42 protein-coding genes, 18 tRNA genes, 1 rRNA gene and 1 other annotated feature (2 of these 62 cut by a window edge) are annotated in these 57,671 nt (G+C 39.0%); of the genes, 6 read left to right on the top strand and 55 right to left on the bottom strand.

Annotated features, from left to right (window positions below):
* Together ACJJVZ_RS09430 and ACJJVZ_RS09425 are read right to left on the bottom strand one after the other, a co-directional pair.
* A protein-coding gene (locus ACJJVZ_RS09430) for a TonB-dependent receptor domain-containing protein (RefSeq protein ID WP_405599958.1) crosses the window boundary here: on the bottom strand, positions 1–678 show its start. It extends 1,692 nt beyond the left edge of the window; only the first 678 of its 2,370 coding nucleotides appear in the window; the start codon lies at positions 676–678; the stop codon falls past the left edge of the window.
* A gap of 573 nt (positions 679–1,251) precedes the next feature.
* Complete coding sequence (locus ACJJVZ_RS09425; protein ID WP_405599956.1) at positions 1,252–2,295, bottom strand: alkene reductase; 1,044 nt, start codon at positions 2,293–2,295, stop codon at positions 1,252–1,254.
* Positions 2,296–2,531: 236 nt separating this feature from the next.
* Here ACJJVZ_RS09425 and ACJJVZ_RS09420 point away from each other — a divergent pair, with 236 nt between their 5' ends.
* Entirely contained in the window at positions 2,532–2,921 is a 390-nt protein-coding gene (locus tag ACJJVZ_RS09420; protein ID WP_077537598.1) for a DUF2750 domain-containing protein, read from the top strand.
* A 53-nt stretch (positions 2,922–2,974) separates the two neighbouring features.
* Here ACJJVZ_RS09420 and ACJJVZ_RS09415 read toward each other — a convergent pair whose 3' ends face one another.
* Positions 2,975–3,856 (bottom strand): alpha/beta fold hydrolase, encoded by an 882-nt coding sequence (locus ACJJVZ_RS09415; protein WP_405599953.1) that lies wholly within the window; start codon positions 3,854–3,856, stop codon positions 2,975–2,977.
* Between the two features lie 249 nt (positions 3,857–4,105).
* On the opposite strand from ACJJVZ_RS09415, the gene ACJJVZ_RS09410 reads away from it, so the two are divergent.
* The gene (locus tag ACJJVZ_RS09410) at positions 4,106–6,769 is read left to right on the top strand and encodes a CHASE domain-containing protein (RefSeq protein WP_193154528.1); all 2,664 of its coding nucleotides are present in this window, start codon (positions 4,106–4,108) and stop codon (positions 6,767–6,769) included.
* A 275-nt stretch (positions 6,770–7,044) separates the two neighbouring features.
* Here the strand turns inward: ACJJVZ_RS09410 and ACJJVZ_RS09405 are convergent.
* The 21 genes from ACJJVZ_RS09405 to ACJJVZ_RS09305 all read right to left on the bottom strand — a co-directional run bounded on the left by ACJJVZ_RS09405 (position 7,045) and on the right by ACJJVZ_RS09305 (position 21,187).
* A tRNA-Ser gene (locus ACJJVZ_RS09405) sits at positions 7,045–7,134 on the bottom strand.
* 375 nt (positions 7,135–7,509) lie between these two features.
* Entirely contained in the window at positions 7,510–8,550 is a 1,041-nt protein-coding gene (gene nadA / locus ACJJVZ_RS09400) for a quinolinate synthase NadA (RefSeq protein ID WP_193154526.1), read from the bottom strand.
* 141 nt (positions 8,551–8,691) lie between these two features.
* Positions 8,692–8,767 (bottom strand) — tRNA-Lys (locus ACJJVZ_RS09395).
* 63 nt (positions 8,768–8,830) lie between these two features.
* A tRNA-Lys gene (locus ACJJVZ_RS09390) sits at positions 8,831–8,906 on the bottom strand.
* A gap of 83 nt (positions 8,907–8,989) precedes the next feature.
* Positions 8,990–9,065 (bottom strand) — tRNA-Lys (locus ACJJVZ_RS09385).
* A 62-nt stretch (positions 9,066–9,127) separates the two neighbouring features.
* Positions 9,128–9,203, bottom strand: a tRNA-Lys gene (locus tag ACJJVZ_RS09380).
* A gap of 83 nt (positions 9,204–9,286) precedes the next feature.
* Positions 9,287–9,362: transfer RNA gene (locus tag ACJJVZ_RS09375), tRNA-Lys, on the bottom strand.
* A 71-nt stretch (positions 9,363–9,433) separates the two neighbouring features.
* A tRNA-Lys gene (locus ACJJVZ_RS09370) sits at positions 9,434–9,509 on the bottom strand.
* A 64-nt stretch (positions 9,510–9,573) separates the two neighbouring features.
* A tRNA-Lys gene (locus ACJJVZ_RS09365) sits at positions 9,574–9,649 on the bottom strand.
* A gap of 61 nt (positions 9,650–9,710) precedes the next feature.
* Positions 9,711–9,786 (bottom strand) — tRNA-Lys (locus ACJJVZ_RS09360).
* 171 nt (positions 9,787–9,957) lie between these two features.
* Positions 9,958–10,707: a tol-pal system protein YbgF gene (ybgF, locus tag ACJJVZ_RS09355; RefSeq protein WP_405599951.1), complete on the bottom strand. Its 750-nt coding sequence runs from the start codon at positions 10,705–10,707 to the stop codon at positions 9,958–9,960.
* A 13-nt stretch (positions 10,708–10,720) separates the two neighbouring features.
* Positions 10,721–11,263 carry a peptidoglycan-associated lipoprotein Pal gene (gene pal / locus ACJJVZ_RS09350; protein ID WP_077537593.1) on the bottom strand — a complete coding sequence of 181 codons (543 nt, stop codon included), beginning with the start codon at positions 11,261–11,263 and terminating at the stop codon, positions 10,721–10,723.
* Positions 11,264–11,297: 34 nt separating this feature from the next.
* Positions 11,298–12,656, bottom strand: a complete 1,359-nt coding sequence (gene tolB / locus ACJJVZ_RS09345; protein ID WP_138584482.1) for a Tol-Pal system beta propeller repeat protein TolB — start codon at positions 12,654–12,656, stop codon at positions 11,298–11,300.
* A gap of 9 nt (positions 12,657–12,665) precedes the next feature.
* Positions 12,666–13,592 (bottom strand): cell envelope integrity protein TolA, encoded by a 927-nt coding sequence (gene tolA / locus ACJJVZ_RS09340; RefSeq protein ID WP_405599947.1) that lies wholly within the window; start codon positions 13,590–13,592, stop codon positions 12,666–12,668.
* Between the two features lie 4 nt (positions 13,593–13,596).
* Complete coding sequence (tolR, locus tag ACJJVZ_RS09335) at positions 13,597–14,028, bottom strand: protein TolR (protein WP_077537590.1); 432 nt, start codon at positions 14,026–14,028, stop codon at positions 13,597–13,599.
* The gene (gene tolQ / locus ACJJVZ_RS09330) at positions 14,015–14,719 is read right to left on the bottom strand and encodes a protein TolQ (protein WP_077537589.1); all 705 of its coding nucleotides are present in this window, start codon (positions 14,717–14,719) and stop codon (positions 14,015–14,017) included. The genes tolR and tolQ overlap by 14 nt, the downstream gene beginning before the upstream one ends.
* A 974-nt stretch (positions 14,720–15,693) precedes the next feature.
* The gene (ruvB, locus tag ACJJVZ_RS09325; protein ID WP_138585712.1) at positions 15,694–16,701 is read right to left on the bottom strand and encodes a Holliday junction branch migration DNA helicase RuvB; all 1,008 of its coding nucleotides are present in this window, start codon (positions 16,699–16,701) and stop codon (positions 15,694–15,696) included.
* Between the two features lie 7 nt (positions 16,702–16,708).
* The gene (gene ruvA, locus ACJJVZ_RS09320) at positions 16,709–17,326 is read right to left on the bottom strand and encodes a Holliday junction branch migration protein RuvA (protein WP_405599943.1); all 618 of its coding nucleotides are present in this window, start codon (positions 17,324–17,326) and stop codon (positions 16,709–16,711) included.
* Between the two features lie 2 nt (positions 17,327–17,328).
* The gene (gene ruvC / locus ACJJVZ_RS09315; protein WP_002960649.1) at positions 17,329–17,853 is read right to left on the bottom strand and encodes a crossover junction endodeoxyribonuclease RuvC; all 525 of its coding nucleotides are present in this window, start codon (positions 17,851–17,853) and stop codon (positions 17,329–17,331) included.
* 129 nt (positions 17,854–17,982) lie between these two features.
* Complete coding sequence (locus tag ACJJVZ_RS09310; RefSeq protein ID WP_405599941.1) at positions 17,983–20,484, bottom strand: ABC transporter permease; 2,502 nt, start codon at positions 20,482–20,484, stop codon at positions 17,983–17,985.
* On the bottom strand, positions 20,474–21,187 hold the full coding sequence (locus ACJJVZ_RS09305; protein WP_182702468.1) for an ABC transporter ATP-binding protein: 714 nt from the start codon (positions 21,185–21,187) through the stop codon (positions 20,474–20,476). The genes ACJJVZ_RS09310 and ACJJVZ_RS09305 overlap by 11 nt, the downstream gene beginning before the upstream one ends.
* Between ACJJVZ_RS09305 and ACJJVZ_RS09300 the strand changes: the two genes are divergently transcribed.
* Entirely contained in the window at positions 21,188–21,811 is a 624-nt protein-coding gene (locus ACJJVZ_RS09300) for an arylesterase (RefSeq protein WP_405599938.1), read from the top strand.
* 111 nt (positions 21,812–21,922) lie between these two features.
* Positions 21,923–21,999 (top strand) — tRNA-Pro (locus ACJJVZ_RS09295).
* A gap of 798 nt (positions 22,000–22,797) precedes the next feature.
* On the opposite strand, the gene ACJJVZ_RS09290 is transcribed toward ACJJVZ_RS09295, so the two are convergent.
* From ACJJVZ_RS09290 to ACJJVZ_RS09270, 5 genes are all read right to left on the bottom strand, one after another.
* On the bottom strand, positions 22,798–23,220 hold the full coding sequence (locus tag ACJJVZ_RS09290) for a phosphate ABC transporter substrate-binding protein (RefSeq protein ID WP_138583874.1): 423 nt from the start codon (positions 23,218–23,220) through the stop codon (positions 22,798–22,800).
* 11 nt (positions 23,221–23,231) lie between these two features.
* Entirely contained in the window at positions 23,232–24,560 is a 1,329-nt protein-coding gene (locus tag ACJJVZ_RS09285) for a hypothetical protein (RefSeq protein ID WP_405599935.1), read from the bottom strand.
* A 610-nt stretch (positions 24,561–25,170) separates the two neighbouring features.
* Positions 25,171–25,419, bottom strand: a complete 249-nt coding sequence (locus ACJJVZ_RS09280) for a hypothetical protein (RefSeq protein WP_405599933.1) — start codon at positions 25,417–25,419, stop codon at positions 25,171–25,173.
* 88 nt (positions 25,420–25,507) lie between these two features.
* On the bottom strand, positions 25,508–27,151 hold the full coding sequence (locus ACJJVZ_RS09275) for a cyanophycinase (protein ID WP_405599930.1): 1,644 nt from the start codon (positions 27,149–27,151) through the stop codon (positions 25,508–25,510).
* Positions 27,152–27,406: 255 nt separating this feature from the next.
* The gene (locus ACJJVZ_RS09270) at positions 27,407–29,953 is read right to left on the bottom strand and encodes a UvrD-helicase domain-containing protein (RefSeq protein WP_405599928.1); all 2,547 of its coding nucleotides are present in this window, start codon (positions 29,951–29,953) and stop codon (positions 27,407–27,409) included.
* Between the two features lie 251 nt (positions 29,954–30,204).
* Here ACJJVZ_RS09270 and ACJJVZ_RS09265 point away from each other — a divergent pair, with 251 nt between their 5' ends.
* Positions 30,205–31,128 (top strand): M14 family metallocarboxypeptidase, encoded by a 924-nt coding sequence (locus ACJJVZ_RS09265; RefSeq protein WP_405599926.1) that lies wholly within the window; start codon positions 30,205–30,207, stop codon positions 31,126–31,128.
* 70 nt (positions 31,129–31,198) lie between these two features.
* Here ACJJVZ_RS09265 and ccoG read toward each other — a convergent pair whose 3' ends face one another.
* The 16 genes from ccoG to rrf form a co-directional block, all read right to left on the bottom strand.
* Positions 31,199–32,581 carry a cytochrome c oxidase accessory protein CcoG gene (gene ccoG, locus ACJJVZ_RS09260; protein WP_405599924.1) on the bottom strand — a complete coding sequence of 461 codons (1,383 nt, stop codon included), beginning with the start codon at positions 32,579–32,581 and terminating at the stop codon, positions 31,199–31,201.
* Between the two features lie 145 nt (positions 32,582–32,726).
* On the bottom strand, positions 32,727–34,145 hold the full coding sequence (locus tag ACJJVZ_RS09255; protein ID WP_405599922.1) for a sigma-54 interaction domain-containing protein: 1,419 nt from the start codon (positions 34,143–34,145) through the stop codon (positions 32,727–32,729).
* Positions 34,146–34,238: 93 nt separating this feature from the next.
* A complete protein-coding gene (locus tag ACJJVZ_RS09250) occupies positions 34,239–35,543 on the bottom strand; it encodes an ABC1 kinase family protein (protein ID WP_405599919.1) in 1,305 nt (434 codons plus the stop codon).
* A gap of 68 nt (positions 35,544–35,611) precedes the next feature.
* Positions 35,612–36,166 carry a DUF1439 domain-containing protein gene (locus tag ACJJVZ_RS09245; RefSeq protein WP_193154488.1) on the bottom strand — a complete coding sequence of 185 codons (555 nt, stop codon included), beginning with the start codon at positions 36,164–36,166 and terminating at the stop codon, positions 35,612–35,614.
* 366 nt (positions 36,167–36,532) lie between these two features.
* Positions 36,533–39,214: a DUF349 domain-containing protein gene (locus ACJJVZ_RS09240; RefSeq protein WP_405599916.1), complete on the bottom strand. Its 2,682-nt coding sequence runs from the start codon at positions 39,212–39,214 to the stop codon at positions 36,533–36,535.
* A complete protein-coding gene (locus ACJJVZ_RS09235) occupies positions 39,204–39,485 on the bottom strand; it encodes a YeaC family protein (protein ID WP_007378333.1) in 282 nt (93 codons plus the stop codon). Before ACJJVZ_RS09235 ends, ACJJVZ_RS09240 begins: the two co-directional genes overlap by 11 nt.
* Before the next feature lies 1 nt (position 39,486).
* The gene (locus ACJJVZ_RS09230; RefSeq protein ID WP_138583863.1) at positions 39,487–39,813 is read right to left on the bottom strand and encodes a hypothetical protein; all 327 of its coding nucleotides are present in this window, start codon (positions 39,811–39,813) and stop codon (positions 39,487–39,489) included.
* Positions 39,814–39,952: 139 nt separating this feature from the next.
* The gene (locus ACJJVZ_RS09225; RefSeq protein ID WP_077537575.1) at positions 39,953–41,455 is read right to left on the bottom strand and encodes a sodium:alanine symporter family protein; all 1,503 of its coding nucleotides are present in this window, start codon (positions 41,453–41,455) and stop codon (positions 39,953–39,955) included.
* Positions 41,456–41,835: 380 nt separating this feature from the next.
* Entirely contained in the window at positions 41,836–42,963 is a 1,128-nt protein-coding gene (locus tag ACJJVZ_RS09220; RefSeq protein WP_405599914.1) for a M14-type cytosolic carboxypeptidase, read from the bottom strand.
* A gap of 216 nt (positions 42,964–43,179) precedes the next feature.
* Positions 43,180–44,622: a glyceraldehyde-3-phosphate dehydrogenase gene (locus ACJJVZ_RS09215; protein ID WP_077537573.1), complete on the bottom strand. Its 1,443-nt coding sequence runs from the start codon at positions 44,620–44,622 to the stop codon at positions 43,180–43,182.
* A 689-nt stretch (positions 44,623–45,311) separates the two neighbouring features.
* Positions 45,312–45,611, bottom strand: coding sequence for an integration host factor subunit alpha (ihfA, locus tag ACJJVZ_RS09210; RefSeq protein ID WP_077537572.1), 300 nt, complete (start codon positions 45,609–45,611; stop codon positions 45,312–45,314).
* A gap of 2 nt (positions 45,612–45,613) precedes the next feature.
* The gene (gene pheT, locus ACJJVZ_RS09205) at positions 45,614–48,001 is read right to left on the bottom strand and encodes a phenylalanine--tRNA ligase subunit beta (RefSeq protein WP_405599911.1); all 2,388 of its coding nucleotides are present in this window, start codon (positions 47,999–48,001) and stop codon (positions 45,614–45,616) included.
* 15 nt (positions 48,002–48,016) lie between these two features.
* Positions 48,017–48,997: a phenylalanine--tRNA ligase subunit alpha gene (pheS, locus tag ACJJVZ_RS09200; RefSeq protein ID WP_077537570.1), complete on the bottom strand. Its 981-nt coding sequence runs from the start codon at positions 48,995–48,997 to the stop codon at positions 48,017–48,019.
* A gap of 84 nt (positions 48,998–49,081) precedes the next feature.
* Complete coding sequence (gene hda / locus ACJJVZ_RS09195; protein ID WP_171037557.1) at positions 49,082–49,792, bottom strand: DnaA regulatory inactivator Hda; 711 nt, start codon at positions 49,790–49,792, stop codon at positions 49,082–49,084.
* Complete coding sequence (locus ACJJVZ_RS09190; protein WP_405599908.1) at positions 49,792–50,847, bottom strand: DUF2066 domain-containing protein; 1,056 nt, start codon at positions 50,845–50,847, stop codon at positions 49,792–49,794. Before ACJJVZ_RS09190 ends, hda begins: the two co-directional genes overlap by 1 nt.
* 864 nt (positions 50,848–51,711) lie before the next feature.
* Positions 51,712–51,826, bottom strand: a 5S ribosomal RNA gene (gene rrf, locus ACJJVZ_RS09185).
* Between the two features lie 166 nt (positions 51,827–51,992).
* Positions 51,993–52,074, bottom strand: a sequence feature (23S ribosomal RNA rRNA prediction is too short).
* A 623-nt stretch (positions 52,075–52,697) separates the two neighbouring features.
* On the opposite strand from rrf, the gene ACJJVZ_RS09180 reads away from it, so the two are divergent.
* A complete protein-coding gene (locus ACJJVZ_RS09180; RefSeq protein ID WP_405599887.1) occupies positions 52,698–54,113 on the top strand; it encodes an alanine/glycine:cation symporter family protein in 1,416 nt (471 codons plus the stop codon).
* Positions 54,114–54,826: 713 nt separating this feature from the next.
* Here the strand turns inward: ACJJVZ_RS09180 and ACJJVZ_RS09175 are convergent.
* From ACJJVZ_RS09175 to uvrC, 10 genes are all read right to left on the bottom strand, one after another.
* Positions 54,827–54,913: transfer RNA gene (locus ACJJVZ_RS09175), tRNA-Leu, on the bottom strand.
* A 38-nt stretch (positions 54,914–54,951) separates the two neighbouring features.
* Positions 54,952–55,025 (bottom strand) — tRNA-Cys (locus tag ACJJVZ_RS09170).
* Between the two features lie 19 nt (positions 55,026–55,044).
* Positions 55,045–55,120 (bottom strand) — tRNA-Gly (locus ACJJVZ_RS09165).
* 48 nt (positions 55,121–55,168) lie between these two features.
* Positions 55,169–55,255, bottom strand: a tRNA-Leu gene (locus ACJJVZ_RS09160).
* A 39-nt stretch (positions 55,256–55,294) separates the two neighbouring features.
* A tRNA-Gly gene (locus ACJJVZ_RS09155) sits at positions 55,295–55,370 on the bottom strand.
* Positions 55,371–55,434: 64 nt separating this feature from the next.
* Positions 55,435–55,521: transfer RNA gene (locus tag ACJJVZ_RS09150), tRNA-Leu, on the bottom strand.
* 36 nt (positions 55,522–55,557) lie between these two features.
* Positions 55,558–55,631: transfer RNA gene (locus ACJJVZ_RS09145), tRNA-Cys, on the bottom strand.
* Positions 55,632–55,662: 31 nt separating this feature from the next.
* Positions 55,663–55,738 (bottom strand) — tRNA-Gly (locus tag ACJJVZ_RS09140).
* A 211-nt stretch (positions 55,739–55,949) separates the two neighbouring features.
* Positions 55,950–56,495 carry a CDP-diacylglycerol--glycerol-3-phosphate 3-phosphatidyltransferase gene (gene pgsA, locus ACJJVZ_RS09135; protein ID WP_405599885.1) on the bottom strand — a complete coding sequence of 182 codons (546 nt, stop codon included), beginning with the start codon at positions 56,493–56,495 and terminating at the stop codon, positions 55,950–55,952.
* Between the two features lie 41 nt (positions 56,496–56,536).
* Positions 56,537–57,671, bottom strand: the 3' portion of a protein-coding gene (gene uvrC, locus ACJJVZ_RS09130; RefSeq protein ID WP_405599883.1) for an excinuclease ABC subunit UvrC. 689 nt of this gene lie beyond the right edge of the window; only the last 1,135 of its 1,824 coding nucleotides appear in the window; its start codon lies beyond the right edge, outside the window; its stop codon occupies positions 56,537–56,539.

Below are 57,671 nucleotides of genomic sequence, written 5' to 3'. Positions count from 1 at the left end.
CGATTTAATCTCTGCATGTTGGTTATCTTTACCCCCATTACTACCCGAGCCAACCCAGCGACTTGTGTTAGTTTGTGAGTAACTTGCATATGCCTGAGTATTATTAAAAACAGTGCCCGTTTCGTGTTTAACATAATAACGAGTGGCATCGTGGCTGCCTGAGGTATAAGCAAAAGTAGTGCCTTTTTCAAGGCTTGGTGCTTTACTTACAAAATTAAATGTTCCGCCGAGAGCTTCAAGTGATGCCGATTTAATATCAGACGTACCTTGACCAACCTCGACCGTTGCTAAGTTTTCGCTCTCTAAATATCGATTTGCTTTTGCGCCACCGCCATAATTAGAACCACCATTTGGAATACCATCAACCGTCATACCTAACTGCTGTTGATTACCATCAATACTAAAACCACGCATAGTAATTGTTGTAGACCAATCGTCACCGCCAAATGCATCGCCTTCGTTTATGCTAATACCTGGTAAGTTATCTATTACTGATAATATGCTCGATACCGAACTTTGTTGCTCAAGCATTGCAGGCTCAATCACATTATTAGCATAACTAGTTGGCTTAGCGACAACGGTTACTTCCTCTATTGTGCTGTCGTTAGCATAAGCTGATGTTGATACAGCCATGGCAATTGCCATGCTCAAAATCGATTTACTTTTTAAAGCGTACATTGTTGTCCCGTTTGGTAATAAACCTGAACTCTGGATAATAAATCTATCTCGAGCAGCTATTTTCAGCGCTAACTGCGTTGAATTTACTTGCAATAGGCCAGCTATTGACGCGTAAATTCGCCTTGTTTTCACTGAAAACCTCTGGCTAGAGAAAATAAATTTAAATATCTCCATAATTCAATGCGTTAGTAAACTTCTTAACCAGAGCTCAGGTTAATAATTATAAAAAAGTGTTAATTATGAAAACGGGCACAGTATGAGTTTTAAATATGACAGCTAAGATGGAGTTTATTTACATAAAAATTAAACTAATATAGTAGATTTATGGCGGGAATATGTATAAAAAAAGACACCTAAAGGTTTAATACCAATCTGCTTATATATGGGGTCTATTTAACGTTAAGAAAATTACGCTAGAACTAGGCAAAAATTTTTGTATCTAGTTGTTCTAAATAAAAAATTTTTAACGACGTTATAGTGCAATTTAATTCGTTAAATTGATCAAAGATTTATGCAGTTTGGTATAACTTAAAGTGTCTTAATTATTTTCTAAAACTTATTACAACGAGTAATTTATTTTAACTCAGCAAGCATTTCATCGCTGTACGGCACTAGCTCTTCACCGTTTGCAATTTTGTTAACGTAATCAGGATTCGCAATAAGTGGACGACCAATCGCGATTAAATCAAACTTAGCGTCGTTAATGGCCTCTTTTGCTGTCTCAAAACTATAGCTGCCTACACCTACTAATGTACCTTTGTAGCCTGCACGTAAAAATTCAGATGTAGTTTTACCCTCAAGCGACTCAAACGCTGTACTGTCGTCAAAAATACCGCCGTGTAAGTACGCTAAATCTCTTTTTTCTAGTTCTGGTAGTAAGTAGTCAAATACCGCTTTATCACGGTTATCTTCACTCATATTAAAGTAAGCACCCGGTGTTAATCTAAGTGCAGTACGCTCGTTGCCAACAGCTGCAATAACCGCATCTGTTACTTCTAATGCAAAGCGCGACATATTTTCAGGCGTTTGACCGTATTCGTCGCTGCGTGTATTTGCAGCATAATGTAAAAACTGGTCAATTAAATAACCGTTAGCGCCGTGAATTTCTACACCATCAAAACCTGCTTCAATTGCGTTTTCTGCCGCTTTTGCGTAATCAGCTACTAAAAATTTAATGTCATCTGTAGTGGCTGCTTTTGGAGTGATGTAGGTAAGCTCACGCATGCGCGGTACAGAACCTTCAACACCAATTGCAGATGGTGCCAGTACATCGCCATCAAAAAAGTGAGGATGTGCAACACGACCAACATGCCAAAGCTGTGCAAACATTTTGCCGCCATTAGCGTGTACTGCATCTGTTACTTTTTTCCAACCTTGAATTTGCTCACTGGTAAATAAACCCGGAGTATTTGGGTAACCTTGCGCGTCAGGGCGGATAATCGTTGCTTCACTAATAATTAAACCGGTTTGGGCACGGCGAGCATAATAGTCAACCATATCTTGCGTTGGCACTAAATTATCATCTGCCATACAACGTGTTAGTGGTGCCATAAGCACACGGTTTTTAAGCTCAATCGTGTTATTTAGTTTAAACGGAGCAAGTAAATCGGTGGTCATTTTTCAATCCTTCATTAAAAGTATGCTTACTACAATGCGGTCTTTTGACAAACATTCAAGTCTATTTTGAATGATCGCTCAAATTAGTGACAATTTATACTCATATGTATGTAAATTAGATCTACAGCGATAAAATTAAATAGTAACTTTTCAACACTCTGTCATATAACTCGATATACTTGTGTGCATATAATTTAGATATATTAATATCGATAGTAATTAAGAGTGAGCCAATTATGACAATGCCAAATTTAAGCGAAGAACAAGCAGTAATTTTAGGGCTTGGAGCAAAAAAACGTCTTGCCTACATGTTCGAAACCGTACAACAATTTAAACAAGTATGGATTTTAAACGACGATGATGGCTGCGTTATGCTTGCCAATGAAGATGACGACTGCGTACCCGTTTGGCCAACTCGCGAATTTGCAGAGGCCTGGGCTACCGGTGAATGGGCTGGCTGCAGCGCTAAAGCAATTCCTCTTGCGGATTGGTTTAGCCGCTGGACACCGGGGCTTGAAGAAGATGATTTACTGATTGCTGCATTCCCTACTGAGGAAGATGACGGCACTATCCTTTTTTCTGATGAGTTTGAAAAACAACTAAAAGCACCAAAGCAAAAATACTAAGGTTCAAAGCCTAAATATCCAGAGTTCTTTAACTTATAAGCGCGGCGTATAAATTAGCCGCGTTTTTTAATGGCTTCTCTAAATTTTAAATAAGCCTGAGTAATTGCATCAGCATCTTCGACTTGCGGGTAATGACCAAGCTCTGGAAACTCTTGTACGCGCGCATTGGGGATCAGCTTTTTATAATGCTCAATCATGTGCTTGCCAGAAATAGGGTCTTCCCCGCCTGCGATGAACGTAATAGGAATATTACTGTTAATAATAGCACCCACCCAACGCTCTCGGTTTTGCTTGCGTTGATTTATATAATGAATCAATTTTGGCATTACACTTAGGCCATCGTTATAAATTAATAATGTCCATAATGTGCCAATTACCTGTGTTGAGGGCGGTGTATTTTTACCAAAAACAGTAACTAAATTATTGGCGAATTTTTGTTTATTCATCAATTTTGGCACTAGCCAACCAAGCTTAGATATTAATAATTTTTGTATAAATAAGGGTTTGTGCACTTCTGGAAACAATCCACCATTTAAAAAGCAAACACTATTGATCGTTATGCTGCTTTGATTATGTACTTGCCTTGCTAGTATTTCTTGAGCCACCGTATCGCCGTAGTCATGAGCTAAAATATGTATATCATTAATATTTAATGTGTTTAAAAACTGAGTATACAAATCGGCTTGTTCAGTGATTTTATAGTCTGCATTTTTAGGTTTATCCGATAAACCAAAACCTAACATATCAAGCGTGATCACAAAGTACTGCTCACTGAGCGCTTGCCACATACCTTCCCAGTCCCAACTCGCACTGGGAAAACCATGTATTAACAGTAATGCAGGTTTAGTTATGTCACCAGCAGTATTAGTAAATACCTTATGACCATTAATGTGAATAAATCGGCCCTGCGATCGCCATTGCTGTAAAGTTAACATCTGCGTAGCTTAAACGTTGGTTGCACTTAGTTTAGTTTTATCATAAGAGTGGTTTAAATAGGTATTAAAAAATACATCTTGGTTAGTTATACTACTCTGCTTAAAAACAAAGCAAACTGCAAGAAATTCAATCTCTAAAGTTCAACAGAGTTTAAGTATTCTGGTTGTAAGCTTTTAAATAAGTGCTATATTTAGCTTCATCACAAAGTATTCAAAGCCCAACACAAACACATAAAAAAGGATGTATATATGGTTCTCACACGCTGGGCTAATAAAAAGTTTGTGCTGCAAACAGTTGTTCAGCTTTTAATTCTGATTATCGGTGTTATTTTCTCGTTTTTCCAGCATCTTAAGCATCAACAAGCAATCGACTCTAAAATTGTAACCGCTTTAGACACTCGACTAACAACGTTAACAACGGGAATAAATAACCGAGTTCATCTGTATAAGTACGGGTTATATGGCTTAAAAGGGTTTATACATGGAATAGGTGTTGCCAACTTAAATTATCAAGCCATAACAAACTACTCTAATAGTCGTAACTACGCGCTCGAATTTCCTGGGGCTAATGGTATTGGCTATGTTAAAAGAGTACGCTCTGATCAATTAGTACAGTTTTTAGAAGATGCTAAAAATGACAGGCCTGATAAAAAGTTCAATCTCAAAGAGCTGTCTCGCTATGACGATGAGCGCTTTATTATTCAATATATTTTTCCTGAACAAAACAATTTACAAGCAATTGGGCTTGATATTGGATCTGAGGCTATTCGCCGAAAAGCGGCATTAAATGCTGCAATTAATAATAGCGCTCAACTTTCAGCCCCCATTACCTTGGTACAAGCCGATAAAAAAACACAGCAAGGCTTTTTAATTTTAATCCCTGTGTATAAAAACATTACCGTACCAACAAATAGAGAAAAACGCCTTGAAGCACTAATAGGTTGGACATACTCGCCTTTATTAATCAACAATATTTTAGATTCACTTGCACAAGTAGATGAAAACTACCTTACCATCAGCGATTTATATAACGATACCGAATTTACATTCTTTCAGTACGGTGATGAAAACAATAACTCAGCGTTTAACACCTCAAACACAATCCAAATTATGGGCCGCAGCTGGAAAGTAACACTGCACGGCTCTAATGCATTTATTGAAAGCTTACACTTACCCAACAAATATCAGGCTTTGGTTGATAGCGTATTTTTAACTCTTTTTACAATGATTTTTATCTTCGCTTTGCAGTTGTTTTTATATCGGAAAGCACAAAAAATACAATTAAAAGTAGATACCGCCAAAAAGCATGAACAAATACTTGAACTCGCAAATTCACAATTAGAAAGTGAAGTAAAATTGCGAACGTTGCAAATTGAAAACATAAGCACTTTGCAGCGCAGTATATTAAATGGCGCAAGTTACTCTATTATTGCCACCGATATAAACGGTTTAATCACTGAATTTAATCCAGCCGCTGAGAAGCTGCTTGGCTACCAAGCAAGTAAAGTGATTGGAATTGAAACGCCCGCTATTTTTCATTTAGCGCACGAAGTTATCGAAAAAGCAGAGCAGCTTACGCAAGAGCTCAATAAACCAATAAAACCAGGATTTGAAGTATTCATAGCCAAAGCAACGCCGACTGTACCAGATACCAACCAATGGACCTATGTTGATAGTAATAACCAACACACCCAAATAAGTTTAAGTGTCACTTCGCTGTTAAATGACTATGGGAAAATAGTGGGCTATTTAGGTATAGCGTATGATTTAACCGATCAAATAGCTCACGAGCATGCACTCGCTAAATCAAAAGAACTGGCCGAAGAAGCTTCAAAAACTAAGTCAGAATTTTTAGCAAACATGAGCCACGAAATTCGCACCCCGATGAATGGCGTTTTAGGTACTTTGCAGTTGTTACAAGAGCAACCCCTTAACGAAAAATCAAAAGAGTTTTTAAATAAAGCCCTTTATTCAACCAGAGCGCTTACCACGATTATTAATGACATACTTGATTTTTCTAAGATTGAAGTAGGTAAGTTGTCGCTTGAGAAAAAACCATTTGAACTAGACGAATTAATAAACCACTTAGAGTCAGATTTAAGTGTTCCGGCAAACGAAAAGCATATTTACTTGCGCTTTATTTCTAATATTGATCATAAATATTGGGTGGGTGATGCGGTTAGGCTCAGACAAATATTTTTAAATTTAATTTCCAACGCAATCAAATTCACTCATAAAGGTGGCGTAACCGTTGAATTTAAATTAACGAACGATAATAGAGTCTGTAGCGTCATTTCTGACACCGGAATTGGCATTTCACAAGACACTATTGATAGATTATTCGAACGCTTTGAACAAGCAGAAACGTCAACCACCAGAGAGTATGGTGGTACAGGGCTTGGCCTGCCAATCACTAAATCATTAGTCAACTTAATGAAAGGTGAGATTGAAGTAACGAGTGAATTAGGTGTCGGCAGTCAATTTAGTGTTTATTTGCCACTTAAACAAGCGAGCATAAAACCAACTGATTCAAATACAAAAGGTTTAGACTTTCCTGACTTAACAAATAAAACAATTTTAATCGCAGAAGACAATAAAATTAATCAGCTTGTGGTAACCGCAATGCTAGCGCCTACGAATGCAAAAATTGTTATTGCAAATAATGGCCTTGAGGCAATTTCACTCTATGAATCTTTATCACCTGATATAATTTTTATGGATATTCAGATGCCAAAAATGGATGGTTTTGAAGCATGTAAAAAAATAAAGAAAATAGATAGTAAACAAATTATTATCGCACTAACCGCAAATGTGTTTGCCGAGCAAAAAGAGCTCTATAAACAGTTTTTTGATGGCTATGTTTCAAAGCCAATTGAAAAACAAGAGCTTATTAGATTTTTGCACACCATATAGAGTGGTAAGTACACCTAATACTCGTTCGCTTAATTAAGTGAGTTATTATTAAGTTCAAAACCTTGTTGATAACAAGGAAAAATTTAGTTATTTAGTTATTCTCAGCCATTGTTCCTGTATTACTCTTTCTCCTGCATCCATGTAACAAGAAACCTTTGACGTAGTTAGCGCTGGGTTTAAGTACTCAAATTGAGAAGGTATTATTATTCCCTGTATTGCTCTACTTTGTTACAGGCACAAAAAAGGACGCCATAAAGCGTCCTAATATTGAATAATGGTGGAGGGAGAGGGATTCGAACCCTCGTTAGGGGTAAACCTAAACACACTTTCCAGGCGTGCGCCTTCAGCCACTCAGCCATCCCTCCACAGTGTTGCAATTGTGTAATGCAACAGCGCGCTATAGTATGAAATAGATACCCTTGGCGCAAGGCATTTTTAAAGATGAACCTTTAAATGCTTATTTATCAAACAACCACTTACGTTTAAGTATAAAAAAACAGCTAAACTTGAGATTCAACCATTTTTATCACTACTTCTAAAATTACTTAACCTGAACTCTGGTTAAGAGATTTACTAACGTATTGAGTCATAATGATATTTAAAGTTTTTTTCTCTAGCCAGAGATTTTCAGTGGAAACAAGGCGAATTTACGCGTCAATAGCTGGACTATTGCAAGTAAATTCAACGCAGTTAGCGCTGAAAATAGCTGCTCGAGATAGATTTATTATCCAGAGTTCAGGTTACTTAACCATACTTGCAGTAAATTCAAGCATGCGGTTAAGCGATTTAAGCGCGCCTTCACGTAAATCCATATCAACAAATACTTCTTTACCTTTAGGGTCAAGGAGCGCTTCCTCAATCGCTTTTAAGCCATTCATTGCCATCCAAGGACAGTGAGCGCAACTTTTACACGACGCGCCCTCACCGGCTGTTGGAGCCGCAAAAAACTCTTTATCTGGGCACAGTTGCTGCATTTTATAAAAAATGCCGCGATCAGTCGCCACAATAAACTTTTTGTTTGGCATTGTTTGCGCTGCTTTTATTAGTTGGCTCGTTGAGCCTACTGCATCGGCAAGTGCGACAATTTCTGCTGGCGACTCTGGATGAACTAATACACCTGCATCTGGATGCAATACTTTAAAATCTTTCAAGGCTTTGGTTTTAAATTCGTCATGAACGATACATGCGCCGTTCCACATAATCATATCTGCACCGGTATTCTTTTGAATATAGCTGCCTAAATGTTTATCTGGTCCCCAAATGATTTTTTCGCCTTGTTCGTCTAAGTGCTCAACAATTTCAAGCGCGCAGGATGACGTTACAATCCAATCGGCACGTGCCTTAACAGCCGTTGAGGTGTTTGCATACACAACCACTTTACGATCAGGGTGTTCATCGCAAAACGCTGAAAACTCATCGATAGGACAACCAATATCCAGCGAACATGTCGCTTCAAGCGTTGGCATTACAACCGTTTTATTGGGGGTTAATATTTTTGCGGTTTCGCCCATAAACTTTACGCCCGCGACGATGATCATATCTGCATCGTGACGTGCGCCAAAACGTGCCATTTCTAACGAGTCTGCAACGCAGCCGCCAGTTTCTTCAGCAAGTGCTTGAATTTCAGGATCGGTATAGTAATGTGCAACAAGTACTGCATTTTTATCGACCAGTAATTGCTTTATACGTGCTTTATATTCGCCTTGCTCATCGTGTGTTAATGGAGCTGGCTTAGGAGGGAAAATATAGCCTTCAGGCATAATAGTTTGAGCTAGACTCATGTTCTCGACCACTTATCTACAGTGCATTAATTACGGCGAATTATACGAGAATATGAACACAAATAACAGCAAACTAGCGAGGCTGTTTATAAAAAATAAAATGGGAATTTAAAAAAGAATATAAAGGAAAGTATTAGAGAGTGGTGGGTCATGATGGATTTGAACCATCGACCAATTGATTAAAAGTCAACTGCTCTACCAACTGAGCTAATGACCCGCTCTAATATAATTTGCTTTGTAAAAAAGCTACGTAAATCCGCCGATTAAAACTATCATAGAATGGTGGGTTATGATGGATTTGAACCATCGACCAATTGATTAAAAGTCAACTGCTCTACCAACTGAGCTAATAACCCGCTCTATGCACTTATTCAATTATGAATGAAGCTTGCGTAAATCCGCCGATTGAAGCCACTCGCTATTCACAAGGAATAAAGAATGGTGGGTCATGATGGATTTGAACCATCGACCAATTGATTAAAAGTCAACTGCTCTACCAACTGAGCTAATGACCCGCTCTGATATTAATTCGCTTTTTAAGCGCTACGTAAATCCGCCGATTAAAACTGTCATAGAATGGTGGGTTATGATGGATTTGAACCATCGACCAATTGATTAAAAGTCAACTGCTCTACCAACTGAGCTAATAACCCGCTCTATGCACTTATTCAATTAAGAATGAAGCTTACGTAAATCCGCCGATTGAAGCCATTCGCTATTCACAAGAAATAAAGAATGGTGGGTCATGATGGATTTGAACCATCGACCAATTGATTAAAAGTCAACTGCTCTACCAACTGAGCTAATGACCCGCTCATGCACTTATTTAATAATAAATAAGCTTACGTAAATCCGCCGATTGAACCATTCTTACAATAAAGAATGGTGGGTCATGATGGATTTGAACCATCGACCAATTGATTAAAAGTCAACTGCTCTACCAACTGAGCTAATGACCCGCTCTGATATACACTATTTGCAGCAAAGTTTAAATTAAACCATTTATATTTTAATAAATAAAAATGGTGGGTCATGATGGATTTGAACCATCGACCAATTGATTAAAAGTCAACTGCTCTACCAACTGAGCTAATGACCCGCTCTAATTTATACAACTCTAACTACTACGTAAATCCGCCGATAAAAGACCATTTAAAAAATGGTGGGTTATGATGGATTTGAACCATCGACCAATTGATTAAAAGTCAACTGCTCTACCAACTGAGCTAATAACCCGCTCTTTTTGCCGCATTTCGAGTGGGGTAACCATTCGTTTGCTGCGGGCGCTTATAATACTTATTTATAAAATGAGTGCAACCGAAATTGTCTCTTTTTTTAAGTTTTTCTGCCTAGTTGACCAATTTTAGACCGCTTATGACAAAAAGCAGTCTAATCAAGCCGATTCAATTATTTTGATAAGCGATCAGTGGCTAATTTTGCAGCAGTTGTGCTTGGATACTGATTAATAAGATCGGTCAGTATTTTTTGCGCATTTTCGGCAAAACCTTGCTCTTGTAAAAGCGTTCCTAACTTTAACATTGCATCGGGGCGTTTATTTGAATTAGGAAATTCGTTTACAACCACTTTAAAATGCTCAATTGCTTTAACTGGCGTATTTTTAATCGTTAACAATTGCCCAAGCCAATAATGTGCATTAGACACATAAACTGAATTTGGATACGTTGTTAAAAAAGTTTGAAACTCGGGAATAGCCTGATCATAGCGCTTACCTTTCATTATTAACGCAACAGCACGCTCGTACGCTTCGTTTTCAGATAAATCAGTGCTGTAGGTCTGCGCATCATTAGCTTGCGTGTAGTCCGTCGCAGGGGCTACAGCCGGCTGTGTGTAAGCTTGGCTTACTCTATTTTCAATTTCTTGATAAAGTTCACGTTGGCGCTGCAGTACTTTTTCAAGCTTATAACTCTGCTCTTCAGTTACGCCTCGTATTTGGCTGACTTCATCTTGTAATAGATTAAGTTGTTGCTGTAACTCAACTTGTAAAAAATTACGTGTCTGCATCAACTTTTCAAGTGACGCTAAACGCTTCTCAACACTCGTTTGTGAACTTGCAGCTTCTGAAACAGGAGCGGGAGCAGCCATTAACTGGGTGCTCCCGCTCAATATCATGGCTGCCAAAATAATTTTCGGCTTCATAATATCTCTTATCTTAGTAAACTAATACCGCACGGCGGTTTTTAGCGAAAGCTGATTCAGTGCGAGATTTAACCATTGGCTTCTCTTCACCGTAGCTTACCACTGACATTTGGCTCGCTGAAACACCTAAACTTTGTAGGTATTTTTCAACAGCTTTACCACGGTGCTCACCAAGTGCAATATTATACTCTGGCGTACCGCGCTCATCTGCATGGCCTTCAATGAGTACTTTAACTGATGAGTTTTGAACTAAGAACTCAGCATGTGCACGAAGTAAATCAGCGTATTTACCTTCAACTGTCGCTTTATCAAAGTCAAAGTAAATTACTTGCTCTTGACGAAGTGCTTCGTATTTTTGGCGAAGTTGTTCTTCTGCTTGTTGCTCAGGTGAAATAGTCGCTACTTCAACTGTATCATTATTCGTTGGCTGCTCAACAACAGCTTGATTTGTTTGATTTGCAGCACCGTCATCAATATCTGATGATGAGCTACAAGCTGCTAATGTCATTACTGGCACAGCAATTAGCAGGCCTTTAAGTATTTTATTAAGTTGCATTGAGTTGATTCCTATTTTGAGTAAACCAGTAATATTACTGTAAATATGGCGACCAAGCTGGCGCCTTTACTTGTCCGTCTAGCACAGGTAACAGTGCTTTAAAGCGGCCGTCCATCGATACCAGCGCGAGTACCTGTTTATTATTATGGAGCGTGCTATAAATAATCATCGAGCCATTTGGCGCTATGCTCGGAGATTCATCAAGGCGTGTTCGCGTTAACACTTGAAACGCGCCTGTAGCCAGCTCTTTCTTAGCAAGATGATACTGCCCGTTAGTACGGTTTACCATCACTAATTCTTTTCCGTCAGGTGTTATAGAACCCGCTAGGTTCATATCGCCGTCAAAGGTCAACCTTCGCGACCTACCTGTTTGTAAATTTAACTTATAAATCTGAGCATTACCACCTCTTTCAGAGGTAAATACTATATCTTGGCTATTTGGGTGCCAAGATGGCTCAGTATCGATACTGCGATGACGCGTAAGTCGTGTTTCTTTGCGTGTTGCTAGGTCCAACAAATAAATCTCAGTGGCTCCACCGTTGTCTTTTGACAATACCAATAACAACTTTTTACCGTCAGGTGAAAACTGTGGTGCGCCATTAATCCCACGGTAACTAGCAATAACTTCTCGTTTACCCGTGTACAAATCTTGAATATAGATTTGGCTTTGGCGATTTTCAAACGTCACATAAGCTAATTTAGTGCCATCTGGCGACCAAGCTGGCGACATCAGTGGCTCTTTTGAGCGAAGTAATACTTGTTCATTAAAGCCGTCATAGTCAGCAACAACTAGCTGATAAGGCTTAGCATCTGTATCGCGCACAATAACATATGCTATCTTCGTTAAAAAAGCGCCTTTTTCACCGGTTAGCTTTTCGTAAATAACATCACTAATGCGGTGCGAGTAACGACGAAAGCCACTCTCACCTATTACACTTTCACGCGCTTCTAAAATATGGCTTTGGCTTTTAACTAACTTACCATTGCTCATCATTTGCGTGTTGCCACCGGTTATTTGACCACGTATTACATCAACTAACTCATAACGAACTAGGTATCGCCCATCAGTTTGTTGTTCAACTTCACCAACAAGCACTGCCTCAACGCCTTTATTAACCCATGATGCGTAATCAATTTCACTGTCTTTGCTCGGTTGCTGCGGCATTTGCGCAACGTTAACAGGCTTAAATTTACCGCTGCGCATTAAATCGGCAGCAATAACACTGTTTAACTCTTGGGGTATCGGGCCAATTCCTCTGTATTTAAACGGTACTATTGCAATAGGCCTTGCACCATCAACCCCTTCTGTAATTACAATTTCAAGCGCTGCATGTGCAATACTCTGAAACCCCAATAATAAAACTAAACAGGCTATTTTTACTTTGTTGAACATATCATCCCTTTAAAACTCTGGCTTGATTGTTAAATTAATATTCTTGAGTTTATCGAATACATCTTTATCTTTAGAAACAGGTAGCGTGTCTGCCATTCGCACTGCTCTCAACGTCGCTTCGCACACTAATTTATCGCCGCCTAACGATTTAACTTGTGTAACTAAACCATTAAAGCCTAAGCGGATGTTAACTCTACACTGTTGATTTTTCATTTTTTCATCAATCAGTAAGTTTTGTTGGATACGCGCCATAATTAAAGCACGGTATTTATCTACTTCACCGACGACTTGTTGCTGGCGTATTTTATTACGCGCTGCCTGCTCTTTAGCAAGTTGCTCTTGTAATATCTGCTCTTGCAACGCTTGCTGACGTTTACGTTCGGCCTCGGCTGCACGTTCTTTAGCTTCTAGCTCGCGTTTTTCACGCTCTGCTTCTGCTTTTTTTAGTGCATCTTCTTCGGTTTTACGTCTTTGAGCTGCCGCTTTTGCAGCGTTTTCAGCTTCTTCCTTTTGTTTTTCGGCTTGCTTTGCTTTAGCGCGTTCCTTTTGCTCAATTGCACGTGCTTTTTTTGCTTGGGCTTGCGCTTCTGCGGTTTCTTTCTCTTTTGCTTTACGCTCTTGCTCTAACTTTTTAATGCTACGGGCTTCAGATTCGCGCTGCTTACGCGCGTTTGCTGCTCTGCGTTCTAAATCGCGAATACGTTTATCTTCGGCCTGTTTTTTATCTTTTTCTTTTTTCTGCAGCTCGGCTATCTTTTGCTCAACCATTTTCTGATCGACGGTCACAGCCGATACCGCTTTATCTGCAGTTGGAATAGCCGAATTAAGCGTTACCTCCATAACTTTAGGTGCTGATGGATGAATGTTTGCAGATACATACAAAAAACCACCAATACCTAAGTGAAGTACTACCGACTTTATTAATGAACTATTCATACGGCTACTTTGTCCCCTCGAAGGATTCGGTCATTAACCCTACTGATGGTACGCCTGCATTTTTCAAAAAATCCATTAGCAACAACACTTCTTGATACGACACCTTGCCCGAACCTTTTATCATTACAGGTACGTCAGGGTTTTTCATCAGTTGTAACTTTATAACTGCGGCTACATCGAGCGCTTCCATAGGCTCTTCTGGATCTGTACCTACACTTACATAGTATTTACCTTGCGCATCAATAGAGGCAATAATGGGTGGGGTATCTTTAGTATCAACTAAATCGGACTCTTCCATTTTTGGTAAATCGACTTTTACACCATGTGTAATAAGCGGTGCTGTAGCCATAAATATAATAAGTAGTACCAACATTACATCAATGTAAGGTACTACATTAATTTCTGCGACCGGACGGCGCTTTTTACGCTGATACATTCGCTTGGGCCTCTATTTGAGTAGCTGCTTGACGATGCAAGATATTCGCAAATTCTTCCATAAAGTTAATATAATGAGATTCCAGTTTTTCGATTTTATTGGAAAAACGGTTATAGGCGATAACAGCTGGGATCGCGGCAAATAAGCCCATCGCTGTTGCAATAAGTGCTTCTGCAATACCTGGCGCGACCATTTGTAAGGTTGCTTGTTTAACTTCACCTAGCGCAATAAAGGCATTCATAATACCCCACACGGTGCCAAATAAGCCTATATACGGGCTAATTGAACCAACTGTTGCTAAAAATGAAAGACTTGACTCAGTTTTTTCTATTTCACGAGAAAGCGCAACACGCATTGAGCGGTGTGTACCTTCCATAACAATGCCCGCGCTTTGAAAAGTGTTCTTTTTATGACGCGCAAACTCTTTAAAACCGGCGGTAAACAACGCTTCAATACCTTGAGATTGACCACTGCGTGACGATATTTCGTTGTATAACTTACTTAAATCAATACCTGACCAAAATTTTTGCTCAAACTTTTTAGTATTTGCCAAAGCATCCGATATTGCTTTTTTACGTTGAAAAATAATTGCCCAAGACATGACAGACATAGCAACGAGCCCTAACATGACTAGTTGAACAAGCAAACTGGCTTCTAAAATTAGATCTAAAAAATTAAGCCCTGATCCCACGTTAAACTCCTAAATAGTATCAAAATAAGAAAATTCTATAAATATGACTGCCTGTGCAGTCAAAAGTTGCAACTAGTGTATATAGTCCATTTCATACTGACAATCATATTGCTATGAATAACCAACAAAAAACGTTAAAAATAACCTTCGTATATGATTTATCCAACCCAAGTCAATAAACACACCATTTACAATTTAATATATTGCATTAAAGATGATTAAATATATCAACAAACTTCATAAATTAGAGCATTTATTCAAAATACGTGCATAAACACTCAAAACCATCTTTAAATTACCTTTACGTAATAGTAAAACTAATACTACAAAAAACAATAAAAACATCTACAAAGCTTATTTTTCATAAACTTACAAATTAAATGGCCAATTAACAAACAATGAATAAGCAGCAAAAAATACACTCGGATTATTTTTTCTAATGTGAAAATGTAAATTTTCTAGTTTGAACTTATAGTCGATATTGCGTACTATTACTGCATACCGAGCTAGTGCACTGAGTGATATTGTTTCATTACGCAAAGTTCTTAGTAATATGATTTTATCGTATTACATTGTTTTACTTTTTTGGATAAAACCTTAATTTGTAAAACGTAGTTCCCAAAGATTACTTCCTTCAACTTGTTGTTTGCCCGCATTTTTTGCGGGCTTTTTTTTGCCTATCATTTACCGCGTTACCTGATACATTCGTAAACTAATACCAATTGCATTAAATTAGTGATCTATTCTAGAAACGAAAATAGTTCAATAGCAAGGCTAAAATTATGATACATCGTTGTTCTATCTAGATAATTTTTAACGTACTTAGTGAGTTATCTAAACGCCACGCAGCATACCTTCGCAAGTCTTAACGTCCTGTGAATTATCAGTTGACTATTAACGCATCGGTATTTTGAAAGAGAGAGATAATAAAGCAATGACTTGCTGCACAATAAAGCACAGCAAGCTATATAGAGTTAGTCTTTTTTAGGAAGTAAACCAAAGTGATGGTATGCACTGTCAGACACTATGCGCCCACGCGGAGTACGCTGAATAAACCCTTGTTGGATTAAAAATGGCTCTATTACATCTTCTATTGTTTCGCGCTCTTCACCAATAGCGGCCGCTACATTGTCAAGCCCTACAGGGCCGCCCATAAATTTTTCGATTATGGCGAGTAAATATTTACGGTCCATATAATCAAAGCCACTTTTATCTACATCAATCATATCAAGCGCTTGCTTTGCTACTTCGGCGTTTACTGTACCATCAGATTTTACTTGTGTGTAATCGCGTACGCGACGTAGTAAGCGGTTTGCAATACGTGGTGTACCACGCGATCGCTGAGCAATTTCAGTTGCGCCATCATCACACATTTCTAAATCAAGATAATGTGCTGAGCGCCCTACTATGTGCGATAAATCTTCTACTGAGTAAAACTCTAATCGCTGTACAATACCAAAACGGTCACGCAGTGGCGATGTGAGCGAGCCTGCTCGCGTAGTAGCACCAATAAGTGTAAATGCAGGTAAGTCTAATTTAATGGAGCGCGCAGCAGGGCCTTCACCAATCATTATATCAAGCTGGTAGTCTTCCATTGCGGGATAAAGTATTTCTTCAACTTGCGGGCTGAGCCTGTGTATTTCATCAATAAACAGTACATCGCCTTCTTCTAAATTAGTGAGCAACGCTGCTAAATCGCCTGCTTTTTCAAGTACTGGGCCGGATGTTGTTTTAATACTTACGTGTAATTCGTTGGCGACAATGTTTGCGAGCGTGGTTTTACCCAAGCCCGGTGGGCCAAATATCAATAAATGATCGAGCGCTTCACCACGGGTGCGAGCAGCTTCAATAAAAATTTCCATTTGCTGCTTAACATGAGGCTGACCTCTGTAGTCGGCTAAAAGTTTTGGCCTTATTGCACGATCTATAGAATCTTCATTTGTTTTTTCAGTCGCGTCAATTAAGCGATCCGCTTCAATCATGGGTTACTCACAACATAGATTTTAAAGATTCTCTAATAAGAACCTCAGTAGACATATCGGGTTTACTTATCGATTTTACGGCTTTTTGAGCTTGTGGCAATTTATAACCTAATGCAAGCAGTGCCGATACGGCATCATCGGCGGCATTATTAGCAATTGTCGAATCGCTCATTGGCTCTATTACTGCGCTGTCGCTAAATGGCGTAAATAAATCATTACCCCAATCTTTTAGCCTGTCTTTCATTTCGAGTACTAAACGCTCGGCCGTTTTTTTACCTACACCGGGTAATTTAACAAGCGATGTTGAGTCTTCGTTATTTACACAACTTACAAATTGTTTTGCCGACATGCCCGATAAAATAGCTAAGCCAAGTTTTGGCCCTACGCCATTTGCTTTTAATAGCTCTCTAAACAAGGCACGCTCAACTTTATTATTAAAACCAAATAACAGTTGAGCATCTTCACGTACTACAAAGTGCGTATAAACAATCGCGTTTTCACCAATTTTTGGTAAATCGTAAAAACAGGTCATTGGCATTTGTACTTCGTAACCGACACCACTTACTTCAAGTAATATTTCTGGTGGCTGTTTTTCGACTAAAATACCATTTAAGCGGCCTATCATAGTTATTTCCTTAAACGTCCTCTAACGGTTTTGCTTGCGCTACCCGCTAGTTTAATTAAATTTTGTTCTGAGTGAGCATGGCAAATCGCAATAGCGAGTGCATCAGCTGCATCGGCCTGTGGCGTACCGGGTAGTTTTAAAATATTTTTTACCATGTGTTGCACTTGTGTTTTATCAGCGCCACCGTTACCGACTACCGCTTGCTTAATTTGCCTAGCTGAGTATTCAAATACAGGTAAATCCGCCATTGCAGCGCCCACAATCGCGGCGCCTCTAGCTTGGCCTAGTTTTAAAGCTGAATCGGGGTTGTGCGCCATAAATACTTTTTCAATGGCAAAGGTTTCTGGCGAAAACTGTTCAATAAGCTGTGTTATACCTTGGTAGATCATTTTAAGCCTAACCGGAAAAGGATGATCGGCTAACTTAATACAGCCACTCCCTAAGTATGTAAATTTAGAGCCTTGGTGGGCAACAACGCCATACCCAGTCAAACGTGAACCAGGATCGATCCCTAAAATAATGGCCAAACAGCGCTCCATTGTTATTATTTTTAAATTACGCTAATAATGCCAGAGCACTGTATAAATTACCAGTACAAAGAAAACAAAAATGCCCACGTGTTAGGTGGGCATTTGAAAGAGCATGTTAGTTTAAGTTTACCCTAGGGCGCGCACTAGTCCTTGGGTGTTTTGTTTGAGTGTTCGGGCAATCATTAAATAGCCTAAACCCGCTACAAATACGCCGCCAGCTACCGGCCCAATAATCCATATATGCGGATGTAACTTACCTGCTAAATCGAACATTTGTTGCTGTACAATTAAAAGCGCTATGTCGCTAAAAAATGCTGCAACTAAACCGGCTAAACCGCCTAATAATAAAAACTCATACAAGGTCGCGTTTTTAATTAACCGGCTTTTAGCGCCAAGTGTTCTGAGTATTACAATTTCTTGCATACGCTCACCTAAACTAGCTTGAACTTGCGATATAAGTACAAGCGCGCCACACAGCACTACAATTGCAAGTACAAAACCAATGGCAAGTGATACTTGCGAAATAGTTGTTTGTATTTGCTTAACAAAGTTATCAATATCAATCGCTGTAATAGTAGGATAAGTACGCAATAACTGGCTAAAACCACGCTTTTGATCTGGGTTTATACGCACCGACGAAATATACGTTGCTGGAAAATCTGCAAGTACATCGGGGCTTAAAATAATAAAAAAGTTGGGTTTAAGCGTGGCCCAATTAACTTTGCGCACACTGGTAATTTTAGCATCGAACGACTGCGCACCAATTAAAAATGTAAGCGTATCGCCTATCTCAACATCTAAACGCTCAAGCATCGACTCCTCTACTGAAGCTTCAGCCATCGCATTCTCGCCAAACCACGTGCCTTGTGTTACTTCGTTTTGGTCTGGTACATCTTTAAGCCACGTAAGGTTTAGCTCACGGCCAATACCAGCACGTGCTTCTTCGTCTTTTTTCTCGTTGTCTTGCAGCGATACAGAACGCGCTACCAACTCGCCGTTTACCGCATTTACGCGCCCACGAATAGTAGGATAAAACTCTGAGACCTGAATGTCTTTTTGTGCTAAATACTCATTAATTGGCCCAAGCTCATTTTGCGTAATATTAACTAAAAATGCATTAGGCGCATCGGCAGGGAGTTGTGATTGCCAATCAGCTATCATATCGTTTTTAAGTACCACTAAAAACAGCAGTAATTTAATCGCTAACGAAAAACTAATTAACTGTACCGCGTTCACATTTGCACGCTTTTGAATAGACGCAATTGCAAGCGACCAACTGTTACCTGGCTTTAATCCTAATTTTCGACCACCACCAAATATTAATTTAGATACTAAAAACAGCACACCAATTAGCGCAAGTGTGGAGATAAACAAAATAAGCGTTATTTTTATGTTGTTACTAAATAACCACATCAATAAAAACACGGTTAGCGCACTCATGCCTAAATGCACACGACTCACTGCCAACTTGTCGCCTAAGTTACGACGCAGCACTCTGAGCGGTGGAATATCGAATAAATCGAATAACGGTTTGATAGAAAACATAACGGCACAAATTACGCCAGTGCTTATAGCCACCAGCCAAGGTTTAAAGCCACCTAAGGGTAACTTTGTGCCCATACTTTTTGATAAGTAACTTGTTGCTATTTCTTGCAAGCCATAACCAATTAACAACCCTATACTTACCGACATTGCACACACAAGCAATAAATGCAGCATGTATATTTTGCGGATCATTGAGCGGCTACCGCCTAGCGTTTTCATCATCGCTACTGGGTCGTATTGGCGTTCACAATAACGTTTTGCTGAAACGGCTATAGCCACTGCAGCCAAAATAATACCTAATAGGCCGGCAAGTAATAAAAAACTCTCTGCGCGGTTTAAGCTGTTTGAAATAGGTGATTGACGGTCTTTAACGCCATACCATTGTTGGTTTTCTTTCATTTGTGGTTTAAGCCACTCGTAAAAGCTATTTATGTCGGCCTCACTACCGGCATAAAGTTGGCGGTAATAAACACGACTACCCGGCTGCACAACTTCGGTTTTTGCCACATCGTCAATATTAATAAGCACACGACGGCTGCTCGAAAATACATTAAATGGCGCATCGGGCTCTTCTACAATAACTTTTGAAACATTAAATAATGCCGCGCCAAGTTCTACTTGCGCGCCTATATCAATATTTAAACTGTAAAATACCGATTCACTTAGCCACACATTACCCGGCGTTGGCCCGCTATTAGCAACTTTAGTTTCGCCGGTTAGGGTATCTTTAACTTTTAACTGCCCTTTTAGCGGATACGCATTAGATGCCGCTTTTACTGAGCTAAACTGCATTTCATCATCGGCAAACAACATAGTGTCGAAATACACCATTTGCGCCGTTTTTAAATTTTGGCTTTGTGCTTGAGTAATAAAAGCGGTGTCGAGAACATGATCGCTTGCAAGTACACGGTCTGCTGCAATAAACGCACTGCTTTTTTGCGCAATACTTTGCCCTATTCGCTCAGTAACCATAGACAGTGTAAGCACAGTTAAAACAGCAAGGGCGATAGCCGCGCTTATGACCGTGAGCTCACCACGGCGAAATTCTCGCGAAAATAATTTAAGCGCTAACTTAACCCACATTAGCAACGTCCTCTACTTGGCTTTTTACCAGTAAACCCGCTTCTATTTGAATAATGTGCTCACATTTTTGTGCAAGCCCTTCATCGTGAGTCACCAAAATAAGCGTGGTGCCGTGTTGCGTATTTAAATCAAATAATAAGGATTCAATCATTTTACCGTTTTTGCTGTCTAAGTTAGCCGAAGGCTCATCAGCAAACAATATTTTAGGTGTACCAATAAATGCTCGCGCAATAGCAACACGTTGTTGCTCACCGCCAGAGAGCTGCGACGGGTAATGATCAATACGATGGCTCAAGCCTACTTTTTCAAGTAATGCAATTGCTTGCTCTTTTGCATCACTTTCACCAGCAAGCTCTGCTGGCAGCATCACGTTTTCAAGTGCCGTTAAGCTTTGTACTAACATAAACGATTGAAACACAAATCCAATTTTAGCCGCGCGCAGTGCAGCACGTTCTTCTTCATCTAAATTGTGCAATGGCTCGCCGTCTAAAAACACCTCTCCGCTGCTGGCAGTATCCAGCCCTGCTAATAAACTGAGTAACGTAGATTTACCAGAGCCCGACGTACCAACAATAGCAACAGACTCACCATGCTTGACATTAAAGCTGATGTCGCTGAGGATGGGCAGCTCACCTTCAAAGGTAGAGACTATTTTAGATAAACCATTAACCTGAATTATATTTAATTGAGAAAGCGCTGACATATGACTCATTCAATCCTACGTTTAGTATTCATTTTATTTTTAGTTATCAAACCGCTGAGCGCAACAGCCGACAACACGATTTTAATACTCGGTGACAGTTTAAGCGCAGCCTATGGACTTCAACAAGAGCAAGGCTGGGTAAAATTGTTACAAGATAAATACGATGACGAACAAGCCGACATTGAACTTATCAACGCCAGTATTAGTGGCGAAACATCCGGTGGAGCCCTACGTCGTTTAGATGCATTGCTTGAGCAATACGAACCTACTCATGTACTTATTGAGCTAGGTGCCAATGACGGTTTACGTGGTTTTCCAGTTAAAAAAATGCAAACCAACTTAACGGCTCTTATTCAAAAAAGCCAAGCTGCTAATGCGATGACCGCCTTAATGGAGATTTACATTCCCCCTAATTATGGCCCGCGTTATAGTAAAATGTTTACTGACACTTTCTCGCGCGTTAGCGAAGAAACAAATGCGCATTTAATGAACTTTTTTATGCTAAACATTGCAGGCCAACCTGAGCTTATGCAAAACGATAATTTACACCCTAACAAAAAAGCTCAGCTATTAATACGCGATGAGATGTATGACTCGATCAAAAAGTGGTTAAATAAGGATTAATGAATTAATACATCGCAAGAGTGCTATTTTTAGCGTTCTTGCGCAATAAACACCCAAACAAACAATCGCTTATTGATTTTTAAAAAAATACACGTACTATTGAATACAAATCGGTATGTGGCGCAGCTTGGTAGCGCACTGTCATGGGGTGGCAGGGGTCGAGAGTTCGAATCTCTCCATACCGACCAATTAACTCCCTTTAATATCAGTAATTTTCTATAAATTCTAACAGCTTCGCTTATTTATAAATCTTCTATAATTTCTTTCGTAATAGAGGCCACTCTGTTTTACTAAAAATACCGTTTTATTAATTTACACATAATTTTTCCTCTATAAATTTACGCTGCTCTGGTAATCCCCCCAAAAAATTAATAATACCAATTGCATTAAATAACACGATGAAATTATGACATATAGCTGTTCTGTATGAATAATTTTTAACGCAGTTAGTGGGTTATTTAATACGATAAAATGATCTTGTTTTTGAATAAAATTAGTATAAGTATCTAACCTATATAAACACCTTCCATGGTTAAGGAAACTATTATCATCACTTAAATTTGGGTCTAGTAGAATTTAAACACTCGATACTGCGATCTTCGCTGTATGTATTGTGTGAGCATAGTTTTAGAAATACCTGACAGGGCGTATTGACCTTTTGTGATTGATTTTGCAGCTGACTGTTTTGTTTTTAGGCAAGGCAGCGTCTATGTCGTGTGGTTGTTCCCCATAATAGGCGATAACGCAGCATAAATGCCAAACATGCGCTGCCCGTTGGGTTCTTTCTATGGTCGATTAACTCTTTGTTGCTCGGTTTTTACTTAGCTCACTAGGTTACAAACCTAGCGCCGCGATTAAATCGCCCCTAGATTGAACAAATTTCAATCCACAAAGGTCAACACGCCCTAACACTTTTAAAATAAAAAAGCTCTCGTAATTAGCATTACGAGAGCTTTTATGTATGTCTATGTACTTATAATAATAAATTAGAAAGTAGCTAACACTCTAACGCTATCTGTAACGTCACCGCTTTCTAGGTAACCAATAGCTTTAGGGTTAGAACTAATCTCTTTTAAAACTTCGCTTGCATCTTTAGCTTGTAAAGGTGGGCTTCTACGTCCTGTAAAAATAAGCTTTGACCATACCGCATCTACTTGAGACGTGTTTCTTTGTAAAACAGTGTCGTCAAATGCTGTTCTAGCACCTTTACCTGCTTCAAACAACACAGGTACAGCTTCAGTTCCGTCAGTAAATTGTCCCAACTTACCCATAAAAATATTTTTCACTTGCGCTTCAGAAAGCTCAGATGTGTTACTTTTATTTACAACAACAGATAATGCTGCACTGCTTGAAGTCGTTACAATAGCAGATAAAATTGTTAAGAAGAAAATTGCTTTAAAGATTTTCATGGATTCTTCCTTTAGAAAATAATATCTAACGATACAGTTGATACAATAATATTTTTGCCAGTAGCTGAAAGCGTTTCGTTAGTACGGTTTAGAAAACCTGAACCACCAGTCGCAAGACCATCATTATTTAAAGGACGGAAGCTATCAAACTGCATTTTCAATGCCATTTTCTTATAAAAATCCCAACGAAGGCCCGCTGTAATTGTATTTGAACGTGAACTTGAGTTTCTAACAACATATTGATCAAGCGGCTCACTACCTAAACCCACAACTTGAGAATCAAGACTCGCCTTTATATCAGCATCAACATCAAGTGCAAAGTTTTCAGTTAAAGATTTAGCATATGAGTAACCAACATAAGGAGTAAATGAATCTAATCTGTATCCAACCATACCGTAAGCTGCTATACCGTTAGATAAAGAAGATCTTGCTTCTCTGTGAGCCCACTCAAATTGACCAAAGTAGCTGCCGTTGTCATAAACTACAGCAAGGCTTGTAAGGTTGAATGGTCTACGTTTACGCTGAATGATACTAAATACATCACCTGCATTTGGCACAACTTCTGTACAAGTACCAAATACACAGTCATCATTTTGAGGATCTATAGTTAGCCCTAATTGATAATCTGTACTTACCAGCATTCTCATGTCACCTGGTACGTAATCGCCTTCGGCACTAAGAGTTGAATGTTGAGCATTCATGTATCCCGCTCTAAAAGTCCAAGAGTCATATTGTACTGTTCCAACTAAACCAGCCATATGGTGGAACTTAATGTAACTTTTACCTGGGAAGTATAATTTATCAAACTTACCTGCATAAGCTTGTATTTGGTACGAGATATCGCCATCACCAATAAAGTTGCTGTATATAGCATCTACACCATCGATATTATTAATCGTAGCTTGGCTATATAAATCAATGACAGGTCTAACCCAAACGTTAGAGTAGTTAACGTTACGCGTGTCTGAACCCAAAAATACAGGTGATACGAAGCGTCCAGCTCTTAAACGAAGGTTTGAATTATATTTATAACTGATGTAAGCCCAGTCTAATGATGGCTGATAGTTATTTTTGTAGTTACGACGTGAAAGCAATTGCACTACGCCTGATAACTTATCTGATATCTTGTATTGACCTTGTACGCCTAGTACTGTGTCGTTATCAAATCTCCAATGATCATCAGAACCACTTGGTAGTGTGTTATTTTGAATAAACTCGATGTCTTGTTTATTCGTTTTTACCGCACTTAACGTTGCAAAACCAGAGATTTTGAAATCGTCTGATGCTTGAGCAACACTAGGTAATAATATTAAAGTTAAACAGATATAAATATATTTCATATTGACCCTTGGTTTAATCGAGCTATGTTTGGGCAATTACTCTAGCACCAAACCAACCCTTTTGTTTGATTGTTCAACTAAATTATAATCCATTTTTATTTTATTTGTAATAAAAATTGAACTTATTTTAGCTTTATTTGGTCTTATTTAAATTTTCATAAGATTTATTCATATAAAGTACATAATTTATCAAATAACGATAAAGTTATCTGAGCTACTGCCGATATGTAGAGTTTTTTACAGTTAAACACCTTAAAGTTAACAGTATTTAGAAAAAGATTAGCTGAGAAAACACATAAATCAAGTTCAAAACTTGAGAACTTACTCAGGATAAACCACACCTAAAATAAAAAAGACATTGCTTGATTCGCTTTACACTACTTTTAAACATTCTTGCTTAAATCAACATCCGCTGACTCTTATGTATACGCTTTTGGATCTGTTATTAAAAAAGCACTTAAAGACATGCTAGAAAAAACTAAAAACCTTATATTTCAAAAGCTAAATACTTTTTCATGGGGCGGTAATTTAGAGGGAAATTTTGAACGTTCTCTTAACTTCTATTTTTATAAGAAGCGCCATTGGCGCTTCTTATAAAGTTTAACTCTGATTAATGTTTACGTGCCACACCATTTCTTACCAAGTCATGACCCGCTTGAAACACATCTTCTGTAATGGTGCGTGCCAAAAGTAGTTTTTGCTGGTCATCGAATACCGCAACAAAGCGGCTACCATCATTGTTGTTTGTTGCCATACCGACACCCGCAACGCCTTTTAAACCTAAACCACCACTTTCAACTTTTAATAAAAAGCTTTCAAGATCACTAAGGTTATCAATTATATTTTGTTCATTATCCATTTTAATACTCTTTAATCGCGCTTCGTTTTTGACGAAGCTTCTAATAAGCTGTGCACTATTTTATAGAGTACCGCTGAAAACTGAAACCCTAAAAAGTACTTACAGCTAAATCTAAATTGATCACCGCGCAACCAAGCTCCTTTGCACTAATACGATGATAGCTGGTACTTTTAGTGGCCGTAAGACTAATTATAAACTCGTCTTGTTGCGCTACCGCACTTTGTTCTTGGCTTAAGCACATAGCTTGAGTAAGTGAACGCAGCTTTGAATTTGTTAAAATTGCGCCAAAGCGCTGTACTGGCAGTGATGGGATTTTTATAGCTGGTAATGCTTGGCTTATAGTGCGTTCGCTTAGAGTAAAGGCATTGTTGGTAATATCAATCACGCTGCCTGTAGGCCAGTACGAGTAGCTATAATGTTTGCCTTTTGGTTGATTGTTAATTTGATTCGCCAAGTGCACAACACCGCTTTTGCCTATTACTGTCATTAGATTACCCTCTGGCGATTTAATAACAACCAAAGCGGTGTTTTCATCAATACCAAAACCGTGTTGCACTTCTGCTTTAATATTTTTAGCTTGGCTTTTATCAATAGCCATCGCAAGTCTAAATGTACGGTTTTGTTCACTAAATTGAGTATCGAGTACACCAAAATTAAAACTACCTAGTCCACCAGCATGGCTGTTATTTGTGCTCTCACGAAGTGCAGAAAGGCTTGTTGTAGTATATTCACTTACTATTTTATTTTGAACCACAGTACCCGCTCCGACCCCCACAATTACAGGGCGTGATTGCAATACTTCAGTCCATGGGTATGGTCTATCGTTTTGATCAAATAAAACTCGGTTTGCTAACGCTGCATCACCATCATTAAACATTACACCAGTACTGTGTTTAATCAGTGAAACGAGAGCATCAATACCTTTTTCACATAAACTAAGCTCTGCTTGAATACGGTCTGGATATATTGCCTCACGATTATATATTTTCATTTGTGTATTTCTGAGGATAGCTAATTTATCGCATGAGTTGTTTGTTATTGCGTGTACAAGCGCGGGAGTAAGCGCTAACCAATGCGTATTTATATGCGATTGAAAGAGAGCTTGTGCGAGATCAGCGGCTTCATATGGGTCTCGACTAGATGCTGTAACAACAAGCATTGTAGGCTCTGCGTTATTAACTTTTAAGCTACCCGATACAAATTGCAATATATTATTCGTTGCGCTTTGGTTATTCAGATCAGTATTTACTTGCTCTTTTAAGCGCTCAGCGCTATTTAATTGCGATATGTTTGGCTGGAACACTTCTAACATATCAAATACAAAGTTATATTCACCAACGGATAAGCTACTCAGTGATGTATTATTTATATCCCGCCATAACCAAAGTAAACTTTTTCTTGTCATCGGCACTGTTTTTTGTATTTTTATTGTATTGAGTGCATTTATTGTCGCTAATTTTTTATCATCATTACCACTGGGCCAATACTGAGCTATTTTACTAATTTTAGCATCCGTAACTTTAAAAAGATTGTGGGCTTTTCCTTTAATTTGCGCGCTATTTTGGCAATTTTTAGGTGTAGAGCTTGAACAGGTTGAGAGCGCTCCTCCTGCTAAAACTAATGTTTGGTTTTGTGCTTGCACGTTAAAGACTAATGAGCAAGCAATGCCTAATAGTACAACCGTACAACGAGATAATTGTGATTTTATATAAAGCAAAAGCAGATTTTTCATAATAAGACTCTAATGGCTATATAAGGAGTGATTTAGCTGATAACAAACCATGCTAAGTTTTATAATTTTATCAGTAATGCCACCGCGACTAAACTTTTTTAAGCCTAAACATACTAACCTTATAAGCACTTGTACATTCTATGGAACACTATTTCCCAGTAATAACAACTACCCAACACGCAATTTTTCGTTGCGAGTAACATTGTGCTTCGGTTGCAGTTTATTAAATAACCTGAACTCTGGATAATAAATCTCTTAACCAGAGCTCAGGTTAAATAATGTTGAGGCAACTTCAATAGGGTAATCATCATTTACTAATTCTTTTATAAATACTGAGCACGCATGGGGATCAGCAATTAAATAGGTTTTATGCTTAGCCCGCGTAATACCCACATACAATAAACGCCTTTCCTCTGAGTGGGTAAAGCGGTCTTGCACTGGTAATAACGACTCTAACAACACGTTATTTTGGTTATTGCTAGGAAAACCTAATTTACCTTGCTCAAAACCAATAATAATACCGTAATCAGCTTCAAGCCCTTTGGCACCGTGCAAGGTCCAAAAGTGCAACGTATTAGTTTGTTTTTTATTTTTTAAATGCTCCTCTACCCTATTAAGCATAAAGCGGTATCGGCTAAGCACCGCAATACTGGCTGTGGCGTCGTTTTTTTGAATAGTGCGAATAATTTGCTGAACTTTTACTTCAAGTGACTTAGTGCCTTTGTATTGGTCGTCTAATAAAATAACTTGCGGTGTACTAACTTGCACATGCGTTGTAATGTACTTTTTGTACTGCTCTGGGTTTTGCATTACAAAACGCCCCGCTACATCGCTTATATTATTGTTATATCTAAATGTTTTTTGTAACACCGTTAATGAGTGACTCCCCACAAGCTCTTCAAATCGGGTCGTCAGTGCAAGGTTACCACCCGAAAAGCGATAAATAGCCTGCCAATCATCGCCTACAGCTGTAAAGCGGATCCCTGTGCCTTTGTTAATAAGCGTATTTAAAAAAGCCATACGTGCACCCGATATATCTTGAAATTCATCAACTAAAATATGGCTCCAAGGGACACTAAATTCACCTTTTTTCACAACTTGTGTGGCGTGAATTATCATATCATCAAAATCGATGGCGTTTTGTCTGCTTAACTCGTTAGTGTAAGCATCATGAATAGTGATAAGCATGGCCGCATAACGCTGATGGTTTTTAAATCCACTTTGCTTTATACGCTGTTTTATTTGGGTATTGGTTAACTGCTCAACCCTTATGGCTTGTAAGCACTTTAGGTATTTTTCGGCTTCTTGCTGTAACTGCCCTGAGTTAGTTAAAAGAGCAAATATTTTGTCATCAGCTAAAGGCGTTAACGCAACATTATGCTGCTTTAAAAATTTACCTAAGCGCTGCTCTAGTTTCCCCTCAAGCCAATTAAAATGAAAGGTTTCGAGAAAAATAGTGTTATCTTTTTTATACAGTTCGCGCTTAAGCGCTATGTGTTCGTTATAGAGCTCTTTGTTTATGCCTGAGGGAGTATTACTTTGCCTATCAATATCATAATGATCTAAGTAAATATTGTATTTTGATAAGTAGAAGCTGGAGTATCGCTTGTTTGGCCTTATATCGCCTAGTCCCACGCGTTGCTTTATTTTATAAGCTGGTTTGTATTCGTGCTCAACCGAATGCAAGTGCAACCAATTAGAAATAAGTAGCTCTTGATAGCTTTTAACTTTGTGACCAGCAAGGCTTTTATATTCATTAACCCGTACGCAATGTTCATCTTCAGCACTATTTTTAACACTAAAAATATCAACGGGCTCATACAGTAAATCAACAAAGCTTTTTAAAAATGCAGAATTAGCCTGCATTTGATCACTTAGCCACGTCGTAAACCAACTTTTTAACTGTAATGCATCGCTAGCAAATACAGAAATCTCAGTCGACTTTTTAGCATTTCGCAATAGTGTTAGGCCTAATGCATGAAACGTTAAAATAACAGGCGGTGTCATGCTTAAATTTGCCTGTCCTGCGCGTTTAATAAATCGCTCTTTTAACTCTTCTGCGGCTGCTTTATTATAAGCGAGTACTAATATCTGATCTGGCGGTGTTATGCCTCGAGCAATTAAATCAAGCGACTTGGCAACCATAACTGATGTTTTACCCGTACCCGCTGCTGCTAATACTAGATTTTTATCGTTATCGCGAATAACCGCTAAACGCTGCTCTATTGTCAGTGGATTAGACTCCACATTGTTATAAAAATTATCTCTTAGAGTAAGCTGTTTTTGTTCATATTTATGGCGTAACTGCGCTACAGCGTCGGTTACTTTTGGTGTGCAGCTTAAAATACTTAAAAACTTTATGCTAACCGGGGATAAATGCTGTTGCCATAAAATTTGATTGTGCGCGTAATTTTGACTTAAAGAAAAAACGGTTTTATTCAATATTTCAATTGAGCTATCTCGTAAAAACTCATCTAAAGCATATTGCTTTAACTGTGTTTTAGCATTGTTTATTTTTTGCTCCAAGCTGTTTGCAAAGTAGTGATTTAATGCTTTACTAAGCACGCTTGCTTGGCCTTTATTTAAAAAGCTAATGCATGTGTTATTACAATCACTTAAATTAATTTCCGCACTAAACAGGCTATTTTTTAGCACAGAAAAATTACTAAATTCGCTTAACAAAAATTGCAGCTTAGTGTTATCCCTAAAGTCGATAACAAGCATGTTCTGCTCAATACTTACTCGCTTAATACGGGTAAAAAAACGACCTAACCAACTTGGTGTGGCAATATACTGCGCCATAATACTCAATACAAAAACAGACTATAAGCTGATTTTAACATACTCTTTTATAATAAATTGATGCATAACAGCAACTACCGCCCTCTTAGCTATATCAATGAAAAAGTACACAACAAAAGTACGATTTAACGTTTTAATTTGCACGCTGTTTTACTGAGCGTTAAGCTATATCCTTATTACATAATTTTACCAATTGCATTTAATACCTTCACTTTTGTAAAGACTAAATTCAATTGATATAAAGGCTTATTATGACTAACAGTACATACCCTATAGGCACACCTGGGACGAAATGGAATAACAGCGATAAAGCTCAGTGGTTAGCACGTCAAAACATAAAACGCAGTTACCAAGATGAAGTGGTAACGCTAATTGACGACCTAAAAAGCATATTAAATGTAGAGCAATACGGTGAGCTTAATTACGCCGCAGGTGTTTATCCACTGTATGTGTTAAAAACACCTCACTTTAGTGCTGACAAACCAACAGTTTTAATCACCGGTGGTGTACATGGCTACGAAACGAGTGGCATACATGGCGCACTTAGGTTTGCTAAAACATCGGCAATGCAACACTCAGAGCAGTTTAATATTATTGTTGCGCCCTGCATTAGTCCTTGGGGGTATGAAACAATAAATCGTTGGAATCCAAACGCGATTGATCCTAACCGCTCTTTTTACGAAAATAGTCCCGCTCAAGAATCGGCTGCAATTATGGCGTTTGTAGAATCACTCAATGTAGATTTAATGGCTCATATCGATTTACACGAAACAACTGACAGTGATAACAGCGAATTTAGGCCCGCACTTGCAGCCCGTGAAGGCACTACAAATACTAACTGGAACATACCTGATGGATTTTATTTAGTTGCCGATAGCAAAAAACCTGAGCCTGAATTTCAAAAAGCTATAATAAAAAGCGTTGCAAAGGTTACTCACATTGCACCGAGCGATGAAAACAACCAGCTAATAGGCGTAGCTCAAGAGCAATTTGGTGTAATTAACTATGCAGCTCGCGATTTAGGTTTGTGTATGGGCTTTACTGATGCACCTTATGTAACCACGACCGAAGTGTACCCAGATAGCCCAACAGCCACAGATGAAGAATGTATATTAGCCCAAGTAGCTGTAATTGATAGTGCACTTAAATTTATCATTAACAAGCAATCAAAATAAAAACAATGCCCAAGTAGATATACTGCTTGGGCATTGTGGTTGGTTGAGCCTGTGTAAATAATTAATCTTTTCAGTTTTTATAAAACTGACTATCTTTAGTTATAGTAATGCTAGCATCTTCTTGCGCCGTTACAACAAACTGTAACTTACTCACTTTTTGCTCAATATCGTAACCATCGGCCGTTACAGTAACGGGGACTCTTTTCATCACTCCTGGCTGTATAAGTGTAGAACTTGGACTTGAGAGCGTTGCTCCTGGTAAACCCTCTATGGCAATAGTGTAATGCAGTGCTTGCTGCGTTTTATTAATAATAGTGAGCGTGTAAGGATTTTCTACTAGGCCCTCGTAGTTCACTCTATAAAGCGCGTTTCTATCACGTAATACGGAGGCTTCTATTGGTGTACGTTGCAGCATCCATGCAAACATAGAAATTATCAATAAAGCCGTTAATGCACCGTACCCGACTAGCTTTAATCTAAATGGATTGGTTTTTTTACCCTCCATTTGTTTTTCACTGGCGTATTTTATTAAGCCTTTTTCGTAACCAAACTTATTCATGGTGTCGTCGCAAGCATCAATACATAAGCCACAGTTTATACATTCATATTGCAACCCATTTCGAATGTCTATTCCTGCAGGGCATACCTCTACACACAAGTTACAGTCTACACAGTCACCTAAGTTAAGCTCTTTTGGATCGGCTTTACGTTTACGCGGTCCTCGGTTTTCACCTCGTTCGCTATCATAGGTAACAAGCAACGTATCTTTATCAAACATAACAGCCTGAAAACGAGAATACGGGCAAGCAATTGTGCACATTTTTTCACGTAGAAACCCGGCATTACCATAAGTACAAAAAGCGAATAAAAACACCCAAAATCCTGTAATACCTGACCATTCGAAGGTTAACATTTCCATATACAAACTTTTTGCCGGAATAAAATACGCCATAAACGAGGTGGCGGTTAAAATCGAAATAACAATCCACGCACTGTGCTTAGTTATTTTTTTGCGCCAAGTACTTAACGTCCACTGTGATTTATCTAATTTAATACGCTGATTTCGCGTGCCTTCTATGCGTTGCTCTACCCACGAAAACATGAGCATCCATATTGTTTGTGGGCAGGTGTAACCACACCAGACTCGACCAAGCCAATTAGTTACAAAAAATAACGCAAAAGCGCCCACCATAAACAGTAAGGCTAAAATCATAAAATCTTGAGGAAGGAGTGTTAAACCAAAAATAGTAAAGGTTTGCGTTGCCACATCCAGCAGCACAGCTTGTTGTCCGTTATATTGGATCCACGGTATTGCAATAAAAGTTAGCATTAATAGCCAACCTAAGTTACGGCGGATGCGCTGAAAAAACCCTTTTTGCTCGCGGATATAAATTGGCCCTTCGGTGTTATAGGGCTTAATGATCATATCTTCTTCTTTAATATCAAACTTCATAGTACTTGCTTCATAATGACGGGTATTAAGCAAGTATTTGCAACTTTCAGACCAAGCTGAAACTTTAATTAATGTATTGATATTAAAGGAATTATTCCAGTATAGAAAAATTTAATTCGCGATATAAAACGAATAACGTGATATATCACGAATATTTAGTGATCCCTAACTTTCGCATTTTTGAACGTAGTGTACTCTCCGGTAAGCCCAATTTAACAGCCGCCCCTTTATCACCCGATATTTGCCAGTGCGAGAGCGCTAGTACAGTTGTTATATGCTGCTTTTGGGCTTCATCTAACGTAAGTAATGGATTAATAACGACTTCACCACCCGCTTGCAAAGGCTGGCTTAGCTGCAGGACAGCCTGATTAGATAAAATAGCTTCGCGCTCAAGTACATTTTGCAGCTCTCTAATATTTCCTGGCCAATCGTAGGCTTGCAGCTGCATAATTGCTTTTTTACTTAGCCCCTTTAAATGTTTACCCAGTCGTTTATTTAGCTGCGCAATCAAATTAGCGCACAAATAAGGAATGTCTTCTTTTCGATCTTTAAGGGACGGGACTTTAATAGGAAATACATTAAGTCGATAATACAAATCAATTCTAAACGTGCCTTTTTGTACCATTTCCCACAAGTTGCGGTTAGTCGCTGCAATTACTCTAATACTTACTTTTAGCGTATTGCTGCCACCCACACGTTCAAACTCTTGTTCTTGCAGGACTCTCAGTAACTTACTTTGCGCCTCAAGCGGAAGCTCTGCTATTTCATCTAAAAACAAGGTGCCTTTATCAGCAAGTTCAAAACGCCCTTTACGACGCTCATTGGCACCTGTAAACGCGCCCTTTTCATGACCAAACAGTTCCGACTCTAGTAAGCTCGGTGTAAATGCAGCGCAATTCACTTTTATAAAGGCTTGATTACTGCGTTTACTAAGCCGATACAAATTACGGGCTACTAATTCTTTACCCGTGCCATTTTCGCCAAGTATTAGTACCGTACTGTCGGTTTCACTTACCAGTTTAATTTGATCTAACATGGTTTGAAATATATGGCTTTGTCCAACTAGCCCTGAGTCTTGCCAGTCTTCGTTAAGCTCCGCGATTAAGTAGTTGTTTTCATCTTTTAGTTGCTCGCTTAAGTGCTTTACTTTTTCAAGTGCCTCTTGCAATGCATTTTGTGTGTGTTGTTGCAGTGATATGTCGCGAAATACCGCTACAGCACCAATTAGTTGGTTATTTTGATACACAGGTGTTGAGGTGTATTCAACTGCAAATGAGCTACCGTCTTTGCGCCAAAAAACTTCATTTTTTACTTCACGGCGTTTGCCATCAAACATGGTGCAATATATTTGGCATTCGTCAGCGGGATAAGGCGTCCCATCAGCGTGAGTATGATGATGATATTGATGTATTTTTTTACCTAAAAGTTCATCAGCACACCAACCCGTCATACGTTCAGCTGCAGGATTTACAAATACCGCATTACCCGATAGGTCAAAACCGTATATACCCTCACCTACTGCGTTTAACAATAATTTAGGATCGTTTAAAAATTGTTTTATCATAAATACATCTCGTGAAATATCGCGAGTATTATGACAATTTCATACGCTAAGTGCACTCATTACTTTAAATGCACTCAAGCGCTCATTAAAACGCTATAAATAGTGCTTAAATAACGTTTTAATGTCTATTTTTGCACCTAGCCGTGCGGCTATTAAATAAAGTCCTGCAAGTTTCCGGTGAATAAATAGCGCATCAACGGGCGGTGTATGCCATTGCTGAGATTGCGCACTGAGGGCAAGCCCTGCATTTTTAATTTTGAGCGCGAGTTCGCTATTTTTAAAATCAAATTCCCCTTCTGCTCTTAGTGGCTCGCACGCCATTAAAAATAAATCAATGACGTTGTTTTTATACTCATCAACTAAGTCATTTTGAAAATAACCAATGTGTGAAGCCGCTTTAAGCACACCTTCTCGGTTGTTTTCGCTACCGGCTTTAAACAATGCTAAGTAACCTTCGCTAAGCTTGGGTGATATTTCTCGCGTTGCGCCAAAATCAAATAAAACAATTTTTTGTGTATCAAGCTGGTAATGAAAGTTGGCAAAGTTAGGGTCGGTTTGAATCAATTTAAATTCAAACATTTCTTTGAAAAACAAATCAATCAGTTGCTCTGCAACAAAGCTTTTTTGACTATCAGGTAGCTCTGTAATGCTCTCAATAGGCTCTGCCTTTATATATTCCATAGTAAGCACTTGTTGTGTGCTGTGCTCAATATATACATTGGGCACTTTAAAGTGTTCGTTCTCTGCTAGCGCACTTTTATAACGTATTAAATATTGCGCTTCTCGCGTGTAATCAGCCTCTGCTAATAACTGTGCTTTGGCTTCACTAATAAGCGGCTTAATATTAAGATCCTTAGGAAGTAATCGAGAAAGTGTTAATAACGAAATTACGTTATCAACATCGCTCACTACACTTTTTGCAATACCGGGGTATTGGATTTTAACAGCAAGCTGATCGCCATTTTCTTTATAAGCTAAATGAACTTGCCCTATAGAAGCTGCGGCAAAAGGCCTTAGCTCAATATGAGAAAAACGCGCTAGCCACTCATCCCCCCATTGCGTTTTTAGCACTTCTACAAGTTGTTTATGCGGCATTGGATTCGCGTCTGAGCGCAGTAAAGCAAGTAACTGGGCCAATTCAGGACTAAGTAAATCACCGGCATCCATTGAGAGCAATTGCCCGAGCTTCATTGCTGCACCACGTAAATGTGATAACTGCATGGCTAGTTTTTCAATGTTTTTAGGTTGTAGTAGTAAGCTTTTATTATTCCAACCTTTACCGGTTAATGCGCTCTTAGCGCCATCAACTAACATGTTGGTAGCAACACCTGTTGCGAGTGAGCCTAATTTTGCAAAGCGAGAGAGTCGAGAGGTAGGCACTGTACGAGGTGCTGCCATAATATTAAAACCTAATTAGCCTGAGAGTCAGGCTAATTGATACGTATATTTTAACCAGCCAGATCTACTTAAAGGTGAGGTACCAATTTAATTGCACCTTTAACTATTTTCATATCGAGTGGAAGCTTACTGAGTAGCATCATTTTAGGGTCATCCATATTTAATGTGTAAACAGGGTTAACCGCTAAAAAGGCATTTATAACATCCATTGCTTGGCTATCTAGTGCGCCTATGTTGCCTTTAAAACCACCGGCATCAACGCTCGAATCGAGCAACTTAATATTACGTAAAAAGACTGCTTTTTTTTCACTGTCGTAAAACGGGCTCCCTTCAATTTGCAGCTTTAAACGCACTGGATATTTAAGTGCAAAAGCATTAATTTCAGCGCTTGAATCTGCACCCAGCACAACAACATCGCGGTTATCTGGCCCAATATTGACACTTAAGTCGTTTACATCAAACTTAACCGGTAAACCCATCAAGCTTATTTTTTCACTTAACTTTGGTAATTGCTTACCCAGTACAGCCTCAACCTCAGCGTTGGTAAATGAATACACTGAAATACCTTGCGTAGTATTACAGGCAGTTAATAATAGCGCTGCAATAATAACTAAAATTCTCATGAGAACCCTTTTGTTTATGAATTAGTGATACATAAAAAAGCCGCTATTAAAGCGGCTTAGTAAAATAGCAACCAGCAAATATTATGCTGGTTCTAGGGCGTGTTGACCTTTGTGGATTGAAATTTGTTCAATCTAGGGTCGATTTAATCGCGGCGTGAGGTTTGTAACCTAGCGGGCTAAGTCAAAACCGAGCAACAAAGAGTTAATCGTCCCTAGAAAGAACCCAAAGGGCAGCGCATGTTTGGCATTTATGCTGCGTTATCGCCTATTTATGGGGAATAACCACACTACATAGACTCTGCCCTGCCTAAATACCAAACAATCTGCTGCAAATTCAACCACGAAAGGCCAACATGCCCTAGTGCATTAAGCTGCAAGTGTCGCTTTAAGTCGCGTTAGTGTGTCAGGTTCAACTGAACCGGCACTGAGCGCTAATAACTGTTTTAAATAATAGTTTAAATCAGCATGTTCGCCACGATGCTTGTCATCTAACATGGCTACTTGCTCTGCCATTCTAAGAGACTTATCAGTTGAACTGACGTTCGCTAGTATTTCCATGCGCGTAATAAGCTGTTCGGTATTTAGCGTTGTTTTAAGCGGTGCTTGATACTGGCTTGGTAACGCTTCATTGTTTTCAAGTGCTGTAATTAACGCATATAAATTAGCTTGCTCTGATTTACTGATAAGCAAGGCAAGTTTATCTTCAATGGCTGCTAATAATTTAGTTACCTTAGGCGATAATGATCTAAATTGAGCGTACCCTTTTACTTTCGTTTCTAGGTCGTGCAACTGCGCTCTTTGGTTAACATCACTCAATGCTACTTCAAGCTCAGTAAGTTCTGCTGCTGCTTGTTTATCTGACTCGTTTTGCTCAAGTTTTTGCTGCTCAAACTCACTACTACGCTTAGTAAATGTTTCGTCATTAAACTGACGAAATTTTTGCCATAAGGCATTTTCAGCTTTCAAGCCTGCAAAACCAATAGTTTGCCATTGCTGCTGCATCTGCTTCAACTCTTGACAAGCCGCAGCCAAATCATCACTTTGAGACAATTGCTGTGCTTTTTCTACCAATTCATTTTTAAGTGTGGCATTACTTTTATGAAATGCGTTTAATAAAGCCAGAACTTGTTGCTGCTCATTTTTGTAGCTGTCATTTAATGTGCGGTATGTTTTAGGATCAACTTTACCTACACTGCGCCACGCTTTATTTAAACGATTATATTGGCTTTCATATTGCTTCCAATCAAAGTTATCCTCTGAAGTAGCCTGCAAATGCAGTGCGTGCATATCGCTAATAATATTTTCGCGTTGTGCTTTTGATGCTTCGCGTTGTACTTCTTGATCCGCAAAGTAACTACGACAAGGTGCAAATAACAGCTCGATTTTTTCATCAAACTGCACGCCTTGTTGCTTTTCTTCGTCGGTATCTAAACGACCTAACTCATTCCAACGTTTACGTAGCACTTTCACTTGCTCTGCACGTTGTTGTGGATCGGTGCACTCTTCGCTCACTAAGGCACTTACTTCTTCTAATAACGCTTCACGCTTTGGTGCTGCTGCGTATTTTTGCCAATCTTTTGCATTTGCAAGTTGTGCTTCAAGATCTGCTTTTATATTTACAAGCGGCTGTTGATATTGCTGGGTTAGGGTATTAAATAATTCTTCAAACCCTTTAAACACACCAAAAGCAACATTAAATCGGCCTTCTTCAATTAGTCGTTTAACATCACGTGCTTTGCGTTTTGCTTGGCTTTGGTTTTTCTCAAGTGGCTTGATTAACTCATTCATTGGCGCTAAAAATTGCTTTTTATGCGCACTTAACTGGGTTTTAAATGTACTTTGTAGTGCGCCATCTAAAATATTCAAATGATTACGCGCTGCTTTAAAGCCATTATTAAATGCAGTTAAGGTTTCATCATATTGCGCCAAACCTTCAGCAGGTTTTATTTCGCATAATGCTGCAAAAGCGAGTTTGTATTCTTTTATAGCCGTTGTTAGTTCAGGTAATTTAGTTACTTGAGTAAATAGTTTTTCTAACTTGCTTACAGCCAATTTTGATTGGGCATTGTTAGCAAGCTCTGTTTCGCTAATAGCTTGCTTAGCTTGCGCTACTTTTGCATCAAGCCAATCTTGTTGAATTTGCTCTGGTGTTTCGAGCCCAAGCTGTAACGCGTTTTCTATTTCGTCGCTTAAAGCTTCGAGCGTTGCAAGGGCAAGCAGCTGTCGCTGTTGCAGTGCTAATTGCTGCTGCTCTTTGTCGTGTAACGCTTTGAGCTGTTCAATGTGTGCATCTAACTTAGTGGTGATGGAAGTATATTTTTCATCTAGAAGCTTAACACGTTCATCACTTAACCATTTAAGCTCAAGTGCTTGCCACTGAGCTATTAAATCGCTCGCTTGTGGATTAACAAGAGCAAAGTCTGTTTTTTCACGCAAGGCATTTAGCTTAGCTAAAATAACACGGGTAGCACTTTCAACCTGAAGTGGCATTTCAATTGCTAAACGCTCATTTTCAATATGCGTGTTAAGTGCTGCTTTTGCACCGCCCTTAGCATGTTTTACTAATGGCTTAATTAATTGATGTGTAATAACAAGCTCAACTAATTGAGTTTGTAGCTCTTCGCTACCTTCTTTAAAGGCTTTTTCGACTAGTTTTGGATTTGCTAAACGCTTCAGTAATTTAACGCGTACTAACAGTTCTTTTTCTGCAAATGCTAACTTTTCGAGTGTTTTAACGGGCGCAAAACGCTCTATATATTCGTTTTTAATTTGTGGTGCTAGTGTACTTTCACTATTTAAAACAGCATTAGATATTTGAAGTTCTGCTATATCTTTTAATGCTTGATCTTGTTTATACGCTTTCCACCAAAGTGGTAAGTCATTTACTTTTTGAAGCGCTTTACGGCGTATTTCAGCGGAGCTATCTTCAAGTGCTAACGTGTTTAATATGGTTGCATCACGTTCAATGTCGAGTTTTTCGATAGCATCAAGACGTACTTGTTGCTTAGGGTGTTTCCATTTTGGTGTAAAAAGGTGCTTAAAGATCATGTTCACTAAACCTAGCTATTTCGTTGTCTGATTTAAATTCTTTTTGTAGTTGAGCTTTTGTCTTTTGGATCATTTCACCATTAGCACCAATCGTAAATTGCTCATTTGATTGAGCCACTTTTGCTTGGTACAACATAACCAACTGCACTGTTTGTTGCTTTTGCTCATCGGATAAAACGGTACCATCTGGCCATTTACCAGTAGAGGCACCGTATTGTAAGCGTTCAAATAATTCGGGAGTAATATTTTGTACAAGATTATCGATATTCATGTCATTTTTTCTTTTTTAGTGTCACTAAAACAATACGGTTTATAAGATACCAAATACATCCTACGCCTATTGCAGCGGTGTAAGCGTACCACTGCAGTGTTTCTTCTTGTGGTTGTAAAAAGTATAAACAGAAAAAACCACCTAAAAACAAGATAAGCGCCAAAAAGGAGTGATTTATAAACATCTGCTTTTTTTTAATTCGCTGCTCGCGCTGAAGTTGTTGAACTTGCTCGTCGTTTAGCTCTGCAATGTTACTTTCGCAATGCGGACATTGCTTATGTTTATCTGAAATTGATTTTGCACATTTTGGGCAACGAATAATCGCCATACTTCTCTCCATACTACGCATAAAAAAAGCGCCTTTCGGCGCCTTTATTGTACGTGTTTTATTTCTCGTTGTCTTTTTTGAATTCAAACCAATAAATCATTTAAGGACGATAATTTTCCACGTTACTCACTGAGTTTAGTTACTCAGCGTCTTTTGACTGCTTTTCTAAACGTTTTTCCCAAAAAGTTGCATTTTTAATGCCTAATTTAACTGGGTCAAATATGATTTTTTCGCCTTTTTTCTTTTGTTCTTCATAATCGCTCAAACATAATAAAGCAGGCTTAGCAACGAAGAAGATGGCTAAGATACCCAATATGTTGATCCATGCCATTAAGCCAACGCCAATATCACCAATAGTCCAGATATAACCTGAATTGTTCACCATACCGTATGCAACCATGAACATAATCACAAATTTCACCAGTACAAGCGGAATACTGCCTTTAAAGTAACGATTTAAGTAAGCAATATTCGTTTCCGCAATAAAGTAATAAGCAAGTATTGTAGTAAAGGCAAAGAAAAACAACGCGATACCAACAAATGCTTGTCCAAAGCTACCAAATACACTAAATAAAGCCATTTGCGTAAAGGCTGCCGATCCAACTTCAGTAGCTGCATCAACATTTTGTACAATAAACTGCCCTGCTGGTAACTCACCCACAATATTGTATTGCTGCGTTATTAAAATCATTAATGCTGTTGCAGTACACACAAAGAGAGTATCAACATAAACAGAAAAAGCTTGTACTAAACCTTGTTGAGCAGGGTGATCTACTTCTGCGGCAGCTGCTGCATGAGGCCCAGTACCTTGGCCAGCTTCATTAGAATATATGCCACGTTTAACGCCCCAACCAATAGCTGCGCCAAAACCAGCCTGTGCTGTAAACGCATCACTAATGATTAAATAAAATATATCGCCCACTTTATCTAAGTTTAAAAATACCACGATTAATGCCAATACTATGTAACCAAGTGCCATAAATGGCACCACAATTTGAGTAAAGTTCGCAATACGTTTTATACCGCCAAAAATAATAAATGCCAAAACAATAAGGATAATTGCCAAAGCGACCAACTTAAAGCTGCCTACGTCACCAAAGCTAGTAGAGACAATATTGCCATCGCCAAATACTTGGGTAAACGCATTACCTACCGCATTTGCTTGTACGCCTGGCAGGAAAACACCACACGCTATAATTGCCGAAACAGCAAATAAAATAGCCAGCCATTTTTGCCCTAAACAACGGTCAAAATAATAGGCTGGGCCACCACGATATTGCCCGTCTTCTTCTGTTTTATAAATTTGCCCTAGAGTAGACTCTGCAAATGCGGTACTTGCGCCTAGAAAAGCAACAACCCACATCCAAAAAATAGCACCTGGTCCACCAAAACCAATAGCCGCTGCAACGCCTGCGATATTACCAACGCCTACTCGTCCAGACAACGATACTGCAAGAGCCTGAAAAGATGAGATACCTTTATCAGACGTATTAGGACTGAATAATAACTTGCACATTTCTTTAAAATGTCTAACTTGAGCAAATCGAGTTAATACTGAATAAAACAAGCCTGCGCCTAGGCATAAATAGATGAGTGCGTTACTCCAAACAACATCATTAACAGCGCTTACAATAGCTTCCATGGATATCCTCTATAGTTATATTTATTATTTTTGATTACGAGACTCTGCTTTAGCTACTTTGCAACATAAGCTTTACGAAATAAGGTTGTACCTCTCCCGCCCCGACTGATGATTTAATTAATATTAACTTAAGTACACCAACTTTGTTAACACTTAATTTTCAAAATATCTAATTACACATTTGTTGTAAGGCACTACACCTGAAGTATTTAAATGAAAGTAGATTGATTTGTACCGATACGGCGATGATACGCAGCGAAGAAGCGTGAAAACGCTTTAAGAATGCAGTTGCTATATGATGATTATTATTATTTTATACAAAGGGTTTTGTTAAAAGCAAAAAGGGTATCAAAACTATTGATACCCTTTTGATAAACGTTTTATCTTAAATTATCAACAACATTAACAATAGCCGCTAACGTATCTTGACCAAATTGATACGAACGACGGTCTGACCAGCCATAATCTGGATCTGGTAAATCGTTATTATCTTTAAATGGCATCTCAACGGTGTAAGTTAATGCTTTAAATTCTTCAGCCGTGGCTGATGAACCTACCGTAAGGTTAGCTTGGCCTGGCTCGTCTTTTGGATAGCCATGCTCATCTTGGAATTCAGGCGTAATAGTTAAAAGTGCTGCTTTAAAGCTATCTTCTAAGCCTTTAAGACGTGCATCGTAACTTGGAATACCTTCACTGCCTGCCACAAAGTTATATGGGATAGCTTCATCGCCATGTATGTCAAGGTGCATATCTAAACCAGCTTCGCGCATTTTATTAAGGACTAGGTAAACCTCAGGGCTATTTTCCATACTTGGTGTTTGCCATTCACGGTTTAAGTTAACGCCTTTCGCGTTAGTACGAAGATGCCCACGCGCACTGCCGTCTGGGTTCATATTTGGCACAATGTAAAAAACTGCTTTTGATAGAAGCGCAGCTGCATGTGGGTCTTCATCATCAAGTAATTTGTGAAGTAGACCTTCTACGTACCACTGCGCCATTGTTTCACCAGGGTGTTGACGAGCTGTGATCCAGATGTTTTTCTTGTCTTCACTTGGCTCACCAATTTTAAGTACGCTCATGTCGCGGCCATCGAGCGTTTCACCCAGCGTTTCTAATTGGCAAGCGCCTTGGCTTTGTGCCCAAGACAGTAAATCTAAATGGCGCTCATAGCTGTATGGTGCAAAGTAGGCAAAATACACACTGCCGCACTCTGGTTCGATTTCAAAACTTAATGTGCCATTATCATAGCTTGATGGTACACGAAACCATGTTTGACGGTCATACGACGCAACTGCTTGGTAACCTTCCCAACCATCTGGATAAGCTGATTTTTCAAGCTCATTAATATTTAACTTATGCAATTGGTAAGGCGTTGTTTCAAGGCGAAAGTGAAACCACTGATAAAATTCAGACTGATGATCTTTGTTAATTTCTAATTGAATATTTAAAGGATCGGTGGCTTCTATTACTTTAATATTACCACTGTCGAAATTGCTGCTGATTTTCATGAAAAAACCTTTAAGTTAAATAAATTTATCTGCTTACTAATTTGCAGAGCTAACACTACAGGTACACTCATACGTGTAGAAAAATACTGGGAACTTCGAAAAACAAAGTACGACCAACACTTACATAATTAAAGCCTATCACATGGAATAAGCTTTAAAAATAACACATGACCAAAAAAGCCAGCAAAATGCTGGCTTTTAAATCACTGCAATATATTAGCGAGGTAAGCTTGGGAATGACACTTCGGCCATATCGCGCATACAACGAACTACTTGGCAGCTGTAACCGAATTCATTGTCATACCATACATATAATACAATACGGTTATCTTCAACGATCGTCGCTTGTGAATCAACAACACCTGCGTAACGGCTACCTACTAAATCGGTAGATACAATTTCCGTTGATGCTGTGTAATCAATTTGATCGCGCAAATCGGAATGAAGTGCAGCATGACGTAGGAATGAGTTTAACTCTTCAACCGTTGTGCTTTTTGCTAAGTTAAGGTTCAAAATAGCGAGCGATACATTCGGTGTGGGTACGCGGATTGCGTTACCTGTTAACTTGCCTTCAAGCTCTGGTAATGCTTTTGAAACCGCTTTTGCAGCACCTGTTTCAGTGATTACCATATTAAGTGCAGCGGCACGGCCACGGCGCTCTGCTTTGTGGTAGTTATCGATAAGGTTTTGATCGTTCGTGTACGAGTGAACAGTTTCAACATGGCCATTATTAATACCAAACTTATCATTTAGTGCTTTAAGCGTTGGTGTAATTGCATTGGTTGTACAGCTCGCTGCACATACAATTTTATCTTCAGGCAAAATATCTTTGTTATTAACACCATATACGATATTTTTGATATTACCTTTTGCAGGCGCTGTTAGTAATACTTTTGCGGCGCCTTTACACTCTAGATGCTGACCAAGGCCTGCTTCATCTTTCCAAATACCCGTGTTATCAACAATCAATGCATTGTCGATACCGTATTGAGTGTAATCAATTTCGCTAGGAGAGTTAGCGTAAATAACTTGGATGTAGCTGCCATTAGCTTTAATAGCATTACGTTCTTTGTCAATCGTGATTGAACCGTTGAATGGGCCATGAATTGAATCTCGGCGCAATAAGCTTGCACGTTTTTCAAGATCGCCTTCTTTACCGCCTCGCACAACAATCGCGCGCAAACGTAAATCTGAATATGGACCTGATTTTTCAATCAACAAGCGCGCAAGTAAACGACCAATACGGCCAAAGCCATAAAGTACAACATCACGCGGCTCTCTAGCTGGTGAGTCAGCTATTTCTGCAAGCTCATCTTTTACAAATTCTTCTACCGAGCGGCCTTTTGCAGCTTCAGTGAACAAATAACTATATGCAAGCTTACCAATATCAATACGTGCAGAGTTTAATTCCATTTTGCTGATAGCTTCTAAAAATGGGAAGCTTTCGCGTAAACGTAATTTAGTGCCTTCAAACTGAGCAACGGTTTTGTGAGATTTGATAATATCGATAGTACTGGCATTTACGAGAGGACGGCCATATACAGCAATTTCAATACCACGATTACGATAAAGCTTACCTATGATTGGTTGCATGCTTTCTGCGTAATCTTGGCGCTCTTGCCAACTATTCGTGTATTCTAACTCGTGAGATGAGGTCATTTTATTTACCTAAGTTAAACATTTTTGAACGGATAGCCCAAATGGGCACAGCTATTCTAATTTAATCTCAGGTTATTCTCTACTATTCGGGGCCAAATGATTTTAGAAAAGCGTAAACTTTAACAATATCTTTGGCTAATTCTATACATTTTTGGTTGCGTTTTTTTCATATTAGCGATGAAGGAGCGTTGAACATTGTGAGGATAGTACAGTTAGTTAAAAAAGATTCGGTAGTGCTGGCTAACCTTTCAAAATTGAGATTTGATCTATCTTAGGAGTATTTAATCGCTTAATTAAGTGATTTATTGTGAGGTAAGAAAATCGTGTTGATAACAAGGCAAGAATTTCGTTATCTAATTGTTCTATATCAGAAATTTTTAACGCAATTAGCGTTAGATTTAATCCCTCAAATTGATTAAGTAACCTGAACTCTGGATAATAAATCTATCTCGAGCAGCTATTTTCAGCGCTAACTACGTTGAATTTACTTGCAATAGGCCAGCTATTGACGCGTAAGTTCGCCTTGTTTTCACTGAAAATCTCTGGCTAGAGAAAAATAAGTTTAAATATTATTATGATTCAATATATTAGTAAATATCTTAACCAGAGTTCAGGTTAAGTATTATTGCAAATTAATATAAGCAGCTCAGAAACGTAATTAAAAAAAAGGCAGCTTACGCTGCCTTTTTTTATTTTTCTTTGCTTGTACCCACTTCAACACGGGTTTTAAGCTTCTGACCTGGTCTAAAGGTCACCACACGACGCGCCGAAATAGGAATATCTTCACCTGTTTTCGGATTGCGGCCTGGTCTTTCTTTTTTATCTCGAAGATCAAAGTTACCAAATCCAGAGAGCTTAACCTGCTCGCCTTTTTCTAGCGCTGAGCGGATTTCTTCAAAAAACGCTTCAACTAAATCTTTGGCATCTTTTTTATTGATCCCGAGCTTTTCAAATAGGTGTTCAGCTATGTCGGCTTTAGTAAGCGCCATATCTAGTCCCTCAACGATGCATTAAACTGTTCGGCCAATTCGGCCACCACGTTATCAACTACTAGATTGATATCTTTCTCTTCGAGTGTTCTATCAACCGCTTGCAGTGTTAGAGCAATCGCCAAACTCTTACAATTTGGCTCAATACCTTTGCCCTTATACACATCGAATAAGTTTAGGTCAACCAATTGATTTCCGCCAACTTTTTCGATCGCGCTCAAAATATCACCTGATTGAACGCTGTCCGCCACTAAAATAGCGATGTCGCGGCGATTTGAAGGGAATTTAGACACCCCTTCTGCCTGCGGTAAATTTCTTTTTTCTATTGCTGACATTTCAATTTCAAAAACAAAAGTTGCGTTGTTGATATCTAACGACTTTTGAGCTTGAGGGTGTAAAGCACCAAAAAAACCAACCTTTTTGCCATCAACATAGATTACTGCTGATTGCCCAGGGTGAAGTCCATCTGACTGCTCTGCTTTAATTTCAAAGCGAGTAACATCATTAGTAATTGCAAGTAATGCTTCAACATCACCTTTTAAATCGTAAAAATCAACGTTACGTTTTTCTTCAACCCAATGTTCACCATTTACAAGACCCGTAATAACGCCGCCAATAACCGGTACTTGGTAAACACCATTTTCTGCACTTTCGTCGCTTATAAATTTAAGACCATGTTCAAATAAACGAATACGAGGCTGTTGGCGATTTTGGTTATACGCTACAGACGCTAATAAACCCGGCATTAAACTTACACGCATCGCTGACATTTCAATTGAAATAGGGTGCGGTAATTCCATTGCTTTACACTCAGGGTGTAAAATAGCTTGTGCTTTAGGATCTACAAAACTGTACGTGATTGCTTCTTGGTAACCACGAGTCACTAGCGTATTGCGGAACTTGCTAAGCGCAATAGTTGCTTCGTTATGTGTCGTCATTTTAAGTTTTGCAGTTGGTGCAACATTAGGAATGCTGTTGTAGCCGTAAACACGTGCTACTTCTTCAATTAAATCTTCTTCGATGCGAATATCAAAACGGTAGCTTGGTACGTCCGCACTCCAGCTTTCATTTTCTACTTTAACATCAAGGCCTAAACGCGTAAGAATATCAGTTACTTTAGCATCTTCAATATGATGACCAATAACACGGTCTAAACGAGCACGACGAAGACGTACTTCAGTCACTTTTGGTAGTTTGTCAGCCGCTACAGCTTCAACAACTGGGCCTGCTTGACCGCCTACGATTTCAAGAAGTAGCGCTGTTGCACGCTCCATTGCATCATGTTGCAGAGCAAAATCAACACCGCGTTCATAACGGTGTGAAGCATCAGTGTGTAAACCGTAGCTACGTGCTTGTCCTGCAATTGCTACAGGGTTAAAAAATGCACTTTCAAGTAATATATCAGATGTTTTATCTGTAACACCTGATTGCTCACCACCAAAAACACCCGCAATTGCTAGTGCTTTGTTATGATCGGCTATCACAAGTGTTGTGTCGTTTAATTTAGCGGTGTTACCGTCTAATAAAACAAGTTCTTCACTTGCGTTTGCACTACGTACTTTAATACCACCTTCAATCGCATTTAAATCAAACGCGTGCATTGGGTGACCAAGCTCAAGTAATACATAGTTTGTAACATCAACCACTGGGTCGATTGTACGTACGCCACTGCGGCGTAGCTTTTCAACCATCCAAAGCGGTGTTTCTGCATCAAGGTTAATGCCCTTTATCACACGACCAAGGTAACGAGGACATGCATCTTCATTAACTAGCTCAATTGATACTTTGTCATCAATTGTTGGAGTAACAGCTGGAATATCTAATACGTTTACGTCAATACTATTTAAAACGCCTACTTCGCGTGCTAGACCTTTTATACCTAAGCAGTCACCACGGTTTGGTGTTAAATCAACATCTATAATATTATCATCAAGACCTAGGTAGTCACGTAAATCAATGCCTACTGGTGCATCGCTTGGCAATTCCATAATGCCGTCGCCTTCTTCGCTAATACCTAGTTCAACAAAAGCACATAGCATTCCGTTTGAAGGTTGGCCGCGTAGTTTGGCTTTTTTAATTTTAAAGTCACCAGGCAGTACAGCACCCACAGTTGCAACAGCAACTTTAATACCTAAACGACAATTTGGTGCACCACACACGATATCAAGTAGCTCATCGCCACCGACGTTAATTTTGGTAACACGCAGTTTATCTGCATCTGGGTGTTGTCCACATTCAACAACTTCACCTACAACTACGCCATTAAATTTGGCAGCAGCAGGCTCAACGCCATCAACTTCTAGACCAGCCATTGAAAGCTGTTCCGAAAGAGCTTGCGTATCAATAGCAGGATTAACCCACTCTCTTAACCACTTTTCACTAAATTTCATTTTATTGTTTCACTCTTAACGGAACTGGTTTAGGAATTTTAAGTCATTTTCGAAAAATGCACGTAAATCGTTTACGCCATAGCGCAACATAGTTAAGCGCTCTACACCCATGCCAAAAGCAAAGCCGGTGTATTTTTCTGGGTCGATACCCACAGACTTAAGTACATTTGGATGTACCATGCCGCAGCCTAGTACTTCTAACCACTTACCGTCTTTACCCATAACATCTACTTCAGCTGAAGGTTCTGTAAATGGGAAGAATGAAGGACGAAAACGAATTTCCATATCTTCTTCAAAAAAGTTACGTAAAAAATCATGCAAAATACCTTTTAGCTCAGTAAAGCTAACATCAGTATCAACCATTAACCCCTCTACCTGATGGAACATAGGTGTATGCGTTTGGTCGTAATCGTTACGGTATACACGTCCAGGTGAAATAATTCGCAGTGGTGGCTGCTCAGTTTCCATAGTACGGATTTGCACACCACTTGTTTGTGTACGTAGTACTAATTTAGGATTAAAATAAAAGGTATCGTGATCAGCACGTGCTGGATGATGCTCAGGAATATTTAGTGCATCAAAGTTATGAAAATCATCTTCTATCTCTGGGCCTGATTTAACTTCAAACCCTAACTCACCAAAAAAGCTTTCTATACGTTCGATAGTGCGCGTAACTGGGTGTAAACCGCCAGCTGGCATAACGCGCCCTGGTAGAGTTACATCTATAGTTTCAGCCGCTAGCTTTTCTTCAAGTGCTTTACTTGCTAGCAATTCACGCTTTTCAGTGATAGCAGCTTGCACATCTTGTTTAGCTTGGTTTATAACTTGGCCTGCTTCTTTGCGTTCTTCAGGGGCAATTTTACCTAACGTTTTAAGTAAGCTAGTGATTTCGCCTTTTTTACCAAGGTAATTAACCCTGATATCTTCTAACTGCGCTATTTCACTGGCACTGGCTACCGCCTCAAGTGCTTGCGCTAATATGTTTTCTAAGTTCATTCGATACCTGATCTTTCACAGAAGGTGATTGCTGTTAAGTAATAGCTTATGATAACTGAAAGCAGGGTCTAGATTCTAGACCTACTACAGCTTTAACGTTGATTTTATAAAAGGAATTGTTAATTTTCGCTGTGCGGCCATCGATGCGTGATCTAATGTGTCGAGTACATCGAGTAAAGCACGCATATCACGGCTTAAGCGCGTCAATAAAAAACGTGCACATTCATCACTTAATTCAAGGCCACGCATATGAGCACGCTTAACAAGTGCTTGTGCTTTATCATCATCACTCATAGAGCGAATTTGAAAGGTTGTTCCCCACGTTAGGCGAGATTCTAAATCAGGCAGCGTAATATTAAGCATGCTAGGGAGTAAATCAGCAGTAACAACCAGCATTTTTCCAGGCTCGTTAAATCTGTTAAAAAAGTTAAATAATGCTTTTTCCCATGCATCATTTCCAGCCACTAGGTGTACATCATCAATACATAAAACATCAAGCGCTTCTAAACCATCTAAAACCATAGGTCCAAAATCTATCACTTCGCGCATTGACAATAACATATTAGATAAGCCACGCTCTTGTGCTTTTATACAGGTTGCATACAAAAGGTGAGATTTGCCTGAATCGCCTAACCCACATAAATAAGTGTACTGAAACGCTTTTGCTAACTTTAAAAAACTATCCTTTAAATGATTAACCTCTAACGAATCTTCCCCACCGAAATACGATGCAAATGTTTCGTCATCCGGTAGTGTTACCGGTAATGCCATTTGCATAGGATCTGACGTTAACATTATGGCGTTACCCACTGATACTCTAGACTATTTTTATCGACAACATGGTAAAAGTCGCGTGGATCCTTATAGTCCTTGAACGAAGATTCAAGTCCTAAACCTTTTTTAAGATCGGTAACGTTTCCCGTGTGATTTAGTTTAAACTCGACAAACTCTGATGTTTTTCGAACAATTGTAACCTCAGTAACAACACTTAAATTCAGTAGTCTACGTTTCGCACGCTCAATATCAACAAAACTTTGCGTGCCTTTCAATGTTAATGAAGCCGTTGCTTGTTCATAATAAGCATTTGGATCAATAGCGTACTCACTTGCAAGGCCACGTGCTAGCGTATCAATCATTTGGCTCACTATTTGCTGTTTATCGCCCGTTAATCGATTAGAATCAAATAAATCATCATTAGTAAAGCGCCAATCTAAAATCCAATTTTCGCTATCTGTTTCTTTATACATTCTTGCAGTAATACTTCGCTCAGCACTATAACGTCTAGAGGCTTCTTCTACTGGTTCTGAGAAATTACCCCACACCTCTGGAATACCCACTAAACGTCTGTCTTGTAAATCAAGCAAGGGAACAACTACCGGTAAACCACGACGCCCAGCTTTGTCATAAATCAACTGCTCTAATTGCGGGTAGCTTTCTTGAGTTACCAGTTCTCTACGCCAGTTGTCTTCAATACCTAACCATATTGCAACTAACGGACGCTGTACTCCCCATAAAGGCAAGTTAAGCTCCTTAATTAATGCATTGATCTTTCGAGCTTCAAATTTAACCACGAGTTTTAATTGTCCATTTGCTCTCTCGTCATATTCAAACTTGAGCATATAATCAGAAATATCTTTCGTGCGCTGCTGTGCTTGCTTGTTTTGATCTGCAGTTTCATCACCACTTACTTTCACTAAAACATTGAGTAAAGCTTTGCGACTCGCCGCTAATCGGGTGTCTCTAGTTTTGTCATCTACTTTTAAAATATCTTGATATAGATCAGTTACTTCAACTGCCGAAACAGAAAAACAAAATAAAATGGAGATGGCGCTAATTAATAATCTATGCACAGGCTATTAGTTCTTGGTTTTAAACTATTTTGATCCTAAATCAAAGCCACTGACAAAGCAAAATTATATTTGTTATCTATAGTGGTATATGTAATTTATAAATAGGAATTTTTAATGCTGTTAGCGTCAGATTTAATCCTTCAAATTGATTAATACCAATCTGCTTATATATGGGGTCTATTTAACGTTAAAAAAATTACGCTAGAACTAGGCAAAAATTTTTAACGACGTTATAGTGCAATTTAATTCGTTAAATTGATCAAAGATTTATGCAGTTTGGTATAAGTATTATTGCGGATTGATATGAATTATTGATTTGATTCAGAGGGATCTTAAGTGCAGTCAGCGTGTTTTTAGCGTAGAGAGTCTTATCCTCGTCCGACCTAGGTGCTAGGTATTAATTTAAGTGTACGTTGCGCCCCCCACTTTTTACTTTCCTGCTGACGTAAAAAAGCCCGAATCGTTAGATTCGGGCTCTCTATAATTTGAAGTCGGTGCCCTACGCAGTAGAATGTCGTAGTGCCCACAGCTGTGGAGAGCCACAGTGCAAATGGGATACTATCTTTGCGTCGGGGCGGCCTTCTGTGGGGCTCGCCTTCGAGCTGTTTTGTTTCACTACTGAGTTCAGCATGGGTTCTTGGCTATTTATTAAATCCCAGATAGCAATAAACCCGTCACATTGCTGTAACGGGTTTCTACAATTTGAGATCGGTGCGCTACGCAGTAGAATGTCGTAGTGCCTACAGCGGTGGAGAGCCACAGTGAAATGCTACATCGTTTATTGTCCGCTATTCACCCACATTTCACTTTTCTGCAGACGTAAAAAAGCCCGACTCTTTCGAATCGGGCTTTCTTTAATTTGAAGCCTGGTAATGTCCTACTTTCACATAGCAAATGCTACACTATCATCGGCGCTGTTTCGTTTCACTACTGAGTTCGGCATGGAGTCAGGTGGGTCCAAAACGCTATTGTCACCAAGCAAATTTGGTTGTCAGTCCGTATCACTACGCACTAACTGAATTTGGAAAATATCTGATAATATTTTTTAAGTCGTTCTTTCAGTAATATCTACTTTAGTCATATTAACTTCTTCGCGTGTTTCACTATCACATAAAACGCGTTTGGCGTTGTATGGTTAAGCCTCACGGGTAATTAGTACAAGTTAGCTTAATGGCTCACACCACTTCCACATCTTGCCTATCAACGTTGTAGTCTTCAACGGCCCTTCAGAGACTTTAATCTTTCGACAGCTCAATGAATTCTGAATTTATTTTAATATCTTTCGATATTGAATTGACTGTGCCGAAGCAACTTATAAATAAGTTACTTCTGTTGGTCACTCAGTTTTCAATTGAGACTCTAATTTATTTGCCTTACTTAGCGAACTAAGCTTGGCTGTTAGAACTCAATCTGTACGAGTGCCCACACAGATGATTGCTTTATATTGTTAAAGAACGTTGCGGTTAAAGTTAAACTTTATCTCGCTAGGGCTGCGCATACTACGCTTTCCTATTTTTTTGTCAACACTTAATTTTGGTAAACGTTATATTTATCAACACTAAGTTTTACTTAACACCCTGAGTAGTTTGGGTCTCGCTAGGCGTTGTCCGCTGCGCGTCGCCATATCCCGTCTCAGTGGGGTCGCATTATAGGGAGCGGCGGATTTTACGCAAGCGTTATTTACATAAAATAGTAATTAAAATTAAGCCCCAAGCAAGCACACACGATAAACACACGTTACCCACAAAGCCCTGTTGATAACTCTGCTTTTACACTTTAAAACTAAACACTTTTATCTTGATGTGATAAGTTGCGGTCACTTTTTTAACTCATGTATTTAGGTAGTACCCATGACAGACATAATAAACAGTATAAGTGCCCTTTTATGGGGCCAGGTTCTCGTCTACTTATTAATAGCAGCAGGTCTCTTTTTTACTTTTCGATTAGGCTTTATTCAATTTGTACAATTCCCACATATGTTTAAAGTAATGTTTGGTTCTCGTAAATGTGGTGAAGACGAAATTTCATCCTTTCAAGCCTTTTGTACATCGCTAGCGGCCCGCGTTGGCACCGGTAATATGGCCGGCGTTGCGGTTGCATTATATTTAGGCGGCCCAGGTGCTATTTTTTGGATGTGGCTGATTGCATTAATAGGTATGGCAACCAGTTTTGCTGAAAGTACTTTAGCACAGGCTTATAAAACAAAAGATGCTGAAGGTAACTTCAGAGGTGGCCCTGCTTATTATATGCAAAATGGTTTAGGTAAGCGCTGGATGGGCGTTTTATTCTCATTATGCTTGATTTTAGCCTTTGGTTTAGTATTTAACGCTGTGCAGTCAAACTCTATTGCTGCCGCATTTGAAGTGGCATTTGATGTACCTAAGTATATAGTAGGTATTTTCTTAGTGATTGGCTCTGGCATCATTATTTTTGGTGGCCTGAAAACAATTTCTCGCTTTGCTGAAATGGTTGTGCCATTTATGGCATTAGCTTATTTGCTGGTTGCTCTTTATGTTTGTGCTGTTAACTTTACTGCGCTACCGGATGTACTAGTGCTTATTATAAAAAGTGCCTTTGGTATTGAGCAAGCAGGGGCCGGTGCAATTGGTTATGGCATAACGCAAGCTATGATCCAAGGGATCAAGCGTGGTTTATTTTCAAACGAAGCTGGTATGGGTAGTGCTGCTAATGCCGCTGCTACGGCAACGCCTTACCCTCCACATCCGGCATCACAAGGTTATGTGCAAATGTTAGGTGTATTTATTGATACTATTGTAATTTGTACCGCCACTGCCTCACTTATCTTGCTTTCACAGCAATTAGTACCTGAGTCTGGTGTATTAGGTATTGAACTTACTCAAGCTGCATTACAAGAACATGTTGGAGATTGGGGTACTTACTTTATTGCTATCGCTATACTCTTTTTTGCTTTTACGTCTATTGTTGCGAATTACTCTTATGCTGAAACAAATTTAATGTTTTTAGAACACAACTCTAATAAAGGTATGTTTATCTTTAGACTTGTTGTTTTAGGTATGGTGATGTTTGGTGCAGTCGGTGAGCTTGGTTTAATTTGGACGCTTGCAGATATATCAATGGGCTTAATGGCTATTGTGAACGTTATAGCGCTATTTATGCTTTCAGGTGTTGTTGTATGGCTCTCTAAAGATTATAACGAGCAACGAAAACAAGGTTTAACGCCTACATTTGATAAAACTAAGCATCCAAAGCTTGCTAAAGAGGTCGACCCCGAGGCCTGGAAATAAACAATAAGCAGCGAGCTACGGCTCGCTTTTTTAGTTCTAAAAATAAAAAGTACTTACACTAAATCACTCTATCCTTTATAAGTAAAAGCTGTTACAGCCGATAAAAACTGTATAGACATTATCTGCTTAAATAAGACAACCTACAAAAACAGATGTTTAATGTCCATAGCTCTGAATCATGTATAAGCACTTTATTGTTTACCTATTTGAAGCTCTCACCATCACTCTAGACTTACTATTACCCGCGACTTTTAACTTCCACTGAGCATGCATTACCGATCAATTTGACAGTTACTTTATGCTAGCAGCGCATAAATTTATGTTGTTTGCTCTAGAAGTGTGGATTGGTTTACTGTTTTGGATTTTTAAGGCTAATGGTTTATTTTACGGGTTGGTATCATAAGTCTATGACGTTTAGCCCAATTAAAAGTGCATTAATTAACACTAGGAATAATGTATCACTATGGATTACGTGCCTAGTTTATTTGAACCGTTATAGGACTGGATTTAGAGATCTTATATTACGCTTAGCAATAGGTATAAAAAGCCGTTACTAAACTATCACACAACGATATTATTAGGTAGGACATACATAAAGTATGGCATATCAAAAATAATATAAATCATAGTAAATATAAGGATTGTAAATCAGGTTTTGGGGTTAACTTATAAGTGTTATAAATTTTTTTTAAGCAGAGCGCTTAATATAAAGATGGTGCCCGAGGCCGGACTTGAACCGGCACGACTTGTTAGTCGAGGGATTTTAAATCCCTTGTGTCTACCAATTCCACCACTCGGGCATCGAGTTTGCTAATTAAAGCGTGTGGAGTAAATTATATGGAGGCGGAACCCGGAGTCGAACCGAGGTAAACGGATTTGCAATCCGGTGCATGGCCACTCTGCCATTCCGCCTAAATATTTCCAATTAATTTGGAGCGGTACACGAGGCTCGAACTCGTGACCTCGACCTTGGCAAGGTCGCGCTCTACCAACTGAGCTAGTACCGCAAAATATTGTTTATCAACTCTAAATTACCTTGGTAAAATAATTTAAAGTGGTGCCCGAGGCCGGACTTGAACCGGCACGACTTGTTAGTCGAGGGATTTTAAATCCCTTGTGTCTACCAATTCCACCACTCGGGCATCGAGTTTGCTATTAAAAGCAAGTGGATAAAACGAATATGGAGCGGTACACGAGGCTCGAACTCGTGACCTCGACCTTGGCAAGGTCGCGCTCTACCAACTGAGCTAGTACCGCATCATATTAATTCTAAATTAACTATTTTATAAATTACACTTGGTAATGCAATTAAACCACAAAGTGGTGCCCGAGGCCGGACTTGAACCGGCACGACTTGTTAGTCGAGGGATTTTAAATCCCTTGTGTCTACCAATTCCACCACTCGGGCATCGAGTTTGCTAATTAAAGCGTGTGGAGTGTTGATTGGAGGCGGAACCCGGAGTCGAACCGGGGTGAACGGATTTGCAATCCGGTGCATGGCCACTCTGCCATTCCGCCCCAGTGCGGGGTAATAACCTTGAGATAAACTTGGAGCGGTACACGAGGCTCGAACTCGTGACCTCGACCTTGGCAAGGTCGCGCTCTACCAACTGAGCTAGTACCGCATTTTATTATCAGCTATTTGAATTAACACATGATGATTTATGTGAGCATTCAGGTAACCAATTAATTACCGTTTTGTTTATCTCGGGGGCTATGCCCTCTCAACACGGACGCATTCTACAGAGATTATTAAACGCGTCAATATAAAAAATGCTAGTTTTGAACTGTTTGCTTGTTTTTTATCTAAAATGCTGCGTTATTATACATTTAGAGCTAATTTTTAGTCAATTCATCCCACGCTGCACGTAAATATTGCAGCATAGAACTCAAAGTTAAAAAGGTGGCTATATACAATAACCCAAAACTTAAATAGTTCATCCACGTATCGTATTGCCAAATCAAACCGATAATGGCTAACATTTGCGCAGCTGTCTTTATTTTACCCATATTTGACACAGCTACGTTACCGCGTTTACCTTGCTCTGCCATCCATTCACGAAGTGCAGAAATAATTATTTCACGACTTATTATAATGAGGGCCGGTATTGTCATATACATTGATTGATATTGTTCAGATAATGCGACAAGTGCTGCACATACCATGACTTTATCAGCAACAGGATCTAAAAAAGCACCAAAAGGGGTTGATTGCTCAAGCTTTCTTGCTAAATAACCGTCGAGTATGTCGGTAATAGATGCAAGCCAAAAAATAAAGGCTGCAGCAAAATAAGCCCAGCTATAAGGCAAATAAAATATCACCAAAAAAATGGGGATAAGAAAAAGTCTAAAGGTTGTGAGTGTGTTTGGAATATTCCACATAACTACTTGGATATGTCTTTTTTGCTATATTGCATATAAGGCTAACCCTTATCGTGCAAATGGTTAAATATCTTCTCAGCCATGTCAGGGCTGATCCCAGGAACTTTCTTTAACTGTTCTATATTAGCAGCTTTTACCCCCTGCATGCCCCCTAAATATTTCAATAATGTTTGGCGGCGCTTAGAACCTACTCCATTTATTTCTTCTAATAGTGATTGTGTTCGTTGTTTCTGTCGTTTATTACGGTGCCCTGCAATGGCAAAGCGGTGAGACTCATCTCGTATATGCTGGATTAAATGCAGCGCAGGTGCATCCGAATCCATTGGAATAGTCTTACGGCCACCATCTATTAATAGTGTTTCAAGACCAGGCTTTCGACTAGTCCCCTTTGCTACACCGACTAATAAAGGCATTTTTGTATGCGACCAATTAGAAAAGTACTGCTCAGCACGCCCGAGTTGCCCCTTACCACCATCTATAAAAATAACGTCAGGAATTTTTTCTTCGTCTACTAGCTTGTTATAGCGTTTGTTAAGTGCAAACTCCATTGCTGCATAATCATCACCACCAGTAATACCCGTTACGTTATAGCGCCTGTACTCTTTTGTATTTGGTCCTTGCGAATCAAACACAACACAACTAGCAACAGTGTTCTCTCCCATAGTGTGACTTATATCAAAACATTCCATCCGTGTTATATCATCAAGGCGTAGCGTTGCTTTTAATTGTGCATAACGTTTATTAATAGAGTCTTGGGTACTTTGTTTAACCGCAATACTATTTAATGCATTTTTATTTGCGAGTTGTAAGTATTGCGCGCGTTCACCACGGGTAACTACTTTAAGGGTTACTTTGCGCTCACTTATTTGTGTGAGGGCTTCACCTAAAGCCCCGCTTTCTTCTATTTCAAACGGTAATATGATTTCTTTTGCAATACGCCCTGTCGCGCCAGGCGCTAAATAATACTGCCCTAAAAATGAAGTTAGTATTTCTTGCTCACTCGAATCTTTTGGCACTTTTGGGAAGTACGTTTTACTACCTAGTACTTTATGATCGCGGATCATTAATAAATGAATACCGTTTAAACCATTCAAATGGGCAAAGCCTACCACATCCATTTCAGCAAAATTACCCGAAATAGACTGCTGCTCCTGCATTTTACGAAGTAGCATTATT

The organism is Pseudoalteromonas sp. Ld19 (assembly GCF_045064135.1).
Classification (GTDB): domain Bacteria; phylum Pseudomonadota; class Gammaproteobacteria; order Enterobacterales; family Alteromonadaceae; genus Pseudoalteromonas; species Pseudoalteromonas aliena.
The sequence above is the reverse complement of the archived record's forward strand: the minus strand, read 5'-3'. Positions and strand labels throughout refer to the sequence as shown.

Excerpts from the sequence above, each read along its gene's own strand:
- ACJJVZ_RS09425 (WP_405599956.1), bottom strand. The coding sequence starts at position 2,295 with ATGACCACCGATTTACTTGCTCCGTTTAAACTAAATAACACGATTGAG.
- ACJJVZ_RS09420 (WP_077537598.1), top strand. The coding sequence starts at position 2,532 with ATGACAATGCCAAATTTAAGCGAAGAACAAGCAGTAATTTTAGGGCTT.
- ACJJVZ_RS09415 (WP_405599953.1), bottom strand. The coding sequence starts at position 3,856 with ATGTTAACTTTACAGCAATGGCGATCGCAGGGCCGATTTATTCACATT.
- ACJJVZ_RS09410 (WP_193154528.1), top strand. The coding sequence starts at position 4,106 with ATGGTTCTCACACGCTGGGCTAATAAAAAGTTTGTGCTGCAAACAGTT.
- nadA (WP_193154526.1), bottom strand. The coding sequence starts at position 8,550 with ATGAGTCTAGCTCAAACTATTATGCCTGAAGGCTATATTTTCCCTCCT.
- ybgF (WP_405599951.1), bottom strand. The coding sequence starts at position 10,707 with ATGAAGCCGAAAATTATTTTGGCAGCCATGATATTGAGCGGGAGCACC.
- pal (WP_077537593.1), bottom strand. The coding sequence starts at position 11,263 with ATGCAACTTAATAAAATACTTAAAGGCCTGCTAATTGCTGTGCCAGTA.
- tolB (WP_138584482.1), bottom strand. The coding sequence starts at position 12,656 with ATGTTCAACAAAGTAAAAATAGCCTGTTTAGTTTTATTATTGGGGTTT.
- tolA (WP_405599947.1), bottom strand. The coding sequence starts at position 13,592 with ATGAATAGTTCATTAATAAAGTCGGTAGTACTTCACTTAGGTATTGGT.
- tolR (WP_077537590.1), bottom strand. The coding sequence starts at position 14,028 with ATGTATCAGCGTAAAAAGCGCCGTCCGGTCGCAGAAATTAATGTAGTA.
- ruvB (WP_138585712.1), bottom strand. The coding sequence starts at position 16,701 with ATGATTGAAGCGGATCGCTTAATTGACGCGACTGAAAAAACAAATGAA.
- ruvA (WP_405599943.1), bottom strand. The coding sequence starts at position 17,326 with ATGATAGGCCGCTTAAATGGTATTTTAGTCGAAAAACAGCCACCAGAA.
- ACJJVZ_RS09310 (WP_405599941.1), bottom strand. The coding sequence starts at position 20,484 with ATGTGGGTTAAGTTAGCGCTTAAATTATTTTCGCGAGAATTTCGCCGT.
- ACJJVZ_RS09305 (WP_182702468.1), bottom strand. The coding sequence starts at position 21,187 with ATGTCAGCGCTTTCTCAATTAAATATAATTCAGGTTAATGGTTTATCT.
- ACJJVZ_RS09300 (WP_405599938.1), top strand. The coding sequence starts at position 21,188 with ATGACTCATTCAATCCTACGTTTAGTATTCATTTTATTTTTAGTTATC.
- ACJJVZ_RS09290 (WP_138583874.1), bottom strand. The coding sequence starts at position 23,220 with ATGAAAATCTTTAAAGCAATTTTCTTCTTAACAATTTTATCTGCTATT.
- ACJJVZ_RS09285 (WP_405599935.1), bottom strand. The coding sequence starts at position 24,560 with ATGAAATATATTTATATCTGTTTAACTTTAATATTATTACCTAGTGTT.
- ACJJVZ_RS09280 (WP_405599933.1), bottom strand. The coding sequence starts at position 25,419 with ATGGATAATGAACAAAATATAATTGATAACCTTAGTGATCTTGAAAGC.
- ACJJVZ_RS09275 (WP_405599930.1), bottom strand. The coding sequence starts at position 27,151 with ATGAAAAATCTGCTTTTGCTTTATATAAAATCACAATTATCTCGTTGT.
- ACJJVZ_RS09270 (WP_405599928.1), bottom strand. The coding sequence starts at position 29,953 with ATGGCGCAGTATATTGCCACACCAAGTTGGTTAGGTCGTTTTTTTACC.
- ACJJVZ_RS09265 (WP_405599926.1), top strand. The coding sequence starts at position 30,205 with ATGACTAACAGTACATACCCTATAGGCACACCTGGGACGAAATGGAAT.
- ccoG (WP_405599924.1), bottom strand. The coding sequence starts at position 32,581 with ATGAAGTTTGATATTAAAGAAGAAGATATGATCATTAAGCCCTATAAC.
- ACJJVZ_RS09255 (WP_405599922.1), bottom strand. The coding sequence starts at position 34,145 with ATGATAAAACAATTTTTAAACGATCCTAAATTATTGTTAAACGCAGTA.
- ACJJVZ_RS09250 (WP_405599919.1), bottom strand. The coding sequence starts at position 35,543 with ATGGCAGCACCTCGTACAGTGCCTACCTCTCGACTCTCTCGCTTTGCA.
- ACJJVZ_RS09245 (WP_193154488.1), bottom strand. The coding sequence starts at position 36,166 with ATGAGAATTTTAGTTATTATTGCAGCGCTATTATTAACTGCCTGTAAT.
- ACJJVZ_RS09240 (WP_405599916.1), bottom strand. The coding sequence starts at position 39,214 with ATGATCTTTAAGCACCTTTTTACACCAAAATGGAAACACCCTAAGCAA.
- ACJJVZ_RS09235 (WP_007378333.1), bottom strand. The coding sequence starts at position 39,485 with ATGAATATCGATAATCTTGTACAAAATATTACTCCCGAATTATTTGAA.
- ACJJVZ_RS09230 (WP_138583863.1), bottom strand. The coding sequence starts at position 39,813 with ATGGCGATTATTCGTTGCCCAAAATGTGCAAAATCAATTTCAGATAAA.
- ACJJVZ_RS09225 (WP_077537575.1), bottom strand. The coding sequence starts at position 41,455 with ATGGAAGCTATTGTAAGCGCTGTTAATGATGTTGTTTGGAGTAACGCA.
- ACJJVZ_RS09220 (WP_405599914.1), bottom strand. The coding sequence starts at position 42,963 with ATGAAAATCAGCAGCAATTTCGACAGTGGTAATATTAAAGTAATAGAA.
- ACJJVZ_RS09215 (WP_077537573.1), bottom strand. The coding sequence starts at position 44,622 with ATGACCTCATCTCACGAGTTAGAATACACGAATAGTTGGCAAGAGCGC.
- ihfA (WP_077537572.1), bottom strand. The coding sequence starts at position 45,611 with ATGGCGCTTACTAAAGCCGACATAGCTGAACACCTATTTGAAAAGCTC.
- pheT (WP_405599911.1), bottom strand. The coding sequence starts at position 48,001 with ATGAAATTTAGTGAAAAGTGGTTAAGAGAGTGGGTTAATCCTGCTATT.
- pheS (WP_077537570.1), bottom strand. The coding sequence starts at position 48,997 with ATGAACTTAGAAAACATATTAGCGCAAGCACTTGAGGCGGTAGCCAGT.
- hda (WP_171037557.1), bottom strand. The coding sequence starts at position 49,792 with ATGTTAACGTCAGATCCTATGCAAATGGCATTACCGGTAACACTACCG.
- ACJJVZ_RS09180 (WP_405599887.1), top strand. The coding sequence starts at position 52,698 with ATGACAGACATAATAAACAGTATAAGTGCCCTTTTATGGGGCCAGGTT.
- pgsA (WP_405599885.1), bottom strand. The coding sequence starts at position 56,495 with ATGTGGAATATTCCAAACACACTCACAACCTTTAGACTTTTTCTTATC.